Source organism: Streptomyces sp. NPDC058579 (assembly GCF_042718575.1).
Classification (GTDB): domain Bacteria; phylum Actinomycetota; class Actinomycetes; order Streptomycetales; family Streptomycetaceae; genus Streptomyces.
This window is the reverse complement of the sequence record NZ_JBHXPI010000012.1, coordinates 113,793-170,369: the sequence shown is the minus strand read 5'-3', so window position 1 is coordinate 170,369 and position 56,577 is coordinate 113,793. Positions and strand designations below refer to the sequence as shown.

The following is a 56,577-nucleotide window of genomic DNA, read 5'->3' as shown; positions in this document are numbered from 1 at the left end:
ACCGGGCCCGGGTCCGGCCCGAGGCGCGCGCCGCCTTCGGCCTCGACCCGAACCTGCCGACGCTGCTCGTCTCGGGCGGCTCGCAGGGCGCCCGGCGCCTCAACGAGGTCATCCAGCAGATCGCCCCGGTGCTCCAGCGCTCGGGCATCCAGATCCTGCACGCGGTCGGCCCGAAGAACGAGGTGCCGCGTGTCGACAACATGCCGGGGATGCCGCCGTACGTCCCGGTACCGTACGTGGACCGGATGGACCTCGCGTATGCGGCGGCGGACATGATGCTCTGCCGCGCGGGCGCGATGACCGTCGCCGAGCTCTCGGCCGTCGGGCTGCCCGCCGCGTACGTCCCGCTGCCGATCGGCAACGGCGAACAGCGGCTCAACGCCCAGCCGGTGGTCAAGGCGGGCGGCGGACTGCTCGTCGACGACGCGGAGCTGTCGCCGCAGTGGGTGCAGGGCAACGTCCTGCCCGTACTGGCCGATCCGCACCGCTTGTACGAGATGTCCCGCGCCGCCGCCGAGTTCGGCCGCCGGGACGCCGACGACCTGCTCGTCGGCATGGTGTACGAGGCGATCGCCGCGCGGCGCTCGTAGGCGGCGGGCCGTGCCCGCACAGCACAGGAGGCAGGGCACGTGTCGGGACCGACGACAGCGGAAAAGCGTGGCACACGCGAGCCGAAGGGGTCGTCGGAACCGGACTCCTCCCGTCCAGGCGCCCGGAATGAGGGATTCCGGGCGCCTGGCGCGCGCCTGCTGCTGATCGCGCTCGGCCTCGTCCTGGTCGTGGCCGGCGGCATCTGGGCGCTCTTCGGCTCCAGCTGGCTGCGGGTGGAGCGGGTGTCGACCTCCGGCACACGGGTTCTGACACCCCGTGAGGTGGAGGAGGTCGCCGCCGTACCGATCGGGTCCCCGCTCGTCTCGGTCGACACCGACGCCATCGAGGCGCGACTGCTGCGGAAACTGCCCCGAATCGACACGGTCGAGGTCTTTCGGTCCTGGCCGCATGGAATCGGGCTGAAAGTGACGGAACGCCAGCCCGTCCTTGTGGTGGAAAAGGGCGGAAAGTTCATTGAAGTGGACTCTGTCGGAACGCGTTTCGCCACCGTGGACAAAGTCCCCTCGGGCGTGCCGAAGCTCCTCCTGAAAGCCGGCTCCGCGCCGAGCCTGCGCCGCTTCGACGAGGACCGGCTGCTGCGCGAGGCCGTGGGCGTGACGGGCGAACTCCCCGAGAAAATCGCCCGGGACACTCGTGTCGTCGGCGTCACTTCGTACGACTCCATCACCCTGGAGCTCAGCGGCGGCCGCACGGTCTTCTGGGGCAGCGGCGAGGACGGTGCCGTCAAGGCGCGGGTCCTGACCACTCTGATGAAGGCGGTGCCCAAAGCGGGGCACTTCGATGTAAGCGCCCCCACGGCCCCCGCCGCGTCGGGGAGTTGACGCGCATACCGCCTGGCCAGTGCCCTGGTTGGCCAGCGACATGGGTGATCACATAGGGTGAAAAGAAAAACGGGAGGTTCGGCGTGTTCGTTGAACGTGCGCCACTTGTCGACTTAGTGTCCTGTTCGGAAGAGTCCAGCGAACAGAGACACTGGTAACCCTAAACTTCAACGTTAGGGTTTGGGTCGGCGTTTCGGACCGTCCCAATCGGCATCCGTCGTCGCAGCGCGACTACCGCGAAGCGGCGGCATGTAACTCGAGGCGAGAGGCCTTCGACGTGGCAGCACCGCAGAACTACCTCGCAGTCATCAAGGTCATCGGTGTCGGCGGCGGTGGTGTCAATGCCATCAACCGAATGATCGAGGTCGGTCTCAAGGGCGTCGAGTTCATCGCGATCAACACCGACGCGCAAGCGCTGTTGATGAGCGACGCCGACGTCAAGCTCGACGTCGGCCGTGAACTCACCCGCGGCCTCGGGGCCGGGGCCAACCCGGCAGTCGGTCGCAAGGCGGCAGAGGACCACCGTGAGGAGATCGAGGAGGTCCTCAAGGGGGCCGACATGGTCTTCGTCACCGCCGGCGAAGGTGGCGGCACCGGCACCGGCGGCGCACCCGTCGTGGCCAACATCGCGCGCTCGCTCGGCGCCCTGACGATCGGTGTGGTCACCCGGCCGTTCACCTTCGAGGGACGCCGTCGGGCCAACCAGGCGGAGGACGGCATCGCCGAGCTCCGCGAAGAGGTCGACACCCTCATCGTCATCCCGAACGACCGGCTGCTCTCGATCTCGGACCGTCAGGTCTCCGTGCTCGACGCCTTCAAGTCGGCCGACCAGGTGCTGCTGAGCGGTGTGCAGGGCATCACCGATCTCATCACCACCCCCGGTCTGATCAACCTCGACTTCGCCGACGTCAAGTCGGTCATGTCCGAGGCCGGTTCGGCCCTCATGGGGATCGGCTCCGCCCGCGGCGACGACCGCGCGGTGGCGGCGGCCGAGATGGCGATCTCCTCGCCGCTCCTGGAGGCCTCCATCGACGGCGCCCGGGGCGTCCTGCTCTCCATCTCCGGCGGCTCGGACCTCGGTCTCTTCGAGATCAACGAGGCCGCGCAGCTGGTGGCCGAGGCGGCCCACCCCGAGGCCAACATCATCTTCGGCGCCGTCATCGACGACGCGCTGGGCGACGAGGTACGGGTCACGGTCATCGCGGCCGGCTTCGACGGCGGCCAGCCGCCGACCCGCCGGGACAACATCCTCAGCTCGGCCTCGGTCAAGCGGGAGGAGCCGGCCCCGGCGCCCCGCGCCACCGAGCGCCCGCTCGGCGGCCTCGGCACCGTCGCCCCGCGCGACGAGCCGTCCGCCCCCGCCGAGCCGGCCCCGGTCGCCTCGGCCGAGAGCTCGCTGCCGCCGGTCACCCCGCCGGTGGTCCCGACGGCCCGCCCGTACCCGGACACCCAGGCCGAAGAGCTGGATGTCCCGGACTTCTTGAAGTGATAGACCGGCTCGAACCCGTGAGCGGCGCGCACTTCGCCTTCACCGACAGGTGGGGCGGGGTGAGCGCCGTTCCGTACGAGGAGCTCAACCTCGGCGGCGCGGTGGGGGACGACCCCGAGGCCGTCCGGACCAACCGGGCGCGGGCCGCCGGGGAGCTCGGGATCGACCCCGGGCAGGTCGTCTGGATGAACCAGGTGCACGGCCCCGATGTCGCGGTGGTCGAAGGGCCCTGGGGTGACCGGCCGGTTCCGGAGGTCGACGCGATCGTCACCGCCCGGCGCGGACTCGCCCTCGCCGTCCTGACCGCCGACTGCACCCCGGTGCTCCTCGCGGACCCGGTGGCCGGGGTCGTCGCCGCGGCCCACGCGGGGCGGCCCGGGATGGTCGCCGGGGTCGTACCGGCCACGGTGAAGGCCATGATCGAACTGGGCGCCGAACCGGCCCGGATCACCGCCCGTACCGGCCCCGCGGTCTGCGGGCGCTGCTACGAGGTCCCGGAGGCCATGCGGGCCGATGTGGCCGCGGTCGAACCGGCCGCCTTCGCCGAGACGAGCTGGGGGACCCCCGCCGTCGACGTCACCGCCGGGGTCCACGCGCAGTTGGAGCGGCTCGGGATCAAGGACCGGCGGGCCAGTGAGGTCTGCACCCTCGAATCGGGCGACCACTTCTCGTACCGCCGCGATCGCACCACAGGGCGACTCGCGGGATATGTCTGGTTGGAACGGAAATGACGGACCGTAAGACGGAACTCGCCGAGAACCTGGCGCAGGTGGAGGAACGAATCTCCGCAGCCTGCGCCGCCGCCGGGCGCAAGCGATCCGAAGTGACCCTGATCGTGGTCACGAAGACCTACCCCGCGAGCGATGTGCGCATCCTGCACGAACTCGGGGTGCGGGACGTGGCGGAGAACCGCGACCAGGACGCCGCCCCCAAGGCCGCGGCCTGCGCGGATCTGGACCTCCGCTGGCACTTCGTCGGCCAGTTGCAGACCAACAAGGTCCGTTCTGTGACGAGTTATGCGGATGTCGTGCAGTCTGTCGACCGCTTGAAGCTCGTCACCGCCCTCTCGGCCTCGGCCGGGAAGACCGGTCGTGAACTGGGCTGTCTCGTCCAGGTCGCGCTCGACGCCGAGTCGGGGGCGCGGGGCGAGCGCGGTGGCGTCGCACCCGACGGCATCGAGGAGTTGGCCGCCGCCGTGGCGGCGGCGCCCGGGCTCAGACTGGACGGGCTGATGACCGTCGCGCCGCTCGCGGGGCCCTACGCGGGGCGCCAACGTGCGGCGTTCGACCGCCTGATGGATTTGTCGACTCTCCTGCGCACGACCCGCCCGGCTGCGAACATGGTGTCCGCGGGAATGAGTGCGGACCTTGAGGACGCCGTGGCTGCCGGAGCGACACATGTGCGCATCGGTACGGCGGTACTGGGTGTCCGCCCCAGGCTCGGGTAACGTCGCGAAGCAAGTCGGACCACAGCAGAAAATATGGTCATTCCCGCCGGTCGGTGGGGGTGGACCGCGTGGATCACGGGCACTTGGCGACGAGGCCGATCCACCACAGAGCGGAGGACTCAGAGAATGGCCGGCGCGATGCGCAAGATGGCGGTCTACCTCGGCCTCGTGGAGGACGATGGGTACGACGGCCGGGGTTTCGACCCCGACGACGACTTCGAACCCGAGCTGGAACCGGAACCCGAGCGTGAGCGGCGCCATCAGCCCCCGCGCCAGGTGGAGCGGGAGGAACCGGTGCGCGTGGTGCAGCAGCCCTCGCCCCGCGAGCCGGTCGCGCACGCCGCTTCGCTTTCCGCTGAAAGCGGACGTCCGGCACGAATCGCCCCCGTGGCGTCCATCACACCCGAACGTCCGAGCCTGGAGAAGAACGCACCGGTGATCATGCCCAAGGTCGTGTCCGAGCGGGAGCCGTACCGCATCACCACACTCCACCCCCGGACCTACAACGAAGCCCGTACCATCGGGGAACACTTCCGTGAGGGCACTCCGGTGATCATGAACCTCACGGAGATGGACGACACCGACGCGAAGCGACTTGTCGACTTTGCCGCCGGACTCGTCTTCGGGCTCCATGGCAGCATTGAGCGCGTGACGCAGAAGGTGTTCCTGTTGTCGCCTGCTAACGTCGATGTCACGGCGGAGGACAAGGCCCGGATCGCAGAGGGCGGATTCTTCAACCAGAGCTGAGACAACGAAGACCGGAACGACCGGCCGGAAGGCCGGGCGAGCGAGAGCACGAGAGTCAGGGGAGAGGGAAGCGCGGGATGGGCGTCGCACTGCAGGTGGTCTATATCGCGCTGATGTGCTTCCTCATCGTGCTGATCTTCCGGTTGGTCATGGACTACGTGTTCCAGTTCGCGCGTTCATGGCAACCCGGCAAGGCGATGGTGGTCGTTCTGGAGGCCACCTACACTGTCACCGATCCACCGCTCAAGCTTCTGCGGCGGTTCATTCCGCCGCTGCGTCTCGGGGGCGTGGCACTCGACCTGTCCTTCTTCGTTCTGATGATCATCGTCTACATCCTGATCTCCATCGTGAGCGGCTTCGCGAGGTGAATGTGGACGATACGGTCTTGCCGACTGCCGACGACTACGTAGAGGTGAAGAAGAGATGCCGCTGACCCCCGAGGACGTGCGGAACAAGCAGTTCACGACCGTCCGCCTTCGAGAAGGCTATGACGAGGACGAGGTCGATGCCTTCCTCGACGAGGTCGAAGCCGAACTGACCCGCCTGCTCCGCGAGAACGAGGACCTGCGCGCCAAGCTGGCCGCCGCGACGCGTGCCGCCGCGCAGAACCAGCAGCAGCAGGGGATGCGCAAGCCCCCGGAGCAGCAGGATCGTCCCGTCGGTCCCGGCGCCCCGGTGCCCGCCGCCATATCCGGTCCGCCGGTCCAGCAGCAGCCCCCGCAGATGGGTCCGCCGCAGCTGCCGTCCGGTGCGCCGCAGCTCCCCGCCGGTCCTGGTGGCCACGGCCCCGGTCCGATGCAGGGTGGCCCGATGGGCCCCGGCCCCGGCCAGATGCAGGGCGGCCCGATGCAGGGTGGCCCGATGCAGGGCGGCCCCATGCAGGGTGGTCCGATGGGCCAGCAGATGGGCGGCCCCATGGGGCACCCGCAGCAGATGCAGCAGCCGATGCAGCAGCCCCAGCAGGGTCCCGGTGGCGACAGCGCCGCGCGCGTGCTCTCGCTGGCCCAGCAGACGGCCGACCAGGCGATCGCGGAGGCCCGTTCCGAGGCCAACAAGATCGTCGGCGAGGCGCGTTCGCGCGCCGAGGGCCTGGAGCGGGACGCCCGCGCCAAGGCGGACGCGCTGGAGCGGGACGCGCAGGAGAAGCACCGCGTGGCGATGGGCTCGCTCGAGTCCGCTCGCGCGACGCTGGAGCGCAAGGTCGAGGACCTGCGAGGCTTCGAGCGTGAGTACCGGACGCGACTGAAGTCGTACCTGGAGTCGCAGCTGCGTCAGCTGGAGACCCAGGCGGACGACTCCCTCGCCCCGCCGCGGACGCCGGCCACGGCTTCGCTGCCGCCGGCGCCCTCGATGGCTTCGGCCGGCGCGAGCGCCCCGTCGTACGGCGGCAACGGCACGATGGGCGGCGCGCCGTCCATGGGCGGTGCCCCGTCCTACGGTGGCCAGCAGCAGATGTCCCCGGCGATGACTCAGCCGATGGCACCGGTCCGGCCGCAGGCGCCGCAGCCGATGCAGCAGGCGCCCGCGCCGATGCGCGGCTTCCTGATCGACGAGGACGACAACTGACGGCGGCAGTGCGCGCGATGAGCGCGTAGCCGTCGGCAGGCTACAAGGGCCGGGCCCCGGGAAACCGGGGCCCGGCCCTTTGCCGTGGGTGGGGGCGTTCGGGTCCGGGGTTGGATGGCTCCGCCCCGCGCCGCGGAGGCGGGGGGGTGGGGGGGGGGGGGGCCCCCCCCCCCCGGTGCGTTAGGTTTGGGGGGGGGGGGGGGGGGGGGGCCAACGAGAAGGGCCCGGCAACCCATGGGTTGCCGGGCCCTTCTCGTGGAGGTGTTACGCCTTGCGGAGGCGGAACGTGAGGGTCAGGCCCTCGTCGGTGAACGGGGCGCCGTAGGTGTCGTCGGCGGCGGCCTCGGCGAAGTCCGTCGCCAGGACCTCGTCCGCGATCAGGGTCGCGTGGGCCGTCAGGGCCTCCGTCGTCTCCGGGGACTCCGACGTCCAGCGCAGGGCGATCCGGTCCGCCACGTCCAGGCCGCTGTTCTTGCGGGCCTCCTGGATCAGACGGATCGCGTCACGCGCCAGGCCGGCCTTGCGGAGCTCCGGAGTGATCTCCAGGTCCAGGGCCACCGTCGCGCCCGCGTCCGACGCGACCGACCAGCCCTCCCGGGGAGTCTCCGTGATGATGATCTCCTCCGGGCCGACCGTGATGGTCTCGCCGTCGACCTCCAGCGTCGCCTCGCCGCTCCGCAGCGCCAGCGACAGCGCCGCCGCGTCCGCCGCCGCGACCGCCTTCGCCACGTCCTGGACGCCCTTGCCGAAGCGCTTGCCCAGCGCGCGGAAGTTCGCCTTCGCGGTCGTGTCGACCAGGCTGCCGCCGACCTCGGAGAGTGAGGCCACCGAGGTGACGTTCAGCTCCTCCGTGATCTGGGCCTGAAGCTCCTCGGACAGCTCCGTGAAGCCCGTCGCCGCGACGAGCGCGCGGGACAGCGGCTGCCGGGTCTTCACGCCCGACTCCGCCCGCGTCGCCCGGCCCAGCTCGACCAGCCTGCGGACCAGCGTCATCTGCGTGGAGAGCGTGGGGTCGACCAGCGACGTGTCGGGCTCCGGCCACGTCGAGAGGTGGACCGACTCCGGGGCCTCCGGGGTCACCGGAACCACCAGGTCCTGCCAGACCCGCTCGGTGATGAACGGGGTGAGCGGGGCCATCAGGCGCGTCACCGTCTCCACCACGTCGTGCAGGGTGCGCAGCGCCGCCTTGTCGCCCTGCCAGAACCGGCGGCGCGACCGGCGCACGTACCAGTTCGACAGGTCGTCCACGAAGGAGGAGATCAGCTTGCCCGCACGCTGGGTGTCGTACGACTCCAGCGCCCCGGTGACCTCGGTCACCAGCGTGTTCAGCTCGGACAGGAGCCACTTGTCCAGGACCGAGCGGTCCGCGGGCGCCGGGTCCGCCGCGCTCGGTGCCCAGCCGGACGTACGGGCGTACAGCGCCTGGAAGGCCACCGTGTTCCAGTACGTCAGGAGCGTCTTGCGGACGACCTCCTGGATCGTGCCGTGGCCGACCCGGCGGGCCGCCCACGGGGAGCCGCCGGCCGCCATGAACCAGCGGACGGCGTCCGCGCCGTGCTGGTCCATCAGCGCGATCGGCTCCAGGGTGTTGCCCAGGTGCTTGGACATCTTGCGGCCGTCCTCGGCGAGGATGTGGCCCAGGCAGACCACGTTCTCGTACGAGGACTTGTCGAAGACCAGCGTGCCGACGGCCATCAGCGTGTAGAACCAGCCGCGCGTCTGGTCGATCGCCTCGCTGATGAACTGCGCCGGGTACCGGGACTCGAAGAGTTCCTTGTTCTTGTGCGGGTAGCCCCACTGCGCGAACGGCATCGAACCCGAGTCGTACCAGGCGTCGATGACCTCCGGCACGCGCGTCGCCGTCTTCGAGCAGCTCGGGCAGGGGAAGGTGACCGCGTCGATGTACGGGCGGTGCGGGTCGAGCTCCGACTGGTCGGTGCCCGTCAGCTCGGACAGCTCGGCGCGGGAGCCCACGCACGTCAGGTGGCCGTCCTCGCAGCGCCACAGCGGCAGCGGGGTGCCCCAGTAGCGGCTGCGGGAGAGCGCCCAGTCGATGTTGTTGTTCAGCCAGTCGCCGAAGCGGCCGTGCTTGACCGAGTCCGGGAACCAGTTCGTCTTCTCGTTCTCCTCGAGAAGGCGGTCCTTGACGGCGGTCGTACGGATGTACCAGGACGGCTGCGCGTAGTAGAGCAGCGCCGTGTGGCAGCGCCAGCAGTGCGGGTAGCTGTGCTCGTACGGGACGTGGCGGAAGAGCAGGCCGCGCGCGTCCAGGTCGGCGGTCAGCTGCTCGTCGGCCTTCTTGAAGAAGACGCCGCCGACCAGCGGCACGTCCTCCTCGAAGGTGCCGTCGGGGCGGACCGGGTTCACGACCGGCAGGCCGTAGGCGCGGCAGACCTTGAGGTCGTCCTCACCGAAGGCGGGGGACTGGTGGACCAGACCCGTACCGTCCTCGGTCGTCACGTACTCCGCGTTGACGACGTAGTGGGCTTCGGCGGGGAACTCGACGAGCTCGAAGGGGCGCTGGTACGTCCAGCGCTCCATCTCGGCGCCCGTGAAGGACTCGCCCGTGGTCACCCAGCCCTCGCCGAGCGCCTTGTCGACCAGCGGCGCGGCGACGACGAGCCTCTCCTCGCCGTCGGTCGCGACGACGTAGGTGACCTCGGGGTGCGCGGCGACGGCCGTGTTGGAGACCAGGGTCCACGGGGTCGTCGTCCAGACCAGGAGCGCGGCCTTGCCGGCCAGCGGGCCGGAGGTCAGCGGGAAGCGGACGAAGACGGACGGGTCGACGACCGTCTCGTACCCCTGGGCCAGCTCGTGGTCCGAGAGGCCGGTGCCGCAGCGCGGGCACCAGGGGGCGACGCGGTGGTCCTGGACCAGCAGGTCCTTGTCGAAGATCTGCTTGAGCGACCACCAGACCGACTCGATGTACGCGGGGTCCATCGTCCGGTACGCGTCGTCCAGGTCGACCCAGTAGCCCATGCGGGTCGTCAGCTCGGCGAAGGCGTCGGTGTGGCGGGTCACGGACTCGCGGCACTTGTCGTTGAACGCGGCGATGCCGTATTCCTCGATGTCCTTCTTGCCGGCGAAGCCGAGCTCCTTCTCGACGGCGAGTTCGACCGGCAGGCCGTGGCAGTCCCAGCCGGCCTTGCGGGCCACGTGGTAGCCGCGCATGGTCCGGAAGCGGGGGAAGACGTCCTTGAAGACGCGGGCCTCGATGTGGTGGGCGCCGGGCATGCCGTTGGCGGTCGGCGGGCCCTCGTAGAAGACCCACTCGGGGCGGCCCTCGGACTGCTCCAGGGTCTTGGCGAAGACCTTGCTGTCGCGCCAGAAATCGAGCACGGCGTGCTCGAGGGCGGGCAGGTCGACCTGGGCGGGTACCTGGCGGTACTGCGGCGGTTTCATCGGCGAGCTTCCTCCGGCGGACTGCTTCGTTTCCGTCCGGAGGGACGAGAGCGCCGTGCTGCGCGGCTCCCGCGGTACCACCCTCCTTGGCCCCGGGCGTGCGTCGCCCGCGGCCCCCTCATTGGGGTCGCGATGCCGGTTCTAGTCGCCTGACGGCTTTCTTCCGGCGGCTCCGGGGTGATCGTTCACATCGGGCTCGCCCCCGGGCTCTCACCGTCCCCGGGTCGCTCATGGCTGCGTACGACGCTACTCGTCCCCATCCAAGCCTTTCGCTCAGCCCAGTGTACGGGGCGGGAAGACGCTCGGCAGACCGCTTTTCGGGGGTACGTGAGGCGGCCTCGCGTGACCCGAATGGGCATACGGGCGTGGCCGGAGTTCGCCGGTCGTCGCGGGGCGGATTACGGGGCGGGGAGCTGGGCACAACGGATGCAGACTCGCCTTGCCGGAGGCATGGGGCGGGTGCGAACGGCGGCGTGCCCCGTTGCCGCGGGCCTTGGGCCGATTTATCGTCCCAGCACGATTCGCGAGCAAGATCACAAAATGTGAAGGGGCCGCGACATGGTGGCGAAGAAGACCGCCGCGAAGAAGACCTCGACCGCCGGTTCCACCGGTTCCACGGGCGGAACCGGCGGGGCGGCCAAAGACGTCACCGGGAAGAAGTCGACGGTCGCGAAGAAGGCGGCGACGAAGGCGGCCGACAAGACGGCGGCCAAGAAGTCGGCCGCCAAGAAGACGGTGGTCGAGGAGACGGTCGACAACGAGGCGGTGGCCAAGAAGGCCGTGGCCAAGAAGACGGTGGCCAAGAAGGCCGCCAAGGCGCCGGCGAAGAAGGCGGCCGCCAAGAAGGCCCCGGCGGCCAAGAAGGCCGCCGCGAAGAAGAGCGCAGTCAAGAAGAAGGCCGCTTCCGCGGCGCAGGCGCAGCAGACAGGAGCCGCGACAGTGGCAGCGAAGAAGACCGCGGGTGGCGTCAGGACGGCCGAGAGCGATGCCGCGGTTCCCCAGGCACGTACCGGCGAGCTGGCCGTACGCCCCGGTGAGGACCCCTGGACGCCCGAGGAGGTCGCCGAGGCCCGGGCCGAGCTGGAGAGCGAGGTCCTCCGGCTGCGGGCCGAGCTGCTGCACTCCAAGGAGGAGCTGACCGGCCTCATGCGGGACTCCGGGGACGGCGCGGGCGACGACCAGGCCGACACCGGTACGAAGAACATCACGCGCGAGCACGAGCTCGCCCTGGCGGCGAACGCCCGCGAGATGCTGGAGCAGTCCGAGCACGCCCTGGAGCGCCTCGACGCGGGCACCTACGGCCTCTGCGAGGTCTGCGGCAAGCCGATCGGCAAGGCGCGCATGCAGGCCTTCCCGAGGGCCACGCTCTGCGTCGAGGACAAGCAGAAGCAGGAGCGCCGCGGCTGACGGGGCCGAAGGGGTGTGCCGTACCCTCGTGCACAGTCAGGCACCTAGGTTGAGGGACTCACGTGGCAGAGGCGGAGCGCATCATCGGTACGCCGGATTCGGACGACGCTGACGGCGTGGTCGGCCCGGGTGGGGAGACCACGGGCGGAGCGGTCTCGGGCGAGGAGACCTCGGGTGAGGCCGAGGCCCAGGCTCAGCGGCCGAAGGGCAAGCGCAAGATCGTCGCGCTGCTCGTGGTCGCGCTCATCGCGTACCTGCTCGACCTCGGCAGCAAGATGCTCGTGGTCGCCAGGCTGGAGGGCCACGAGCCGATCCAGGTCATCGGCGACCTGCTGAGGTTCGAGGCGATCCGGAACCCGGGCGCCGCCTTCGGCATGGGCGAGGCCTTCACGATCATCTTCACCTGCATCGCGGCCGTGGTGATCGTCGTGATCATCCGGCTCGCGCGCAAGCTCTACAGCACGTGGTGGGCGGTCGCGCTCGGTCTGCTCCTCGGCGGTGCGCTGGGCAACCTGACCGACCGGATCTTCCGTTCCCCGGGCGTCTTCGAGGGCGCGGTCGTCGACTTCATCGCCCCCGCGCACTTCGCCGTCTTCAACCTCGCGGACTCCGCGATCGTCTGCGGCGGCTTCCTGATCGTGATCCTGTCCTTCCGGGGCCTGGACCCGGACGGCACCGTCCACAAGGACTGAGCACTCCCGGCACAAGGCATACTCGACGGGTGAGTACAAGTCCCGAGATCCGCACCCTGCCCGTTCCCGATGGCCTGGAGGGCGAGCGCGTCGACGCCGCCATCGCCCGTATGTTCGGGTTCTCCCGTACGAAGGCGGCCGAGCTGGCCGCCGCCGGGAAGGTCCAGGTCGACGGCGCGGTCGTCGGCAAGTCCGAACGGGTCAGCGGTGGCGCGTGGCTGGAGGTAGAGATGCCTGGCGCCCCGGCGCCGGTGCAGATCGTCGCCGAGCCGGTCGAGGGCATGGAGATCGTCCACGACGACGACGACATCGTCGTGATCATGAAGCCGGTCGGGGTCGCCGCCCACCCGAGCCCCGGCTGGACCGGGACGACGGTCATCGGCGGCCTCGCCGCCGCCGGGTACCGCATCTCCACGTCCGGCGCCGCCGAGCGCCAGGGCATCGTGCACCGGCTCGACGTCGGCACCTCGGGGCTCATGGTCGTCGCCAAGTCGGAGCGGGCGTACACGCTGCTCAAGGCCCAGTTCAAGGAGCGGGTCGTCGACAAGCGCTACCACGCCCTCGTCCAGGGCCACCCGGACCCGATGAGCGGCACGATCGACGCGCCGATCGGGCGCCACCCGAACCACGACTACAAGTGGGCCGTGACCGCCGACGGCAAGGCCTCGGTGACGCACTACGACCTGATCGAGGCCTACCGCGCCGCCTCGCTGCTCGACATCAAGCTGGAGACCGGCCGTACGCACCAGATCCGGGTGCACATGTCGGCCCACCGCCACCCCTGCGTCGGTGACCTCACCTACGGGGCGGACCCGACGATGGCCAAGCGGCTCGGCCTGACGCGCCAGTGGCTGCACGCCGTGCGCCTCGGCTTCGAGCACCCCTCCGACGGGCGCTGGGTCGAGTTCTCGTCCACGTACCCGGCGGACCTGCAGAACGCGCTTGACCGGATCGAGGCAGAGAGCGCGTGAGCACCGGCTACGTTGTACGCGAGGCGATCGGGGACGAGGACAGGGAGGCCTGCTTCGTCGTCCGCCGCGAGGTCTTCGTCGTCGAGCAGAACGTGCCGCAGGAGATCGAGTACGACGCGTACGACGCGACGGCCGTGCACGTCCTCGCCGTGCGCGAGGACGGGCTTCCGCTCGGCACGGGCCGGCTGCTGCACGGCGCCGACGCGGTCGGCAAGACCGGGGGCGACGCCTCCGTCGGCTCGCTCGGCCGCCTCGCGGTCTCCAAGGCCGCGCGCGGCCTCGGGGTCGGCGCGGCGCTCGTCCGCGCCATCGAGGACGCGGCCCGCGAGCGCGGCCTGGCGGCGGTCGACCTGCACGCCCAGACCCACGCGCTCGGCTTCTACGAGCGGCTCGGCTACGAGGTGTACGGCCCCGAGTTCCCGGACGCGGGCATTCCGCACCGCGCGATGCGACGGGCGCTCTAGCCGCCTGCCGCACCGGCCAGTGGGCTTGTGAGCGGCTCCGCACGGCGGTTTGGGGGGATTCGCCCCCTGGCGTGGCAGGGTTGAGGCCCGATCATCGACCGTGCCCGCCGTCCGGCGGCCGGAAGGGCGCCCCGTGGATCAATTGGCCCTGTTGTTCCTGCTGTTGCTGGGCGCGGTGCTCACCGTGCCGCTCGGGGACCGGCTCGGTCTTCCGGCCCCGGTGCTGATGACCGTCATCGGGGCCGTCATGGCGTTCCTGCCCTTCGTGCCGAACGTCGACATCCCGCCCGAGTACATCCTTCCGCTCGTCCTCCCGCCGCTGCTCTACGCCTCCGTGCAGCGCACGTCCTGGCGGCAGTTCGCGGCCAACCGGCGGCCCATCTTCCTGCTCGCCGTCGCCCTGGTCTTCGTCACCACGGCCGCCGTCGCCGCCACCGCCGACGCGCTCCTCCCGGCGCTCCCGCTCGCCGCCGCCGTCGCCCTCGGCGCGCTGGTCGCGCCGCCCGACCCCGTCGCCGCGACCGCCGTCGCCGGCTCGCTCGGCCTCCCGCGCCGGCTCGTCTCGATCCTGGAGGGCGAGGGGCTCTTCAACGACGTCACCGCGATCGTCCTCTACCACGTGGCGATCGGCGCGGCCGTCGGCGGCAGCTTCAGCTGGGAGGGCGCGGGCCTCGAACTCGTCCTCTCCGCCGTCGTCGCCGTGGCCGTCGGCCTCGTCCTCGGCTGGCTCAGCAACAAGCTCATGGGCATCCTCGGCGAGGCCACCCTGCAGACCGGGCTCACCCTCCTCGTCCCCTTCGTCGCCTACGTCCTCGCCGAGGAGCTGCGGGGCTCCGGCGTCCTGGCCGTCCTGGTCGTCGCCCTCTACCTGGCCGAGAACGCCCTCGACGCCGACGACGTGATGGGCCGGCTCGCCGGGCAGACCTTCTGGCAGATCGTCGACACCCTCGTGACCGGCATCGCCTTCGGACTCATCGGCCTCGAGCTCCACAACGTCTTCGGCACCGCCGACGGCCGGCTCAGCGAGATGATCGGCTGGGGCGCCGCCGTGACCGGTGTCGTGATCGTCGTACGGCTGCTCTGGCTGCTGCCGGCCACCTGGCTGGCCAAGCGGCTGCACACCCTGCGCGACTACGACGAGGAGATCCCCGTCAGCTGGCGGGAGACCGTCGTCATGTGGTGGTCCGGGATGCGCGGGGTGGCCTCCGTGGCGCTCGCGCTCGCCATCCCCCTGCGTACGGACGACGGACAGCCCTTCCCCGGCCGGGAGGAGATCATCTTCATCGCCTTCTGCGTGATCATGACCACACTCGTCCTCCAGGGACTCACCCTGCCCTGGCTGGTCAGGCGGCTCGGCGTACGCGCCGACACGGACGCCGAGCGCGCCCTGGAGCGGGAGCTCGCGATGCGCGCGTTCAAGGCGGCCAAGCGGCGGCTCAAGGAGGTCGAGGAGACCGAGGAGCTGCCGGAGGAGGTCCAGGAGCGGCTCCAGCGCGGCGCGTTCGACATCGGGGCCCGGATCAGCCCGGACCTGGTGGACGAGGAGCGGCGGGCGGCCTTCGCCGAGCGGGCCGGGCGCCTCAAGGCCGTCCAGCGCATCCAGCGCGAGATGATGTCCGCCGCCCGGCACGAGGTGCTCGCGGCGCGCAGCGAGCCGGGTGCCAACCCCGAGGTGGTGGACCGGGTGCTGCGCCAGCTGGATGTGCGCAGCATGCGGTGAGCGCCGGTTGTCAGGGCCGCCTGGCAGGATGGACCGCATGGACATCATGCTCTTCCACTCGACCTACGGTCTCCGCCCGGCGGTGGAGGCCGCGGCCGAACGGCTGCGGGCCGCCGGCCACCAGGTGCACGTGCCCGACCTCTTCGGGGGCCGGACCGCCGACACCGTCGAGGAGGGCATGGCGCTCCAGAAGGAGATCGGCAAGGAGGAGCTCCTGAAGCGGGCGATCCTGGCCGCCGCTCCCTACTCGGAACGCGCCCTGGTCTACGCGGGCTTCTCCTTCGGCGCCTCGGTCGCGCAGACGCTCGCCCTCGGCGACGACAAGGCGCGCGGGCTGCTCATGCTGCACGGCACCTCGGACATCGCGGAGAACGCCTCCGCCGACGACCTTCCCGTACAGCTGCACCTCGCCGACCCGGACCCCTTCGAGTCGCACGACTGGCTGACGTCCTGGTACCTGCAGATGGGCAGGGCGGGCGCCGACGTCGAGGTGTACCGCTACCCGGGCGCCGGGCACCTGTTCACCGACCCGGACCTGCCGGACTGGGACGAGGCCGCCGCCGAGCAGACCTGGACGATCGCGCTCGCGTTCCTGGAGAGCCTTCAGGAGGACTGACCGCGAGGCTGGGCGGACACGCGCGAGGGCGCGGCGGGGGCTCTCCCGCCGCGCCCTCGGACGTCGGGCGATGGATCAGGAGCGGTACGCCGTCCAGGCGTTGGTCATCCGCGTGACCTGGCCCGGGGTGAACTGGGTCATGCAGGAGTCGTACGTGTAGTCCATGAAGTTCTTGATCGGGTCCAGGCCGGCCTTGGAGGCGCAGCTGTCGCGGCCCGTCGGGCACTCGTACGCCGGGCTGGCCTCGGCCGGGGTGTCGCTCACCGAGTCACCGGCTCCGTTGCAGCCGCCCTGGAACGTGTGGTACAGCCCCATCCAGTGGCCGACCTCGTGCGTCGCGGTGTCGCCCTCGTTGTAGTTGGCCGCGGTGCCGCCCGGCAGCGAGGAGTCGAGGACCACCACGCCGTCCATGGACGGGTTGGAGGCGTACGAGGACGGGAAGGTCGCCCAGCCGAGCAGGCCGCCGCTGAGCTTGGCGGTGTAGAAGTTCAGCGCGCCGGCGCCGCCCTTGCGCAGGGTCTGCTTCATCTGGCGCTCGGCGCTGGAGCCGGAGGCCAGGTTGTACCAGGACGCGTTGTTCGTGTAGTCGGTCGAGGCGAGGGTGAACTGGTAGTTCGTGTTCACGTTGCCGGAACCCTGGCCGCCGTAGGCCGCGTTGAGGACCGCCAGCTGCTTGTTGATGTCGGTGGCTGTCAGCTTGCCCGTCGTACCGCTGTGGATGACGTGGAAGTGGACCGGGACGGTCACCACGGCGGCGGCAGCGGTGGCGGAGGCGCGCCCGTTCGAACGGGCCGCGGCCAGTCTCTTGTCGAGGTCGGCGTCCATGGCCTTGGCCTGGGCCGGGGTGACCTCGTTGGGCTCGGCGCCGTGCTTGTCGGCGCCACGGGCCTTGCGGGCGCCGGAGAGGGCCTCGCCCTCGTGCGGGTCGCACTCCTCGGCGCCGGCCGCGGCGGTCGTGGTGGTGGGCGTCTGGGCGACCGAGGGGGCCGAGAGCGGGGCCAGGGCCAGGGTTCCGGCCATGATGGCGGTGCCGAGCATACGACGTGTCAGACGTGGTGATATACGGACAAGAGCACGCATGGTGACTCCTCGCGGGGGGTGTGCGGAGAGGTGATTCCTCGCCACGGCGGGGAGATTACGCGTCCATGTCAGATCTTGATGAGCATTGATCAAGCCCAATCATTCGTCGTGCATATCGGGGCATCGGGAAGAAAGTCTCCGGTCCGCTCCGGAGTCTGAACGGGGATACGAAACAATCCGCGCGGCATCGACGGGTGGTGTGTCCGGGTTCGGCCAACCGAACTCACCACCCGTCGTGGCGATGTGATCTCCCGTTAACAGAAGGGATCATGGCCGAAAATAGGCCATGCGGTCAGCTCATCGCACCGGCTGGTACACGCGCTCGATCTTCTGCGTCCCGTTCTTCGTCCGGTACGAGCGCTGCCACGCGGTCGTGGCGTCCGGCTTCGTGCGGTCGGAGACCGTGTAGTAGTCCATCTGCGTCCGCTCGGTCGTCACGTCGAGCACGCCGTAGCCGTGGTGGTCCATGTCCACCCACTTCACATGGCGGTTGGCGGCCTTGATGGCGCCGGACGCCACGAGCGAGACCGTGCCCGGCGGCACGTGCAGCAGGTCGGCGAGGGTGTCCGAGGTCACCGAGGTCACCACGAACTCGGTCGCGGCCGACTGCGACAGCGGGTACGTCGCCGCCTTCACCGGTACGTCGTTGGCCCACGCCATGTGGATGTCACCGGTCAGGAACACGGTGTTCCGGATGGACCGCTGGGTCAGGTGCGCGAGGAGCTCCTTGCGGTCGTCCGTGTAGCCGTCCCACTGGTCGACGTTGACCGCGAGCCCCTCCTTCGGCAGGCCGAGCAGTTCGGCGAGCGGGGCGAGGAGGTGGGCCGGCAGCGCGCCGAAGGCGACCGGCGAGATCATCACCGAGGTGCCGACCAGCTTCCAGGTCGCGTCCGAGCCGGCGAGCCCCGACTTCAGCCAGTCCAGCTGGGCGCGGCCGGTGATCGTACGCTCCGGGTCGTCGACCTCGCCCTTGCCGACCGAGGACTGCTGGGAGCGGAAGGAGCGCAGGTCGAGCAGGTGCAGATCGGCCAGCTTGCCGAAGCGCAGCCGCCGGTAGACCGTGCCCTCGGTCGAGGCGCGGACCGGCATCCACTCGAAGTACGCCTGCTTGGCGGCCGCCACCCGGGCCGCCCAGTCGCCCTCGGTGCCCGGAGTGTGGTTCTCCGCGCCGCCCGACCAGGTGTCGTTGGCGACCTCGTGGTCGTCCCAGATCGCGACCATCGGGTGTGTCGCGTGCAGCGCCTGGAGGTCGGCGTCCGTCTTGTACGTGGCGTGCCGGAGCCGGTAGTCGGCCAGCGAGACGATCTCGTGCTTCGGCTCGTGCTGCCGCACCGTGTACGGGGCCTTGGGGTAGGAGCCGCTCGCGTACTCGTAGATGTAGTCGCCGAGATGGAGGATCGCGTCCAGGTCCGTGCGGGCCGCCAGGTGGCGGTACGCGGAGAAGTGGCCGGCCTCCCAGTTGGAGCAGGAGACCACGCCGAAGCGGACTCCCGGCGTGGTGGCGTCGGCGGTCGGGGTGGTCCTGGTGCGGCCGACCGGCGAGACGGCGTCGCCGGCGGTGAAGCGGAACCAGTACGGGGTCTCCGGGCGCAGGCCCCGGACGTCCACCTTCACCGTGTGGTCGCTCGCGGCGGTCGCGTTGGCGGTGCCCTCGGCCGCGGTCCGGGTGAAGGCGCGGTCCTCGGCGATCTCCCAACGGACCGTGACGGCGGGGCCCTTGCCGGAACCCGGCGTGGCGTCGGGGGTGGGGGTGACGCGCGTCCAGAGCAGGACGCCGTCGGGCAGCGGGTCGCCGGAGGCGACACCGTGCAGGAACGCGGGGGCCTCGGAGCCCGCGAGCGCGGGGGAGGCGGCGCCCACCAGGGCAGGGGTGACGACGGCCGTGATTGCGGCGGCCTTCACGACGGTTCTGCGGGTGGGGGCGGGGGATATGTGTCGACTGGTCACGGCCAGTCAGATTACTGACGAGTATGACGAACAGGCAGACGAATACCGGAAAGTTCGCGCACTCGTCGCCCGGTGGTCGGGATGACCCGGGCATAGGGGACGGGTCGGGCCCTCGCCCCGGAGCGGGGCGGGTCCGTGGGAGTGCTCCCACGGACCCGAGCCCGGCACGATCCGAACGAAGAGGCCCTAGGGCCTGTCCGGCGGATCAGGGTCGGACAGGCCGGACAGGCCGGACAGGCCCTAGCCCTTCAGCGCGGGCGTGAGCGCCGCGGTGAACTCCTCGAGCGTCAGCGGCGGGTTCTTGCTGCCCTGGGCGGTCAGCGCCTTGCCGTCCATCTTCAGCGTCGGCGTCCCCGTCACACCGCTCTTCTCGAAAGCCGCCGACATCTTCATCGCCCAGGCGTCGAAGGTGCCGCCCTCCACGTTCTTCTTGAACTCGGCGTTCCCCTTCAGCGCCGGGACCGAGTCCGCGACCTTCAGCAGGTACGAGTCCTTGGCGAACTCGTCCTTGCTCTCCTCCGGGTGGAACTCCGCGGAGTAGAGCGCCGCCTTGTACTTCAGGAACGCCTCGGGGCTCACGTCCAGGGCCGCGCCCAGGGCCGAGAGGGCGTTCTTCGAGCCCTCGCCCTGGTCGGAGTTGTCGATGAAGGTGGCGCCGACGTACTTGAGCTTGTACTTGCCGTCCGTCACGTCCTTGTCGACGGTCGCGCCCACCTGCTGCTCGAACTGCGCGCACACCGGGCAGCGCGAGTCCTCGTAGATCTCCAGGGTCTTCTTGGCGGTCGGCTTGCCGACGACCACCGTCGTGCCGTCCGTGCCCTCGGTGTTCTTGGGCGCGGTGACCTTGGTCTCCTTGCCCGCCGCCTCCCAGTGCGAGGGCTTGTTGGACTGGACGACGGCGTAGCCGACGCCGCCGGCGACCGCCAGGACCGCGACCGCCGACACGGCGACGGTCACCTGGCGGCGCACCTTCTCCTTCTTGGCCTGGCGTTCGCGCTCGACGCGCAGCCGCTCGCGGGCGGCGGCCTTGTTGGTCTGGCTGTTGCGTGCGCTCATGATCGTGATCTCCGTGAAAGTCGAAAGCCCCGAGAGCCCGGAAGGAAGAAAGGGCGATGGGCAGGAAGGGGGGACTGCGGTGCTCAGGCGAGGGCGAAGCCCGAGCGCGGCGGTCCACGCCGTCCGACGGAGTGCACGAGAAGGCGCGTACGGGACGGGCGGGGCCGGTCCACCGGACGGCCCGCCCGGCCGGTGACCGGGCGCGGCGTGCCGAAGAGCGCGGCGACGACCAGCAGGGGCCGGAACGCCAAGGCCGCGACGGCGCCGATCAGCCGGGCCAGCGCCCGCTCGCCGTGCCGCAGCCAGGCCGCCGCGAACAGCCCGACCGACACATGGGCGGCGAGCAGCAGCCACGGCAGGGCCGGCGCGGGGGAGCTGAGCAGGGCGGCGGCGGTCCCGCTCTCCGGCGCGGCGACGCCCGGCAGCGGGGTGCCGACGGCGCCGCCGCACAGCACGTCCACGCCGACCGCGCGCAGCGAACCGGCGACCGGGCCGCCGGCGGGGCCGTAACAGACCGCCTGGCCGGTGGTGAAGATCGTGTCGGCGGCCAGCTCCAGCGGGACGAGCAGCCCGGCGATCGAGCCGAAGCCGCGCTCCCGGCCGGCCAGCGCGTACGCGACGGCGAAGACACCGGCCGAGAGCAGCCCCACGGTCAGCAGGGGCAGGGGCACCTGGGACAGCAGGACATGGGAACCGGCGGACAGCGTCACGACCAGTGCCGTGAAGAGCGCCGCCCGCAGCCCCCTGAGCCGCTTCCCTGATATGTCCATAGTCGCTGGAGAGTGTGCCATGCCTTCCTGTAAGAGGCCCTTAAGGGCAGGCTGTGAACGGCCTGCGGGCCCGGGATCGAACGGCCTACAGGCCCGGGATCCGGCCGTTGCGGAACAGGTCCACGAAGATCTGGTGGTCCGCACGCGCGCGTGCCCCGTAGCTGTGGGCGAAGTCGACCAGCAGGTCCGCGAAGCCCTCCTCGTCGGCCGCGATCGCCGCGTCGATGGCCCGCTCCGTGGAGAACGGCACCAGGGAGTGGCCGCTGGAGTCGTCGGCCGCCGCGTGCATCGTCGCCGTCGCCCGCCCGAGGTCGGCCACGGTCGCCGCGATCTCCTCCGGGTCGTCGATGTCCGACCAGTCCAGGTCCACCGCGTACGGCGAGACCTCCGCGACCAGCTGACCGGAGCCGTCCAGCTCCGTCCAGCCGAGCCACGGGTCCGCGTGCGCCTGGAGCGCCCGCTGCGAGATGACCGTGCGGTGACCCTCGTGCTGGAAGTAGTCCCGTACCGCCGCGTCCGTGACGTGGCGCGAGACGGCCGGCGTCTGGGCCTGCTTCATGTAGATCACGACGTCGTTCTCCAGGGCGTCGCTGTTGCCCTCCAGGAGGATGTTGTACGACGGGAGGCCGGCCGAGCCGATGCCGATCCCGCGCCGCCCGACGACGTCCTTGACCCGGTACGAGTCGGGGCGCGCGAGCGAGGACTCCGGCAAGGTCTCCAGATAGCCGTCGAAGGCCGCGAGCACCTTGTAGCGCGTCGCCGCGTCCAGCTCGATGGAGCCGCCGCCGGAGGAGAAGCGGCGCTCGAACTCGCGGATCTCCGTCATCGAGTCGAGCAGCCCGAAGCGGGTCAGCGAGCGGGCCACGCGCAGGGCGTCCAGGAGCGGGCCCTCGGCCGTGTCCAGGGTGAAGGGCGGCAGCTCGTCGTCCTTGGCGCCGGTCGCGAGGGCGTGGATGCGCTCCCGGTAGGCGGCGGCGTAGATCCGTACCAGCTCCGTGATCTGCTCGTCACTGAGCGCCTTCGCGTAGCCGATCAGCGCGAGCGAGGCGGCGAGCCGCTTCAGGTCCCAGGTGAAGGGGCCGACGTACGCCTCGTCGAAGTCGTTGACGTTGAAGACCAGACGGCCGTTGGCGTCCATGTACGTGCCGAAGTTCTCCGCGTGCAGATCGCCGTGGATCCAGACCCGGCCGGTCCGCTCGTCCAGATACGGGCCGCCGTGCTGTTCCTGGTCGAGGTCCGCGTAGAAGAGGGACGCCGTGCCCCGGTAGAAGGCGAAGGCGGAGCCGGCCATCTTCCGGAACTTCACGCGGAAGGCGGCCGGGTCGGCCGCGAGGAGCTCGCCGAAGGCGGCGTCGAAGACGGTGAGGATCTGCTCACCGCGCTCCGTGGCGGTGGGCTGGGGGACCGACATCGAGGTGCCTCCTGTGACAAGACCGTTCATGACAATTGGTACACGCGTTCTCTGTCTCTCAACGCGCGACCGTACCGCCGAGTGCCCACCGGCTGTCAGTCCGCCGACGTAGACTTCCACGCTGTCCCCCAGACTGTTCGCAGCCTGCCATCCCCCGTTCTCCGGAGGCTCCTCGCCGTGACCAAGCCGCCCTTCACGCACCTTCACGTACACACCCAGTACTCGCTGCTGGACGGTGCCGCGCGGCTCAAGGACATGTTCAACGCGTGCAACGAGATGGGCATGACCCATATCGCCATGTCCGACCACGGCAACCTGCACGGGGCGTACGACTTCTTCCACACGGCCAAGAAGGCCGGCGTCACGCCGATCATCGGCATCGAGGCGTACGTCGCCCCCGAGTCCCGGCGCAACAAGCGGAAGATCCAGTGGGGCCAGCCGCACCAGAAGCGGGACGACGTCTCCGGCTCCGGTGGTTACACCCACAAGACGATCTGGGCGGCGAACGCCACCGGACTGCACAACCTCTTCCGGCTCTCCTCCGACGCCTACGCCGAGGGCTGGCTCCAGAAGTGGCCCCGGATGGACAAGGAGACCATCTCCCAGTGGTCCGAGGGCCTGATCGCCTCCACCGGCTGCCCCTCCGGAGAGCTCCAGACCCGGCTGCGCCTCGGCCAGTTCGACGAGGCCCTGAAGGCCGCCTCCGAGTACCAGGACATCTTCGGCAAGGACCGGTACTTCCTGGAGCTGATGGACCACGGCATCGAGATCGAGCGCCGGGTCCGCGACGGACTCCTGGAGATCGGCAAGAAGCTCGGCATCCCGCCGCTGGTCACCAACGACTCGCACTACACGTACGCGCACGAGTCGACCGCGCACGACGCCCTGCTCTGCATCCAGACCGGCAAGAACCTCTCCGACCCGGACCGCTTCCGCTTCGACGGCACCGGCTACTACCTGAAGTCCACGGACGAGATGTACGCCATCGACTCCTCGGACGCCTGGCAGGAAGGCTGCCGGAACACCCTCCTGGTCGCCGAGCAGATCGACACCGCCGGCATGTTCGAGCCGCGTGACCTCATGCCGAGGTTCGACATCCCGGAAGAGGGCTACACCAACACGACCTGGTTCAAGGAGGAAGTGCGGCGCGGCATGAACCGCCGCTTCCCCGGAGGCGTCCCCGAGGACCGGCAGAAGCAGGCCGAGTACGAGATGGACGTCATCATCCAGATGGGGTTCCCGGGCTACTTCCTCGTCGTCGCCGACTTCATCATGTGGGCGAAGAAGCAGGGCATCGCCGTCGGCCCCGGCCGAGGCTCCGCGGCCGGTTCCATCGTCGCGTACGCCATGGGCATCACCGACCTCGACCCCATCCCGCACGGACTGATCTTCGAGCGGTTCCTCAACCCCGAGCGCGTCTCCATGCCCGATGTCGACATCGACTTCGACGAGCGTCGGCGCGTCGAGGTGATCCGGTACGTCACCGAGAAGTACGGCGCCGACAAGGTCGCCATGATCGGCACGTACGGCAAGATCAAGGCGAAGAACGCCATCAAGGACTCCGCCCGGGTCCTGGGCTACCCGTACGCCATGGGCGACCGGCTCACGAAGGCCATGCCCGCCGACGTCCTCGGCAAGGGCATCGACCTCAACGGCATCACCGACCCCTCGCACCCGCGCTACAGCGAGGCCGGCGAGATCCGCGGGATGTACGAGAACGAGCCGGACGTGAAGAAGGTCATCGACACCGCCAAGGGCGTCGAGGGCCTGGTCCGGCAGATGGGTGTGCACGCGGCCGGCGTGATCATGTCCAGCGAGCCGATCGTCGACCACGCCCCGATCTGGGTGCGGCACACCGACGGCGTCACGATCACGCAGTGGGACTACCCGCAGTGCGAGTCGCTCGGCCTGATCAAGATGGACTTCCTGGGTCTCCGGAACCTCACGATCATGGACGACGCGGTCAAGATGGTGAAGGCCAACAAGGGCCTCGACCTCGACCTGCTGGCCCTGCCGCTGGACGACCCGAAGACCTTCGAACTGCTCCAGCGGGGCGACACGCTCGGTGTCTTCCAGTTCGACGGCGGCCCGATGCGTTCGCTGCTGCGGCTGATGAAGCCCGACAACTTCGAAGACATCTCCGCCGTGTCGGCCCTCTACCGGCCGGGCCCGATGGGCATGAACTCGCACACGAACTACGCCCTGCGCAAGAACAAGCAGCAGGAGATCACCCCGATCCACCCCGAGCTGGAGAAGCCGCTCGAAGAGGTGCTCGCGGTCACCTACGGCCTGATCGTCTACCAGGAGCAGGTGCAGAAGGCCGCCCAGATCATCGCCGGGTACTCGCTCGGCGAGGCCGACATCCTCCGTCGCGTGATGGGCAAGAAGAAGCCCGACGAGCTGGCGAAGAACTTCACCATCTTCCAGGAGGGCGCCCGGAAGAGGGAGTACAGCGACGAGGCCATCCAGGCCCTCTGGGACGTCCTGGTCCCCTTCGCCGGCTACGCCTTCAACAAGGCGCACTCGGCCGCGTACGGCCTGGTCTCCTACTGGACCGCGTACCTCAAGGCGAACTACCCCGCCGAGTACATGGCCGGACTGCTGACCTCGGTCAAGGACGACAAGGACAAGTCCGCGGTCTATCTGAACGAGTGCCGCCGCATGGGCATCAAGGTCCTGCCGCCGAACGTCAACGAGTCGGAGTCGAACTTCGCCGCCCAGGGCGACGACGTGATCCTCTTCGGCCTCTCCGCCGTCCGTAACGTCGGTACCAACGTCGTCGAGTCGATCATCAGATCGCGCAAGGCCAAGGGCAAGTACGCGACCTTCCCCGACTTCCTCGACAAGGTCGAGGCCGTCGTCTGCAACAAGCGGACCATCGAGTCGCTGATCAAGGCCGGCGCCTTCGACGAGATGGGCCACACCCGCAAGAGCCTCGTCGCCCACCACGAGCCGATGATCGACAACGTGGTCGCGGTGAAGCGCAAGGAGGCCGAGGGGCAGTTCGACCTCTTCGGCGGCATGGGCGAGGAGACGAGCGACGAGCCCGGCTTCGGCCTGGACGTGGAGTTCTCCGACGTCGAGTGGGAGAAGTCCTACCTGCTCGCCCAGGAGCGCGAGATGCTCGGCCTCTACGTCTCCGACCACCCGCTCTTCGGCATCGAGCACATCCTGTCCGACAAGTCGGACGCGGCGATCGCCCAGCTGACCGGAGGCGAGCACAGCGACGGCGCGGTCGTCACCATCGGCGGCATCATCTCGGGCCTCCAGCGCAAGATGACCAAGCAGGGCAACGCCTGGGCCATCGCCACCGTCGAGGACCTGGCCGGCTCCATCGAGTGCATGTTCTTCCCCGCCACGTACCAGCTGGTCTCCACCCAGCTCGTCGAGGACACGGTCGTCTTCGTCAAGGGCCGCCTCGACAAGCGCGAGGACGTGCCCCGGCTGGTCGCCATGGAGCTGATGGTCCCCGACGTGTCGAACGCCGGGACCAACGCGCCCGTCATCCTCACCATCCCGACGGTCAAGGTCACCCCGCCCATGATCAGCCGACTGGGCGAGATCCTGGGCCACCACAAGGGCAACACCGAGGTCCGGATCAAGCTCCAGGGCCCCCGCACCACGACCGTCCTGCGGCTCGACCGGCACCGGGTCCAGCCCGATCCGGCGCTCTTCGGCGACCTGAAGGTGCTGCTCGGGCCGTCCTGCCTGGCGGGGTAGTTCCCTACGGGTCCATCGAGGACCACCCGCGCGGAAGGGGCGCGCCCGTCGTCACGGGTGCGCCCCTTCCGGGGTTACGCGCGGTCAGTTGTGACCGAAGCGCTTCTGACGGCCCTTGCGAGCCATGTCGCCGGGAGTCACCTGCGAGGCACGCTGCTCGGCCTGCGACTCCATCGACGACTGCTGCGCCTGCTGGGCGCCGCGCTCGGCCGGCGAGGACTGCTGCTGACTGCGGTTCTGCTTGCGATTCTTGGCCATGGTGATGCCTCCTCAAAGGGATCTCGGGGCCAGGGCCGCTGTCAGACTCACACATGGGGCGAACCGTCGCATTTTGGATCATTACCGACAGTGATCGGTGCGCCGGTCGGCCACCGAGCGTCCACGAAGTGACATTCGCCACGCCGATGATCCAGTTCCGGCCGTCAACCTCCCGACGTTCGGGCAGACTCGAAGGAAATCCGAAGCAACTTCCGATCCCGAGGTTCCCGAAAGAGGGTGGAACACGTGGACCGCTGCGTCGTTCTGGTGGACGCCGGCTATCTGCTGGGTGCCGCCGCGAGCCTTCTCGCCGGGGAACCGGCCCGCTCCAGGATCACCGTCGACCACGCCGCGCTCATCCAGAACCTCCGAGAACGGGCCGAGGCGGACACCGAGCAGCCCCTGCTGCGGATCTACTGGTTCGACGGCGCACCCGACCGGGTGCCCCAGCCCGAGCACCGCAGGCTCCGCGTCATGCCCCGGGTGACCGTCCGGCTCGGCGCGCTGACCCGCAGCGACGGCCGCTGGGCCCAGAAGGGCGTCGACGCGGCCATGCACGCCGAGCTGACCGAGCTGGCCAGGAACCGGGCCTGCTCCGACGTGGTCCTCGTGACCGGCGACGGCGACCTGCTGCCCGGCCTGATGTCCGCCAAGGAGCACGGCGTCGCCGTCCACCTCTGGGCCGTCCAGGCCGCCGACGGCGACTACAACCAGTCCGAGGACCTCGTCGCCGAGGCCGACGAGCGCCGCGTCCTCGACCGGGCCTGGATCACCCGGGCCGTCCGCGCCAAGGACCTCACCGGCCTCTGCGCGCCGCCGCCCGCCCCGCGCCCCGAGATCGCCGCGATCCTCTCCGCCCCGCTGCCCGAGTCGGCGCTCGCCGCCTCCGCCGAGCGGGCCGCGGAGGCGGCGGCCGCGGCAGCCGCTTCCGTACACAACGGGGTCGCCGCGGCCGAGACCGCGGCGCCCGCGTCCGACGAGGACGGGCCGGCGGCCGGCGGGGTGCCCGCGCCGTCCACCGGGAAGGGCGTCCCCACGCCCAAGGACCTGGCCGGGCTCCGCGGGCCCGGCGGCGGACCTGGCGGCGGCCCCGGCGGTCCGGGCGTGCCCGGCGCGCCCCAGCCCGCCGCCACCCTCCGCTGGTCCTCCGACAAGGGCTGGATCGACCGCCCCACCGCGGCCCTCGGCGAGCCGCCCGAGACGGCCTCCCTGCCCACCCTCGCGCAGCTCACCAGCGCCGAGCAGCGCTGGGCGGACCGCGAGGAGGACATCACCACCGTCGGCGGCGACCCCTTCGAGGTCGGGCAGGTGTTCGCCCGCCGCTGGATGGAACGGCTCCCCGAGCAGAGCCACGTCCAGAAGCTCTCCCTCATGTACCCGCGGATCCCGCACCGCATCGACGGCGAACTGCTCCGTTACGCCGCCAGGTTCGGCCTGCTCGCCCACAAGGACGACCAGATCGACGAGCACGACCGGTACGCGATCCGGGCCGGGTTCTGGCGCGAGATCGACGTGCGGGCAGCCGCGGAACGCGCCCCCGCTGGGGAGTAGGCCGGGGGACCCCGTAGGCTCTCCCCCCGTGAGTACGGTGTGCGTGGTGCGGGATCTGGTCAAGACGTACCCCGCCGCGCGCGCTCGGCGGGGGACGCCCGCGACGCCCGAGATCCGCGCCACCGACGGCATCAGCCTCGATGTCAGGGGCGGCGAGATCTTCGGCCTGCTCGGGCCCAACGGCGCCGGCAAGTCCACGCTGGTCCGCCAGCTGACCGGCCTGATGCGCCCCGACTCCGGCACCGTCGAGGTGCTCGGCCACGATCTCGTACGCCACCCGGAGCGCGCCGCGCGCCTGCTCGCCTTCCTCGGCCAGGAGTCCACCGCACTCGACGAGCTGACGGTCTCGCTCGCCGCCGAGACCACCGCGCGGCTGCGCGGACTCTCCGCGCGGGACGCCCGGGCAGAGAAGGACGCGGTCCTCGCCGAGCTCGGGTTGACCGAGCTCGCGGGGCGGCCGCTCAGGAAGCTCTCGGGCGGACAGCGGCGGCTCGCCTGCGTCGCGACCGCGCTCGTCGGCGAGCGGCCGGTCCTGGTCCTCGACGAGCCCACCACCGGGATGGACCCCGTCGCCAGGCGGGCCGTCTGGTCCGCCGTCGACCGGCGGCGCGCCGAGTACGGCACCACCGTGCTGCTCGTCACCCACAACGTCATCGAGGCCGAGACCGTACTGGACCGGGTCGCCGTTCTGGAGCGGGGCAAGGTCATCGCCTGCGACACCCCGACCGGGCTCAAGGAGCGGGTCGCGGGCGAGGTCCGGCTCGACCTGGTGTGGCGCGAGCGCGCCCCGCTGGAGGTGCCCGAGGTCGCCGCGCTGCGCGGGCTCGCGCAGGAGTCGGGGCGGCGCTGGACCCTCCGGCTCGCCCCGGACGAGGCGCGGGCGACGGTCGCGGCGGTGACGGGCGGGGCGGCGTTCGCGGCCCTGGACGACTTCACGCTGGCGACGCCGAGCCTGGAGGATGTGTATCTCGCGCTGGGCGGGGAGACGCAGGGGTTGGTCAAGGCGTGAGGAGCTGTACGGAGTGAGTATCGTGCCCGCCCGGGCAGCGTCGGGGTCGGGGGCCGAGTCGCAGTCGGCGTCGCCGTCGGCGTCGCCTTCGGCCGGGGCCCTCGCGGCTCGGGCCTCCGACGCGCCGTCGGTCGTGAGCCCGGTCGCGCCGCTGGCGCCGCGCGCCCGGCTGCTGCCCGCGCTCGCCGCCGTGTACCGCGCGCAGCTCTCGCGGGCCCGGGTCGCCCGTATCCCCCTGCTCTTCGTGGCGACGTTCCAGTCCGTCGGGATCATGGTCCTGATGCGGGGCGTCGTCGACGGCGGTGCGGAGGCGCGGGCCGTGGTGGCGGGCTCCTCGGTGCTCGTCGTCGCGTTCGTCGCGCTGAACCTGCTCGCCCAGTACTTCGGACAGCTGCGGGCCACCGGCGGCCTCGACCACTACGCCACCCTGCCGGTGCCGCCGGCGGCCGTGGTGCTCGGGGCGGCGGGGGCGTACGCGTCCTTCACCGTGCCGGGGACGGTGGTGACCGCGGTGATCGGGTCGCTGCTCTTCGGGCTGCCGCTCGGCCATCTCTGGATCCTCGCGGCGGTCGTGCCGCTTGCGGGGGCCGCGCTCGCCGGTCTGGGCGCGGCGCTCGGGCTGCTCGCGCCGCGCCAGGAGTTCGCGACACTGCTCGGGCAGCTGGGCATGTCGGCCGCGCTGCTCCTCGGCGTGCTGCCGGCGGAGCGGCTGCCGGGGCCGATCGGCTGGGCGCGGGACCTGCTGCCGTCGACGTACGGGGTGGAGGCGCTGGCCCGGACCTTCGACGCGCGTCCGGACTGGGCGGCGGTCGGCCTTGACCTCGCGGTGTGCGGGGTGGTCGGGGTGCTGTCGCTCGCGGTGGCGACGTGGGCGTATCGCCGGGCGGCGGTCCGCTGAGGCGGGCGGGTTCCGGACCTGGCACGATGGCGGGGTGACCGCACCCCTGACACCGCCTCACCAGCCTCATGAGCCTGAAGAGCCGCCGCGCGACGCGGTGGGATGGCCGGCGCCGTATCCGCACGCTCTGCCGACGGACGACGGGGCCCCGAGCGTGGCCACGGAGCTGCGGCAGGCCGCCGTGGTGGCCGCGGTCTCTACGGTGGCCGGTGTGGCCCTGGGGCTGCTGTGGCTGTGGCTCGCGCCGAGGGTTCCGCTGATCTCGGACGGCAAGGCGGTGTTCCTGCGGGACAGCGAGGGGGAGTCGGCGGTCGGGGCGGACGGCACGTTCGTGCTGCTCGCGCTGGGCTTCGGTGCGCTCGCGGCGGCGCTCGTCTTCCTGATCCACCGGCACGGTGGCGTCGCGCTGGTGCTCGCGCTGGCGGTGGGCGGTGTCCTGGGCTCGGCGCTCGGGTGGGGCGTGGGCACGTTCCTCGGCCCGACCCACGACGTGGTCGCCCACGCGAGGGAGGTCGGCCCGAACATCGTCTTCGACGCGCCCCTGAAGCTGGAGATGTGGGCGGGCGCGCTGCTGGCCTGGCCCTTGGCGGCCATGATCGTCCACCTGATCCTGACGGCCCTCTTCGGCCCGAGGGACCCGGACCCGACGTGGCCCGAGGACCCCCGGCCGACCGCCCCGTCGACCTGAGGCCCCGGGGGCGGGCCCGGAAGGCCGGAAGGCTCCCCCCCAGACCACCCCTCCCCCAAACTCTGACGAGACCGGGGGCTCCGCCCCCGTACCCCCGGAGCGGCGGCTGCGCGCCGCGAGGGGTGGGGGTTCCGCCCCGGCCTTCGGAGGGGCGGGTGTGCGTTGTGAGGGGTGGGGCTTTGGCCCCGGGCCGGGTGCGGCAGCTGTGCGCCGCGGTGGTTGCCGCGTAAGCCGGATCCGCTAGCCTCGGCCGATGTGGGCCAGGACTGCTGCGGTCAAGGTGGTCAGGGCCGTGGGGGTGAGTTCGACCTCCAGGCCTCTCCGGCCCGCCGAGATGCAGATCGTCTCGTGGGTGGACGCCGAGGCGTCCAGGACCGTGCGGAGGCGTTTGCGTTGGCCCAGGGGGGAGATGCCGCCTCGGACGTAGCCCGTCGTGCGTTCCGCCAGGGTCGGGTCGGCCATCGTCGCCCGCTTGCCGCCGACCGCCGAGGCCAGGGCCTTCAGGTCCAGCTGGCCTGCGACCGGGACGACCGCGACCGTCAGTTCGCCGTCGACGTCCGCGACCAGCGTCTTGAAGACCCGGTCGGGGGAGACCCCCAGCGCCTCCGCCGCCTCCTCGCCGTACGAGGGCGACGCCGGGTCGTGGTCGTAGGAGTGGAGCGTGTACGGCACACCGGCCGTCGTCAGGGCCACCGTCGCCGGAGTGCCGCCCGCCTGCTTCTTCTGCTTCTTCGCCACTCCGCGCTCCTCCGTCAGTTCGGGCTCGTCGGCGCCCGGGTCAGCTCCACCGCCGGCAGCGACGGCAGGTGCCGCAGCACTGCCGTCTCCGACCGCAGCAGCGTCAGCTCCTCGCGCAGCCGCGTCGCCGTGTCCGGCGCCTGCAGCAGCCGCTGCTTCGCCGGGGTGTCCAGGACGGCCGCCGCCGCCACCAAGTACGACACCACCGACGGGTCGTCCGGCAGGTCGCTCGTCGTCAGCGACCGCTCCCGCGCCCCCGCCAGCCGCTTCTGGTAGCTCCGGAACGCCCGCAGCACGCCCTCCGCGAGCGTGCCCGCCTCGTCGCCCTGCTCCTCCGGGATCTCCTCGACCTCCGCCACCAGGAACGGACCGCTCGCGTCCACCGACAGCAGCTTCACCCGGGTCGTCCCGGTGGCCATCACCTCGAAGCTGCCGTTCGCCCGCTCCCGGATCGTCGCCGCGTCGGCGATGCAGCCGACCCGGTGGAACGCCTGGATCGGGTCCGGGCCGAAGCCCGCCGCGGGCCCCTTCTCCGGCATCGCCGTCGGGTCCGGCATCCCCGGCGCCGTCGGCGCGACCTCTCGGCCGTCGCGGATCGCGACGACCGCGAAGCGGCGGGGCTCCGACTCATCGGTCTTGAGCAGTTCGCGCATCATGGCGCGATACCGCTCCTCGAACACGTTCAGGGGCAGCACGAGGCCCGGGAACAGCACCGCGTTGAGCGGGAAGAGAGGCAGGCTGGCGGTGGTCACAGCGGTCAAGCGTAATGGCCGCCGGGGCCGCCGCGGTCGGCCTGTCCATGACCGGTCCTCCACCCCGTTCCGCGACCCGTGTCGAGGTCCGTGTGGAGGTGCGTGTCGAGGGGCGTTCTGCGGCCCGTGTCGAGCTCCGCTCCACGGCCGGATTCGTGCCCCGCTGCTCCGTTCCGCCCGCGCCCCGCCTCCCTCAGCGGCGTCCTCCGCGCCACTTCCGCCCGTACCGCGTCCCTCGTCTCCAGGAAGCCGTTCAGCGGATCGTCCCCGACCAGCGCCCACGGGAACGACGTCGCGTACGGGCCGATCCTCCGGAACTCCTCGAACGCCTCCTGCCAGCGGCCCCGCCTGACCAGTACGTACACCAGCAGGTTGCGGACCTCGGCCGGCCACGGATCGCCCTCCGGGTACGCCGCCGACAGCGCGAGGCCCCGGTCCGCCGCCGCGTCGATCCGGTCGTCCGGCATCGGGCCGGTGCCCGTGAGGTACTGGGCGAAGGCCGCGTTGACCGGGAGCACCCGGGCGAGCGAGCCGGGCGGGGCGTCCTCGGCGGCCTGCTCCGCGAAGTCGAAGCACTCGCGGTGCGAGCCGTACCACTGGGCCGAGAGGTAGCGCAGCGCGGCGATGTGGCAGCCGTAGTGGTGCGGGGAGCGGCGCACGGCCTGCTCCCACAGCGACTCGAAGGCCGCGTGCCCGGCGTGCGTGCCGCGCGCGTGGTCCAGGGCGAGGCGCCAGGGCACCGGGTCGCGGGGTGAGGCCTCGGCGGCCGCGTCGATCAGCGGGCCCAGTTCGCGCAGCCGCTCCGCGCGGGCCGGCGACTCCCACGCCCGGCGCACCGCGAGCTCGGCCTTCACGAGCAGCGCGTCAGGGTCGCGCGGGGCGGCCTCCAGCCACTGGGTCAGCCACTCGTCGCGGCTGTACGCGAACGTGGCCAGCCGGGCCACGTACCGGTCCCTGGCCTCCCACTCGGCGCCGTCCCTGGTCGTCGCGAGCAGCTTGGCGGCGGGCTCGGGGTCGGCGAGCGCGGCCGCGATCAGCGCGGGGGCGAGCCGCTCGTCCGGCGCGTCGAGCAGCACGTCGTCGTCCGGCGGCAGTGCGGCGGTGAGCCGCGGTGCGTGCCGGACCAGACGGGCGGTGCCGATCAGGGCGCGGAGCAAAGACATGGTGCGGACCATTGAAAACCGCAGGTGGGAGCGGCGCCAGTGGGGGACTGTGAAGCTTTGGTAGCGGCGGGAAAGTTGTCCTCCAGATGGTCAAGACACCGTAAAGAAAGCGGTGAGGGTTGGCGCAATCCGTCCCCTGCGTCACACCATCCCCACTTGCCTCAGCCCACCTCCATGTTCTCGTCTCGACCGCCTCACCCTCGTCGCAGCAGTCTCGACGCCCCCGCCGCCACCGTCGTCGCCAGCACCCAGCCCAGCAGGATGAGCACCGCCGCGCCCCACTGCCAGGCGCCCTCCAGGCGCCAGTAGCCGTCCTGGCCGAGATTGATCACCGGCAGCAGCAGATCCAGCGCGTACAGCGTGGCGCTCCAGTTCGGCGACTCCTCCGCCTTCAGCGGCACCGGGTCGTAGCGCGAGAACGCCAGCGCGCCCGCCGCCCAGAGCACCGCCATCCACAGCGCCGCCCGGCCCGGGCGGTAGCCGTACGCCACCGTCCAGTCCTGGAGGTAGCCCCAGAGCTTCCCGGCCACCGGCAGCGTCTCCCGGCGTCTGCGCTGCTTGGCGAGCAGCACCTCCCGGGCGTCCGCGTCCTCCCCGCTGTTGCGCAGCACCGTCGCCAGGCGTTCGTACGGCTCAGGGGCGTACTCCGGGGTCGCCGCCGCCACCCACTCCAGGCGCCGCGTCAGCGGGAAGTGGCCGTACGGCACGAGGTTCTCGTAGACGAAGCCGTTCATCGACAGGCCGCCGGGGCCCGGCCAGCTCGTGGAGAGGTCGATCAGGGTGACCACGCGGGCGCCGTTGAGCACCACCCGGCCCTCCTCCGGCTGCTCCCCGTTGAAGCGCAGTTCCGGTGTCACTATCCGGCGCAGCGAGACTTCCTCCCGCTTCGAACCGTCGAGCATGAAGCGCGCGTAGTGCAGGTCCACCGCGTCCCCGAACCGCCCGTCGTCCAGCCGCACCCCGCCGTGGCACTCCACCGGCTTGCGCATCGCCCCGCGCACCGGGGTGTAGCCGATGCCGTACGGGGGAGTGGCCGTGGCGTTCCCCGAGCCCTCGTACACCCACGCCGCGTTCAGATAGAGCGAGCGCTCCACCGTCAGCTGCGGCGCGTTCAGCGCGCGGCGCTGCTGCGCCCCACGGAGCACGCTGCCCCGCAGGCTCAGCGACACCCCGACCTTCGCCCCGCGCAGGCTCAGCTCGCCGTACGTCTCGATCAGCTCCGCCTGGAGGTCCTGCGCGACCACGAGGCCGTCCGCCGTGATCGCCCGGCCGCGCCGGTCCGGCCACACCCGGATCTGGTTGATCAGCAGGTCCGTCCCTATCTGCGCGTCCGTCAGCCGGATGCCGCGCTGGATCCGGCACCTCGGCAGATGCAGATCGCCCTGGGTGTGCAGCCGCGCCGCCTCGATCCGGGGGATCGCGCACTCCACCATCCGCACCGTGCCGAAGCGGGCCTCCGGCAGCACGATCTCCTGGTCGAACCGGCAGCGGTTCCACTCCACGTACGGATCGACCGTCCCGCCGGCCAGATTGAGCACGCCGGTGATCCGCACGCCGCGCAGCTTGAGCGCCGCGACCCGCCCGGAGCGCGCCTGCGGGCCGTCGAGCAGCAGCAGCGCCACCACCTCGGCGCGCACACTGCGCTCCTCGCCCCAGACGTGCGCCCCGAAGGGGTCGTCCCGTGTCGCCTCCCCCTCACTCAGATCACAGGTCCTGCCGATCCGGAAGGCCCGCCACATGACGCGCTCCGGGCCGGTCAGCCCGTCCGGCATTCCGTCCTCGTGCGGCTCGGTCACTGCCGCCCCCTCGCTTTCCACGAACCCGCTTCCCTGGATTCGTACAGCCGTTCTTCCCGCTGAGTGACGGAGTGAACGCTAACGGTCAGCTGTGGCGACAAGACGCCAGAGTGGCTCGTATCAGCCAGTGATACGGGCGTTCGGCGCTTGTGGGGCGTCTGCGAGAATTGACCCGTGATCTCTCGTATCGACCTGCGCGGCGACGCCCTCCCCGAGGGTGGCGCACTGCGCGACCTGCTGCCCCGTGCCGAGTTCGACGTGGAAGCCGCCCTGGAGAAGGTGCGGCCCATCTGCGAGGACGTCCATCATCGGGGCGACGCGGCGCTGGTCGAGTACGCGGAGAAGTTCGACGGTGTGACCCTGGAGCACGTGCGCGTGCCCGCCGAGGCGCTCGCCGAGGCCCTGGAGCAGCTCGATCCGGCCGTCCGGGAGGCCCTGGAGGAGTCCATCCGGCGCACCCGGATCGTCCACCGCGCCCAGCGCCGCTCGACGCACACCACCCAGGTCGTGCCCGGCGGCACCGTCACCGAGAAGTGGATCCCCGTCCAGCGCGTCGGTCTCTACGCGCCCGGCGGCCGCTCCGTCTACCCCTCCTCCGTGATCATGAACGCCGTCCCGGCGCAGGAGGCGGGCGTCGAGTCCGTCGCGCTCGCGTCCCCGCCCCAGAAGGAGTTCGGGGGGCTGCCGCACCCGACGATCCTCGCCGCGTGCGCGCTGCTCGGCGTCGACGAGGTGTACGCCGTCGGAGGCGCCCAGGCCGTCGCGATGTTCGCGTACGGCACCGAGTCCTGCGCCCCCGCCAACATGGTCACGGGACCCGGCAACATCTGGGTCGCCGCCGCCAAGCGGTACTTCACCGGCCGCATCGGCATCGACGCCGAGGCAGGCCCGACCGAGATCGCGATCCTCGCGGACTCCACCGCCGACCCCGTGCACGTCGCCGCCGACCTCATCAGCCAGGCCGAGCACGACCCGATGGCCGCCGCCGTCCTCGTCACCGACTCCGAGGAACTGGCCACCGCCACCGAGGCCGAGCTGAAGACCCAGGTCGCCGCCACCAAGCACATCGACGACCGGATCGTCCCGGCCCTGGCCGGAAGGCAGTCCGCGATCGTCCTGGTCAACGACCTGGAGGACGGCCTCAAGGTCGTCGACGCGTACGGCGCCGAGCACCTGGAGATCCAGACCACCGACGCCGCCGCCCGCGCCGAGCGCGTCCGTAACGCGGGCGCGATCTTCGTCGGCCCTTGGGCGCCGGTCTCCCTCGGCGACTACTGCGCCGGCTCCAACCACGTGCTGCCCACCGGCGGTTGTGCCTGCCACTCCTCCGGCCTGTCCGTCCAGTCCTTCCTGCGCGGAGTCCACATCGTGGACTACACCCGCGACGCCCTCGCCGACGTCACCCACCACGTGGTCACGCTCGCCGAGGCCGAGGACCTGCCCGCGCACGGCGCCGCGCTCAAGGCCCGGTTCGGATGGAAGGTGCCCGAGAGCAAGTGAACACGTACGACACCGTCGGCATCGACGACCTGCCCATCCGGGACGAGCTGCGCGGCAAGTCCCCGTACGGCGCGCCCCAGCTCGACGTCCCCGTCCAGCTGAACACCAACGAGAACCCCTACCCGCTGCCCGAGCCCCTGGTGGCCCGGATCGCGGAGCGGGTCGCCGAGGCCGCCCGCGGCCTCAACCGCTACCCCGACCGGGACGCGATCGAGCTGCGCACCGAGCTCGCCCGCTACCTCACCCGTACGGCGAAGCACCCCGTCGCCGTCGAGAACGTCTGGGCGGCCAACGGCTCCAACGAGGTCCTCCAGCAGCTGCTGCAGACCTTCGGCGGCCCCGGCCGTACGGCCATCGGCTTCGAGCCCTCGTACTCGATGCACGCGCTCATCGCGCGCGGCACCGGCACCGGCTGGATCTCGGGACCGCGCAACGAGGACTTCACCATCGACGTCGAGGCGGCCGAGAAGGCGATCGCCGAGAACCGTCCCGACGTCGTCTTCATCACCTCGCCCAACAACCCCACCGGCACGGCGGTCGCGGCCGAGACGGTCCTCGCGCTCTACGAGGCCGCCCAGGCCGCCAAGCCCTCGCTGGTGGTCGTCGACGAGGCGTACGTCGAGTTCAGCCACCGGGACTCCCTCCTGCCGCTGATCGAGGGCCGCCCGAACCTCGTCGTCTCCCGCACCATGTCCAAGGCCTTCGGCGCCGCCGGGCTCCGCCTCGGCTATCTGGCCGCCCACCCGGCCGTGGTCGACGCCGTACAGCTCGTACGCCTGCCGTACCACCTGTCCGCCGTCACGCAGGCCACCGCGCTCGCCGCCCTGGAGCACACCGATACGCTCCTCGGGTACGTCGAACAGCTCAAGACCGAGCGGGACCGCCTGGTCACCGAGCTGCGCGCGATCGGCTACGAGGTCACCGATTCCGACGCCAACTTTGTCCAGTTCGGCCGCTTCGACGGAGCCGCGGGCTCCCACGAGGTCTGGCAGAAGATCCTCGACCGGGGCGTCCTGGTCCGGGACAACGGCGTACCGGGCTGGCTGCGGGTCACCGCCGGCACCCCTGAAGAGAACGACGCGTTCCTCGACGCGGTCCGTCAGTTGCAGTGTTTTGTGGGGGACACCCCCATGCCCCCGAAGGAGCAGAGCTCATGAGCCGCGTAGGAAGAGTCGAGCGCACCACCAAGGAGACCTCCGTCGTCGTCGAGATCGACCTCGACGGCACCGGCAAGGTCGACGTCGCCACCGGTGTGGGCTTCTACGACCACATGCTCGACCAGCTCGGCCGCCACGGGCTCTTCGACCTCACCGTCAAGACCGACGGCGACCTGCACATCGACTCGCACCACACCATCGAGGACACCGCCCTCGCCCTCGGCGCCGCCTTCAAGCAGGCGCTCGGCGACAAGGTCGGCATCTACCGCTTCGGCAACTGCACCGTCCCCCTGGACGAGTCGCTCGCCCAGGTCACCGTCGACCTCTCCGGCCGCCCCTACCTGGTGCACACCGAGCCCGAGAACATGGCGCCGATGATCGGCTCCTACGACACGACGATGACCCGGCACATCTTCGAGTCCTTCGTCGCCCAGGCGCAGATCGCGCTCCACATCCACGTGCCGTACGGGCGCAACGCCCACCACATCGTGGAGTGCCAGTTCAAGGCGCTGGCCCGGGCCCTGCGCTACGCCTCCGAGCGCGACCCGCGCGCGGCAGGCATCCTGCCTTCCACGAAGGGCGCGCTCTAACTCCATGACCGGCCTCTCCACCATCCTCATCGTCGTCGGGCTCTTCCTCGCCGGCGGTGTGTACTCCTTCTCCAAGCAGCAGCTGCCCAAGGGCGTGATCGTCCTCCTCGCCGTCGCCTCCGTGATGTGCCTGGTCGCGGGCGTCCTGCGGATCCAGGGAATCTGGGAATGAGCAGCGTGAGCACTGTGAGCCCGTCCAAGAAGGTCGTCGTCTTCGACTACGGCTTCGGAAACGTCCGCTCCGCCGAGCGCGCCCTCGCCCACGTCGGCGCCGACGTCGAGATCACCCGCGACTACGACCGGGCGATGAACGCCGACGGACTCCTCGTCCCCGGCGTCGGCGCCTTCTCCGCCTGCATGAAGGGCCTCAAGGAGGCCCGCGGCGAGTGGATCGTCGACCGCCGGCTCTCCGGCGGACGCCCCGTCATGGGCATCTGCGTCGGCATGCAGATCCTCTTCGCCCGCGGCATCGAGCACGGCGTGGAGACCGAGGGCCTGGACGAGTGGCCCGGTACGGTCGAGCCGCTGAAGGCCCCGATCGTGCCCCACATGGGCTGGAACACCGTCGACGCGCCCGAGGACAGCGAGCTGTTCGCGGGCCTCGACGCCGGCGCCCGGTTCTACTTCGTGCACTCCTACGGAGTGCGGGAGTGGACCCTGGAGGTCGGCAACCCGAACATGCGCGCCCCCAAGGTCACCTGGGCCACCCACGGCGAGCCCTTCGTCGCGGCCGTCGAGAACGGCGCCCTGTGGGCGACCCAGTTCCACCCCGAGAAGTCCGGCGACGCCGGAGCCCAGCTGCTGAAGAACTGGATCGGAACGCTGTGAGCAAGCTCGAACTCCTCCCCGCCGTCGACGTCCGTGACGGCCAGGCCGTCCGCCTCGTGCACGGCGAGTCCGGTACGGAGACCTCCTACGGCTCCCCGCTCGAGGCCGCCCTCGCGTGGCAGAGCTCCGGCGCCGAGTGGCTGCACCTGGTCGACCTGGACGCCGCCTTCGGCACCGGCGACAACCGTGAGCTGATCGCCGAGGTCGCCCGGGCCATGGACATCAAGGTCGAGCTCTCCGGCGGCATCCGCGACGACGCCTCGCTCGCCGCCGCCCTCGCCACCGGCTGCACCCGCGTCAACCTGGGCACCGCCGCCCTGGAGACCCCCGAGTGGGTCGCCAAGGTCATCGCCGAGCACGGCGACCAGATCGCCGTCGGCCTCGACGTGCGCGGCACCACGCTCCGCGGCCGCGGCTGGACCCGCGACGGCGGCGACCTCTACGAGACGCTCGCCCGTCTCGACTCCGAGGGCTGCTCCCGCTACGTCGTCACCGACATCGCCAAGGACGGCACCCTGCAGGGCCCCAACCTGGAGCTCCTGAAGAACGTCTGCGCGGCCACCGACAAGCCCGTCGTCGCCTCCGGCGGCGTCTCGTCCCTGGACGACCTGCGCGCCCTGTCCGGCCTCGTACCGCTGGGCGTCGAGGGCGCGATCGTCGGCAAGGCGCTGTACGCCAAGGCGTTCACCCTGGAGGAGGCGCTGGAGGCGGTGGCCGCCGTATGACCGACTCCGTACGCAAGGTGGTGACCGGCGCGCCGTGGGAGGAGCAGTTCGGCTACTCGCGCGCGGTGGAGCTGCCGAACGGCCTGGTCCTCGTCGCCGGCTGTACGTCGGTGATCGGCGGCCAGATCGCCGGCGGAGGCCCGTACGAGCAGGCGATCAACTCCTTCAACGTGGCCTTCGGCGCGCTGAAGAAGCTCGGCCTGGGCGCGCGGGACGTCGTACGGACCCGGATGTACATCACCCACGCACGGGACGTGGACGAGGTCGGCCGCGCCCACAAGGAGCTGTTCGACGCCGTACGCCCGGCGGCCTCGATGATCATCGTGTCCGGCTTCGTCGACCCGAGCCTGGTCGTCGAGGTCGAGGTCGAGGCGTACCGGACCGACCGGACTGACCGGACTGACCGGAGTGAGGCGTCCGACGGAGGTGACGCGGCATGACTCTCGCCGTACGAGTGATCCCCTGCCTGGACGTGGACAACGGCCGGGTCGTCAAGGGCGTCAACTTCCAGAACCTGCGGGACGCGGGCGACCCCGTCGAGATGGCGAAGCTGTACGACGCCGAGGGCGCCGACGAGCTGACCTTCCTCGACATCACCGCCTCCTCCGGCAACCGGGAGACGACCTACGACGTGGTGCGCCGCACCGCCGAGCAGGTCTTCATCCCGTTGACCGTGGGCGGCGGGGTGCGCTCGGCGGAGGACGTCGACAAGCTGCTGCGCGCCGGTGCCGACAAGGTCGGCGTGAACACGGCCGCGATCGCGCGGCCCGAGCTGATCCGCGAGATCGCGGAGCGCTTCGGCCGCCAGGTGCTCGTGCTGTCGGTGGACGCCCGGCGCACGGCCTCGGGCTCCTTCGAGGTGACGACGCACGGCGGCCGCCAGGGCACCGGCATCGACGCAGTCGAGTGGGCCCACCGGGCCGCCGAGCTGGGCGCGGGCGAGATCCTGCTCAACTCGATGGACGCGGACGGCACGAAGGACGGCTACGACACGGAGATGATCGCGGCCGTGCGCAAGCACGTGACCGTGCCGGTGATCGCGTCGGGCGGTGCGGGCAGGCTGGCCGACTTCCCGCCGGCCATCGAGGCGGGCGCGGACGCGGTGCTCGCCGCGTCGGTCTTCCACTTCGGCGACCTGCGGATCTCCGAGGTCAAGGGCGCGCTGCGGGAGGCGGGCCACCCGGTCCGCTGAGTCCGCACCGATCGTAGAGCCCCCGCCGGTTCGTCCGGCGGGGGCTTTTCTCTTGGCCGGATGTGCAGGATGCCGGATGCGCAGGATCGATTGCGCAAGATTGGTTGCGCAATTTCTCTTGCGCAAGTTTTCTTTCGGATCTACGCTGGTTCCATGACCTCGCCCGACAGCCGCCGGATCACCGACCTCGGCACCCTCAAGGCCCTCTCGCACCCGCTGCGCATGAGGCTCTACCGGGCCCTGTTCGTGGCCCGTACGGCCACCGCCTCCCAGCTCGCCGACCAGGTCGACGAGGCTGTCTCGCTGGTCAGCTACCACCTGCGCAAGCTGGCCGACCACGGGCTCATCGAAGAGGCGGAGACCCAGTCGGCGGACGGCCGCGAGCGCTGGTGGCGGCCCAGCTCGTACGGGCTGAGCATCCACGACGAGGACATGCGCGGCGCCCCCGAGCTGATCGCCGCGAGCGACGCCCTCGGGCGCGCCATCAACGACCAGCGCGCCTCGCTCCTGGAGCGCTTCCTCGACGAGCGGCTCACCTGGTCGGACGAGTGGCGCTCGGCGTCCCTCAGCGCCGAGTGGCTGCCCCGCCTCACCGCCACCGAACTCAACGACCTCGGCCAGGAGCTGGAGGCGGTCCTCAGGAAGTACGACCAGCTCGCCCGGGCCGCCGAGGCCGCCGGCGACACCGAGGGCCGCGAGAACGTCGCCGTCCACCTCCACGGCTTCCCCTACCGGTCATGACGGCACCGCTCATGACGGCGACCGCGACCCTCCCCGCCGCCGTCCCCGCCCACCGTGACGGCAACGTCCTGCGCTGGCTCGGCGGGTACTCCGCCTCCGCGCTCGGCGACAGCGTCTACTACATCGCCCTCTCCTGGACCGCCGTCCGCGGCGGCACCCCCGCCGAGGCCGGGCTCGTCATGGCCGTCAGCGCCGTCCCGCGCGCCCTGCTCATGCTTGGTGGGGGAGTGATCGCCGACCGCTTCGGACCGCGCCGCGTCGTCATCGTCTCCGACACCGTCCGCTGCCTCGTCGTCCTTGGCGTGGCGGGACTGCTCCTGCTCAGCAGCCCGACCCTCTGGGTGCTCGCCGCCGTCGCCCTCGTCTTCGGCACCGTCGACGCCCTCTTCCTGCCGGCCGTCGGAGCCCTTCCGCCCCGGATCGCCGCCCGCGACCAGCTCGCCCGGGTCCAGGGCATGCGCGGCCTCGCCCAGCGGACCGCGCTCGTCCTCGGCGCCCCGCTCGGCGGCCTCGCCGTCGCCCTCGGCGGACCGGCCGCCGCCTTCGGGGTCGCCGGACTCCTCTTCGCGGCCTCCCTGCCGCTGCTCCTCGCGCTGCGGATCGCCCCGCTGCCGGGCGGCGGGCCTGCCCGGGACGGCACGGCCCTGCGCGACCTCACGGACGGCCTGCGCTACCTCCGCCGGCACCGCGTCCTCGGCCCGCTGATGATCGTCGTCGCGCTCAGCGACCTCGGCTTCGTCGGCCCCCTCAACGTCGGCCTCGCCCTCCTCGCCGACGCGCGCGGCTGGGGCGCCTCCGGCATCGGCTGGGTCCTCGCCGGATTCGGTACGGGAGCGGGCGCCGCGTCCCTGCTGCTGACCGTGCGGGGCCGAATACCCCGCGCCGGGGCGGTCCTGGGCTGGACGATCGCCCTCGGCTCGGCCTCCCTGGGCGCCCTCGCGTACGTACCCGAGCTGCCGGTCGCCGTGGCCCTCGCGCTCTCCGTCGGCCTGCTCGCGGGGCTCAGCGGCGCCCTGTGCGGCGCGCTCACCCAGACCGAGTGCGACCCCGCGTACCTCGGTCGGGTGACAGCGGTGACCAGCTTCGTCAGCCTGGGCCTCGCCCCGCTGAGCTTCCCCCTCACGGGCGCGGCGGTCGGCCTGTGGGGCCTCGGCCCGGTGTTCGTGGCCAGCGCGGCGATGTGCGCGCTGGGCGGGGTGTACGGCCTGTCCGTCACCGCTCTGCGCCGGGCGGAGCTCCCGGGCGGCAAGCGCCCGGGTACCTCCTAGATCCCGAGCTGCTTCGTGTCGTGCAGGCGCTCGATCGCGTCCTGGTCGCCGTCCAGCTCCACCTTCGCCACGTCCTGGCGGCCGAAGACGAACATGGTCAGCTCGCCCGGTTCGCCGGAGACCGTCACCACCGGGGTGCCCTTGTGGGCGACCGCCGTCTGACCGTTCGGGCGGCGGAGCACCAGGCCCACCGGGGCCCTGCGGCCGAGGAGGCGGGCGCCCTTCTCCAGACGCGACCAGAGCGCGTCCGAGAAGACCGGGTCAAGGTCGCGCGGCGACCAGTCGGGCTGGGCCCGCCGTACGTCCTCCGTGTGGACGTAGAACTCGACGACGTTCGCCCCCTCGTCCACCTGCTTGATGGTGAACGGCGACATCCGCGGCGGCCCCGTACGGATGAGCTGGATCAGCTCCTCGTACGGCTTCTCCGCGAACTCCGCCTGCACCCGGTCGAGCCTCGTCTTCAGCGCCGGTACGAGCGTTCCGGCGGCCGCGTCCGGGCGGCGCTCGCGCACCACCACATGGGCCGCGAGGTCCCGGGTCCGCCAGCCCTCGCAGAGCGTCGGAGCATCGGGCCCGGCCGCCTCCAACAGGTCGGCGAGCAGAAGGCGTTCACGCTTGGCATGGGTCGACATGCCCGCCAGCGTACGACCGCGGACCGCGGTCCGCCCAGTGGACGCCCACCTGGGCATACCCCCGGACCACGGCACAATGGCCCCATGAGCAGCAATCTCGACCCGGCCATCGCCGCCCGCCTCAAGCGCAGCCCGGACGGACTCGTCCCGGCCATCGCCCAGCAGTACGACACCGGCGAGGTGCTGATGCTCGGCTGGATGGACGACGAGGCCCTCCACCGCACCCTCACCACCGGCCGCTGCACCTACTGGTCCCGCAGCCGCCAGGAGTACTGGGTCAAGGGCGACACCTCCGGCCACGTCCAGCACGTCAAGTCCGTCGCCCTCGACTGCGACGCCGACACCGTGCTCGTCAAGGTCGACCAGGTGGGGGCCGCCTGCCACACCGGCGCGCGGACCTGCTTCGACGCCGACGTCCTGCCCCTGGGCAAGTAGGGTCTGGCGCCATGGATCTCGAGACCTTCCGCAAGCTGGCGGCCGACCGCCGTGTGATTCCCGTCAGCCGCCGGCTCCTCGCGGACGGCGACACCCCGGTCGCGCTCTACCGCAAGCTCGCCGCCGAGCGCCCCGGCACCTTCCTCCTCGAATCCGCCGAGAACGGCCGCTCCTGGTCGCGCTACTCCTTCATCGGCGTCCGCAGCGACGCCACGCTCACCGTCCGCGACGGGCAGGCCCACTGGCTCGGCACCCCGCCCGTCGGCGTCCCCACCGACGGCGACCCGCTGGCCGCGCTCCGCGCCACCGTCGAGACCCTCCACACCCCGCGCGACCTCGCCTCCGGCATGCCGCCCTTCACCGGCGGCATGGTCGGCTACCTCGGCTACGACATCGTCCGCCGCCTTGAGCGCATCGGGGACTCCACCCGCGACGACCTTGAGCTGCCCGAGCTGACCATGCTCCTGACCAGCGACCTCGCGGTCCTGGACCACTGGGACGGCTCGGTCCTGCTGATCGCCAACGCGATCAACCACAACGACCTGGAGACCGGCGTCGACGAGGCGTACGCCGACGCGGTCACCCGGCTCGACGCCATGCAGGCCGACCTGGCCCGCCCCGTCGCCTCCGTCCCCGTCGCCCTCCCGCCCTCCGAACTGCCGGAGTTCTCCGCGCTCTGGGGCGGCCCGGCCTACCAGGACGCCGTCGAGGACATCAAGGAGCGGATCCGGGCGGGCGAGGCCTTCCAGGTGGTGCCCTCGCAGCGGTTCGAGACCCCCTGCCACGCCTCCGCGCTCGACGTCTACCGGGTGCTGCGGGCCACCAACCCGTCCCCGTACATGTACCTCTTCCGCTTCGAGAACGGCTTCGACGTCGTCGGATCCAGCCCCGAGGCCCTCGTGAAGGTCGAGGACGGGCAGGCGATGGTCCACCCCATCGCCGGCACCCGGCACCGCGGAGCCACCCCGCAGGAGGACCACGACCTCGCCGAGGAGCTGCTCGCCGACCCCAAGGAGCGCGCCGAGCACCTGATGCTCGTCGACCTCGGCCGCAACGACCTCGGCCGGGTCTGCGAGCCCGGCTCGGTGGAGGTCGTCGACTTCATGTCGATCGAGCGGTACTCGCACGTCATGCACATCGTCTCGACCGTCACCGGACAGGTCGCCGAGGGCCGCACGGCCTTCGACGTCCTCACCGCCTGCTTCCCCGCCGGCACGCTCTCGGGCGCCCCGAAGCCACGCGCGATGCAGATCATCGAGGAGCTGGAGCCGTCCCGGCGCGGACTGTACGGCGGGTGCGTCGGCTACCTCGACTTCGCCGGCGACTCCGACACCGCCATCGCCATCCGTACCGCCCTGCTGCGCGACGGCACCGCGTACGTGCAGGCCGGAGCGGGTGTCGTCGCCGACTCCGACCCGGTCGCCGAGGACAACGAGTGCCGGAACAAGGCCGCCGCCGTCCTCCGCGCCGTACACACCGCCAACCGGATGAACGCGTCATGACGGCGTAAGGGATAGTGGGGTACGTGAGTGCTGTTCCCGTACCCCAGCCCCGAGCCGCTCGCGCGAGCGGCGCTGCCGCCGCGCCCGGCGGCCGCCGCAGCCTCGGCGCGGCTCTCCTGCTCGGCGCCCTCGGTGCCACCGTCGTACTGCTGTCCTCGGGCCAGATCTGGGCCCAGGGCACGGCGTCGGTCGGCGGCGGCACGGTGCCCGTCGAGGCCGACGGCGGCGCCGTCACGGGCGTACCGACGGCGCTCGCGATCGTCGGCCTCGCCGCGCTCGTCGCCGTCTTCGCCGTCCGCCGCACCGGACGCACCCTGGTCTCCGGCCTGCTCGCGCTCAGCGGAGCGGGCGCGGCGGTGGCCGCGTTCCTCGGCGCGTCCGACAGCGACGCGCTTGACGCCGAGGCCGCCCGGATCTCCGGCGACACCTCGGCGGCGGTCGCGCACCTCAGCCACACCGCCTGGCCGTACGTCACCGCCGGCGGCGCGCTCCTGATCCTCTTCGCGGGGCTGCTCGCGCTGCGCTTCGGCACGAGCTGGCCGGCGATGGGCGGCCGCTACGAGCGCGCCGGCGCCCCGCGCGCCGGGCGCCCCACGCCCCGCGCGGCGGCGGCGCCGGACCGGCCCGAGGACCTGTGGAAGGCCCTGGACCGCGGCGAGGACCCGACTCGCGAGGACTGACCGCGGGGTCGCGCGAGCTTCGGCTGCCCGCGGCGGACACGACGCGTGATCGTCGGGCCACCCCGATTCATCCTCGCGCCCCTGTGTGCGGGACAATGAACCACGAGTGTCCGCGCACGCGAGACCTCACCTTCGAGCCACCACCGAGCAACAGCAACGAGGAGCAACTCATGGCGGGCAGCGCCCACGGACACACCCCGGCCGCCTGGACCGGTGTCATCATCTCCTTCATCGGCTTCTGCATCGCCGGAGTCTTCATGGTGGCCGCCAACACGGCCGGCTTCTGGGCCGGCATGGCCGTCATCGTCCTCGGCGGTGTCGTCGGCCTGGCGATGAGGGTGGCCGGCATGGGCATGCCGAAGGAATCGGCGGCGGTCGCCGCGGCCCGCGAGGCGGCGACGCTGAAGGCGCGCGCCTGACGGCAGCGGCACACACGACACGCGCGAAGGCGCAGTCCGGCGAGGCCGGGCTGCGCCTTCGCGCGTCAGGCGCGAGAATCACCGCGTGAACCCGAAGCCGACGCCCCCCGCGAACCACGATGCCTCTGCCACGGACGAGCCGGGTGGGGCTCAGGTGCCGTCTGGGGCTTCCGGGGGCGTGGACAGCCCGTACGGGCCCGTAGGCGCCGTAGGCGCTCCTGCGGGTCCTTTCGGGCCGGTGGCGCCCCGACGGGCGCCTAGGGCGCTCGGAGTGCGGCTGCTCGCGCCGCTCGGGACGCTCGCCGGTGTCGTCGCCGCGTTCGCGTACGTCGGGGCAGTCGACCCCAACGAACCCGGGCACTATCCCGTCTGCCCGCTCCTCCGCTTCACCGGCCTGTACTGCCCCGGCTGCGGCGGCCTCCGCAGCGCCCACGCCTTCGTCCACGGCGACCTCCCCGCCGCCTTCGGCGCCAACGCCCTCGCCGTCGTCGGCTACGGCCTCTTCGCCGTCGTCATGGCCGTGTGGCTGATTCGCGCCGTACGCGCCGTGCCCATGAGGGTCGCGATCAGCCCCGCCTGGTGGTGGGGGATCGGCGCCGTTCTCGCCCTCTTCACCGTCGTACGGAACCTCCCCTTCGGCTCCGCGCTCGCCCCATGACCCCTCCCGCGAAGTCCCAGCAAGTGGGACGCACGTCGGCCGGATGCGGGTCCCGGGCCCTCGGGCGGATACCATCGACGTGGCTGAACCTGGTTCATCCGCACGACCGTCACCATCACCGTCCCGGAAGGGGGCCTCTCGCGTGAGTGTGCTCGACGAGATCATCGAAGGCGTACGCGCCGACCTCGCAGAGCGGCAGGCGCGGGTCTCCCTCGACGAGCTCAAGGAGCGCGCCGCCAAGGCGCCGCAGGCCAAGGACGGCGTCGCCGCACTGCGCGGCGAGGGCGTCACCGTGATCTGCGAGGTCAAGCGCTCCAGCCCGTCCAAGGGCGCACTCGCCGCGATCGCCGACCCGGCCGGCCTCGCCGCCGACTACGAGGCGGGCGGCGCCGCCGTCATCTCCGTGCTCACCGAGGAGCGCCGCTTCGGCGGTTCGCTCGCCGACCTGGAGGCCGTCCGGGCCCGGGTCGACATCCCGGTGCTGCGCAAGGACTTCATCGTCACGGCGTACCAGCTGTGGGAGGCCCGGGCCTACGGCGCCGACCTCGCGCTCCTGATCGTCGCCGCCCTCGAGCAGGAGGCCCTCGTCTCCCTCATCGAGCGCGCCGAGTCCATCGGCCTCACGCCGCTGGTCGAGGTCCACGACGAGGACGAGGCCGAGCGCGCCGTCGACGCGGGCGCCCGGATCATCGGCGTCAACGCGCGGAACCTCAAGACCCTCAAGGTCGACCGCTCCACCTTCGAGCGGGTCGCCCCGGAGATCCCGGCCGGCATCGTCAAGGTCGCCGAGTCCGGCGTCCGCGGGCCGCACGACCTCATCGCGTACGCCAACGCCGGCGCCGACGCGGTCCTGGTCGGCGAGTCCCTCGTGACCGGCCGCGACCCCAAGGCCGCCGTCGCCGACCTCGTCGCCGCCGGCACCCACCCGGCCCTGCGCCACGGGCGGGGCTGACCCCGCCATGACCTCGTACCGCGTCACGTCGCCGCTCACCCACCCGGGTGGGTTCGGCGCGGCCGCGGTGACGACGCGCGCGATGCGCACCCGGCTCCGTACGGCTGCCGCGCCCGCCCACGCCCCGCTCGCCCGAGGCTGCCGCCCGCGCGGCTGCCGCGCGCCCGCGCGGCGGGTCCACGGGCGCCGTGTGCGGTACGTGATCGGCAGCGAGCCGGGCCAGGTCAACGGGATGCGATGGCGCGCGCGCCTCGCGCGCGTCTTCACGTAGAGCAACGCCGCCTGGCCGAGGCAAGGCCCCCGCCCCACCCCCGTGTGGGCAATCGTCCCGCTTGGGGGTCCCCCCTGGACGAAGTCCTTGGGGGAGGGACGGGTGGGCACACGGGACGGCGCCCTTCGCGGGCGCGTCCGCTCCCTGTGCCCCCGCCACCACGAGGGCGCCGCACCCGTGCACCGCAGGGACCGGGAGCCTGGGCACAACAGTGGGGGCCGGGACGCCACGCGTTGCCGTACGTGAGCTCGTCGCGCGCATAACGTGACCATCACCCAGCACGTCATCGGGGCATCCGCCCCGCGAGGAGCAGTCGCATGTCCAGCGAGTTCTTCCTTCCCGACCTCGACGGTCAGGTTCCGAGCGCCGAGGGCTACTTCGGCGCCTACGGTGGCAAGTTCATCCCGGAGGCCCTCGTCTCCGCCGTGGACGAGGTCGCCGTCGAGTACGACAAGGCCAAGGCCGACCCCGAGTTCGCGCGCGAGCTCAACGACCTGATGGTCAACTACACCGGCCGCCCGAGCGCCCTCACCGAGGTCCCCCGGTTCGCCGAACACGCGGGCGGTGCCCGGGTCTTCCTCAAGCGCGAGGACCTCAACCACACCGGCTCGCACAAGATCAACAATGTGCTCGGGCAGGCCCTGCTCACCAAGCGCATGGGCAAGACCCGGGTCATCGCCGAGACCGGCGCCGGCCAGCACGGGGTCGCCACCGCCACCGCGTGCGCGCTCTTCGGGCTCGAATGCACCATCTACATGGGCGAGATCGACACCCAGCGCCAGGCGCTGAACGTCGCCCGGATGCGCATCCTCGGCGCCGAGGTCATCCCGGTGAAGTCCGGCAGCCGCACCCTCAAGGACGCCATCAACGAGGCGTTCCGCGACTGGGTCGCCAACGTCGACCGTACGCACTACCTCTTCGGGACCGTCGCCGGGCCGCACCCGTTCCCCGCCATGGTCCGCGACTTCCACCGCGTCATCGGCGTCGAGGCCCGCCGGCAGATCCTGGAGCGCGCGGGACGGCTCCCCGACGCGGCCGTCGCCTGCGTCGGCGGCGGATCCAACGCCATCGGGCTCTTCCACGCCTTCATCCCGGACGCCGACGTGCGCCTCATCGGCTGCGAGCCGGCCGGCCACGGCGTCGAGACCGGCGAACACGCCGCCACCCTCACCGCGGGCGAGCCCGGCATCCTGCACGGTTCGCGGTCGTACGTCCTCCAGGACGACGAGGGCCAGATCACCGAGCCGTACTCGATCTCGGCCGGTCTGGACTACCCGGGCATCGGCCCGGAGCACGCGTACCTCAAGGACACCGGACGCGGCGAGTACCGCGCCGTCACCGACGACGCGGCCATGGGGGCCCTGCGGCTGCTCTCCCGCACCGAGGGCATCATCCCGGCCATCGAGTCCGCGCACGCGCTCGCCGGGGCCCTGGAGATCGGCAAGGAGCTGGGCCCCGAGGGTCTGCTCCTGGTCAACCTCTCCGGGCGCGGCGACAAGGACATGGACACGGCGGCCCGCTACTTCGGGCTGTACGACGGAACCGAGGGGGACACGAAGTGACGACCGGGAACATCCAGCTGCTCAGTGACACCCTGGCGAAGGCCAAGGCCGAGAACCGCGCCGCGCTCATCGCCTACCTCCCGGCCGGCTTCCCGACCGTCGACGGCGGCATCGAGGCGGTCAAGGCCGTCTTCGAGGGCGGCGCCGACATCGTCGAGGTCGGTCTCCCGCACAGCGACCCGGTCCTCGACGGCCCCGTCATCCAGACCGCCGACGACATCGCTCTGCGCGGCGGCGTGCGGATCGCCGACGTCATGCGGACGGTACGGGAGGCCTTCGAGGCCACCGGGAAGCCCGTCCTGGTCATGACGTACTGGAACCCCATCGACCGCTACGGCGTCGAGCGGTTCACCGAGGAGCTGGCCGCGGCCGGCGGCGCCGGCTGCATCCTGCCGGACCTGCCCGTCCAGGAGTCCGGCCAGTGGCGTGAGCACGCCGAGAAGCACGGTCTCGCGACCGTCTTCGTCGTCGCCCCCAGTAGCAAGGACGAGCGGCTCGCCACCATCACGGCCGCCGGCTCCGGCTTCGTCTACGCCGCCTCGCTCATGGGCGTCACCGGCACCCGCGAGTCCGTCGGCGCCGAGGCGGCCGACCTCGTCCGCCGCACCCGCGCCACGTCCGATCTCCCCGTCTGCGTCGGCCTCGGCGTCTCCAACGCCGGACAGGCCAAGGAGGTCGCGGCCTTCGCCGACGGCGTCATCGTCGGCTCCGCGTTCGTCAAGCGGATGCTCGACGCCGACGACGAGGCCGCCGGACTCGCCGCCGTAAGGGAACTGGCGGGCGAACTCGCCGAGGGTGTCCGCAGAGTTTCGTAGCCCGTTCGGGTGGATTTGTGACCGGGGAGGCGCGTCCGCGCCTCCCCGGTTCGTTGCTCCGGACGTGAGCAAGAAGAACAGTGACGGTAACGGTAATCGGAGTGCGCGGGAGCTGCTCCAGCAGCAGCGCGAGCGCGCCAGGGCCCGCGACAAGCAGCGGCGCGTCCTGATCGTGTCGGCCGCGGTCGTCGGCGTCCTCGGCCTGGCCGCGGTCGTCGGCGTGATCGCCGCCAACACCGGCGGCAAGGACGGCGGCTCGGACAAGGCGGGCCCGGTCGTCGCCCCGACCGGCGCGGTCGAAGGGGACAAGCCCGCGATCCCCACGGGGAAGTCGGACGCCCCGTCGACGCTCGCGATCTGGGAGGACTTCCGCTGCCCGGCATGCGCCTCCTTCGAGAACGCGTTCCGGGACACCATCCATGAACTGGAGGCCTCCGGCGCGCTCAAGGCCGAGTACCACCTCGCCACCCTCATCGACCGGAACATGGGCGGCAAGGGCTCGCTGCGCGCCGCGAACGCGGCCGCGTGCGCCCAGGACGCCGGGAAGTTCACGGCGTACCACGACACGCTGTACATCAACCAGCCGCCGGAGACGGACGACACCTTCGGGGACAACGCCGAGCTGATCGAGCTCGCGGCGAAGGTGCCCGGCCTCGACACGCCGGACTTCCGCAGCTGCGTCGAGGACGGCACGCACGACAGCTGGGTCGGGAAGTCGAACGAGGCCTTCGAGAAGGGCAACTTCCAGGGCACGCCCTCGGTGCTCCTGAACGGAGAATCGATCTTCCCGCAGAAGGGGAGCGAGCAGATCTCCCCGGAGAACCTGAAGAAGTGGGTCGCCGAGGCCAACAAGGGCAAGAAGGCGGGCACGGCCTCGCCGTCGGCGGGCTGACCGTCCACGGGGGCCGGATTCGCCCGGCGAGATCCCCTTGGTCGATCCTCTTAGTTACTCAGACGTTGCCGGGTGGGCTGCCGTGACGCCCGCCCGGCAAGGTAGCGTCGGTCCTGCCATGGACCTTGCCTTCATTCCCAGCCCGTCGACCGGTGTCCTCCACCTCGGACCGGTTCCGCTGCGCGCCTACGCCTTCTGCATCATCCTCGGTGTCTTCGTCGCCGTCTGGTACGGCAACAAGCGCTGGATCGCCCGGGGCGGCAAAGCCGGCACCGTGGCCGACATCTCCGTCTGGGCGGTGCCCTTCGGTCTCGTCGGCGGCCGGCTCTACCACGTCATCACCGACTACCAGCTGTACTTCAGCGAGGGTGAGAACTGGGTAGACGCCTTCAAGATCTGGGAGGGCGGCCTCGGCATCTGGGGCGCCATCGCCTTCGGCGCGGTCGGCGCCTGGATCGGCTGCCGCCGCCGCGGCATCCCGCTCCCCGCGTACGCCGACGCCATCGCGCCCAGCATCGCCCTCGCCCAGGCCATCGGCCGCTGGGGCAACTGGTTCAACCAGGAGCTGTACGGCAAGCCGACCGACCTGCCCTGGGGCCTGGAGATCAGCGCGGGCGCGAACCGCGAGGCCGGGATCTACCACCCGACCTTCCTCTACGAGTCGCTCTGGTGCATCGGCGTCGCGCTCCTGGTCGTCTGGGCCGACCGCCGCTTCAAGCTCGGACACGGCCGGGCCTTCGCCCTGTACGTCGCCGCGTACTGCGCGGGCCGCGCGTGGATCGAGTACATGCGGGTCGACGAGGCGCACCACGTGCTCGGCCTGCGGCTGAACGTCTGGACGGCGATCGTCGTCTTCGTCCTGGCCGTCGCCTACATCGTGATCTCGTCGCGGCTCCGCCCGGGGCGCGAGGAGATCGTGGAGCCGGAGCGCGACAAGCCGGTCGGCGGCAAGGCCGCGAACGGGGCCGACCCGGAGGACGGGGCCGCTGAGGGCGAGGGCGGAACCGCTCTGTTCGAGGTCCTCGGCGACGATGCGGCCGACGCACCTGCGGACGGTGCGGAGTCGCCCGCCAAGGGCTGACGGGCATCCATCGGGCTTTCTCAGGGCCGCCGGGACCTTCTGGTCCCGGCGGCCCTGTCGTTTCCTCGCGGTCAGCAGAATCGGGCCGCCAGGGTGAGGACGCGGCGGGCGCCCTCGACGACGGCCGCGTCGACGAAGCGGCCGTCCGGGAGGGCCAGGGCGCCCTCCTCCGCCTCGGCGGCCTTCACGACCTCCTCGGCCGCCGCCAGCTCGTCGGGGGTGGGGAGGTAGGCCTGCTCGATCACGGGGAGCTGGCGGGGGTGGATCGCGGCCCGGCCGAAGAAACCCAGGGCGCGGCCGCGGGCACAGCTCGCCGCCAGGGCGTCCAGGTCGCGGATGTCGGGGTGCACCGACTGGGCCGGTGGGGGCAGGGCCGCCGCGCGGGCCGCGACCACCAGACGGCCGCGCGACCAGTCGAGGCCGCTGTCGCCCCGTACCCCGAGGTCGGCGCGGAGGTCCGCCTCGCCGAGGGCGATGCCGTGGACGGCGGGGTGGGCGGTGGCGATGGAGTACGCGCGCTCGACGGCGAGGGCGGTCTCCAGGAGGGGGTAGAGGGGGATTCCGCTGGTGACGTCGGTGACGGCGTCGGCGATCCGGTGGATGTCAGTGGCGTGTGTCACCTTGGGAACACGGAGACCGCGGAGGCCGGGGAGGGGGGCCAGTGTGGGGATGTCGCGTGGGGTGTGGATGCGGACATGGATCGGTACGGAGTGGGGGTCGGAGAGCAGATCGGCCGTGGCGTCGAGCGCGTACGCCTTGCGGTCCGGGGCGACCGCGTCCTCCAGATCGACGATGACCACGTCGGCGCCGGAGGCCAGGGCCTTCTGGACGACGGCGGGGCGGTCGCCGGGGGCGTACAGCCAGGTGAGGGGGAGGGGCGTGGTCCTCATACGGCTCCTTCGCCGCGCAGGGCGCCGATCTCGGCGGGGGTGAGGCCGAGTTCGGCGAGGACCTCGGCGGTGTCCGCGCCGTGCGGGCGGCCGGCCCAGCGGATCGCGCCGGGGGTCTCGGAGAGCCGGAAGAGGACGTTCTGCATCCGGATCGGCCCCAGTTCGGGGTCCGGGACCTCGGTGACCGTGTTCAGGGCGCGGAACTGCGGGTCGGCCATCACGTCCCGGACGTCGTAGACGGGCGCGATGGCGGCCTCGGCCTTCTCGAAGGCGGCCAGCGCCTCGTCCCGGGTGTGGCGGGCGATCCAGGAGCCGACCGCCTCGTCGAGGACGTCCGCGTGGGCGGCCCGGCCGGCGCCGTCGGCGAACCAGGGCTCGTCGATCAGCTCGGGGCGGCCGACCAGGCGCAGGACGCGTTCGGCGATCGACTGGGCCGAGGTGGAGACGGCGACCCAGGCGTCGTCGGCCGTGCGGTACGTGTTGCGGGGGGCGTTGTTGCGCGAGCGGTTTCCGGTGCGGGGCTGGACGTAACCGAGCTGGTCGTACCAGAGAGGGTGGGGGCCGATGACGGAGAGCATCGGTTCGATGATGGCCATGTCGACGACCTGGCCGTGGCCGGTGGTCGTCCTGGCGGTGAGCGCGGTCATCACCGCGTACGCGGTGGCCAGGGCGGCGATCGAGTCGGCCAGGCCGAAGGGGGGAAGGGTGGGCGGACCGTCGGGTTCGCCGGTGATGGCGGCGAAGCCGCTCATCGCCTCGGCCAGGGTGCCGAAGCCGGGCCGGTGGGAGTACGGGCCGAACTGGCCGAAGCCGGTGACCCGGGCCAGGACCAGGCGGGGGTTGACGGTGGAGAGCTCCTCCCAGCCCAGCCCCCAGCGTTCCAGGGTGCCGGGGCGGAAGTTCTCCACGATCACGTCGGCCTCGGCGGCCATCCGCAGGAGGGTGTCCCGGCCGCCGGGGGTGGAGAGATCGAGGGTGACGGTCCGCTTGTTGCGGCCGAGGACCTTCCACCACAGACCGACGCCGTCCTTGGCCGGGCCGTGGCCGCGAGAGGGGTCGGGCTTGCGGGGGTGCTCGATCTTGATCACGTCGGCGCCGAAGTCGCCGAGCATCATCGCGGCGAGCGGCCCGGCGAAGAGGGTCGCGAGATCGAGGACGCGCAGCCCGTGGAGGGGAGGGAGGGGCGCGGCTCGGTTCGGCTGTGTGGGTTCCTTCGGGTCCGTGCGTTCCTCGCTGGGTGTCGATGCCGGTGTCGGTGTCATACGGCGTCGACCTCCCGGCCGGTGAGGGCGGTGTGGGCCTCGTCGATCTCGGTGCGGTACGGCATCGAGGACGAGGCGCCCGCGTGCTGGACGGAGAGCGCGGCGGCGGTGGAGGCCCAGGCCAGCGCCTCGCGGACCGGGCGGCCCTCGCCCAGGGCGACGGCGAGCGTGCCGACGAACGTGTCGCCCGCGGCGGTGGTGTCCACGGCGGGGACCCGGGGGGCGGGGACCGCGAACGGTTCGCTGCCGCGGGCCGCGTACAGGCTGCCGGAGGCGCCCAGGGTGACGACCACCTCGGGGACGTGGGCGAGGAGCGCGGTCGCGGCGGCGCGCGGGTCGGTGAGGCCGGTGAGGGCGGCGGCCTCGTGCTCGTTGGGGACCAGGAGGTCGGTGGCGGCGAGGAGTTCGGGAGGAAGCTGCTGGGCCGGGGCGGGGGTGAGGACGGTACGGACGCCGAGGCGACGGGCGGTGACGGCGGCCTCGGTGACGGCGGAGAGGGGGAGTTCGAGCTGGAGTAGCAGGGCGTCGGCGGTGGCGATCAGGGCCTCGTCGCCGTGGTCGAGGGAGGTGACGGTGCCGTTGGCGCCGGGGACGACGACGATCGCGTTGCCGCCCTCGTCGTCGACCACGATGTGCGCGGTGCCGGAGGGGCCTTCGACGGTGCGCAGGAGGTCGGTGTCGACCGAGGACGCGTCGAGGGCGGCGCGGAGCCGTTCGCCGAAGCCGTCGGCGCCGACCGCGCCGATCATCGCCACCTCGGCGCCGGCCCGGGCGGCCGCGACGGCCTGGTTGGCGCCCTTGCCGCCGGGGATCGTACGGAACTCCCGGCCGGTGACGGTCTCTCCGCGCGCGGGGGCCCGGGACACGAAGGCGACGAGGTCCATGTTGGTGCTGCCGAGCACCACGATGCTGGTCATGGGCGTACTGCCTCCAGATACGTCAGTTCGGCGAGGGTGTCGAAGCCGATGCCGTCGAAGGACGGGATCGAGGTGGTGAGCCGGTTCTTGAGGGGGGAGGTCCAGCGCTCGGGGAGCCGGTCGGGGTGTCCGGCTAGGAGACCGGCGACGGAACCGGCGGTGGCGCCGTTGGAGTCGGTGTCCCAGCCGCCGGAGACCGCCGCGCAGATGGTGCGGGAGAAGTCGCCGTCGCCGTGGGTGAGGGCGGCGGCGAGGAGGGCGGCGTTGGGGACGGCATGGACCCAGTGATACCCGCCGAGGGTGGTGTGGAGCCGGTCCACGACGGCGTCGAAGTCGGGGGTGGTGCGGGCGGTTTCGATGCCGAGGCGGACGGCGACGGCGAGCCGGGAGCGGGGCGGGACGACGGAGAGCCCGGCGGCGAGGGCCTGGTGGACGTCGGCGGTGCCGGTGGCGGCGCCGGCGATGGTCGCGGCGACGAACTGGGCGCCGTAGAGGCCGTTGGCGGTGTGGGTGAGCGCGGCGTCCCGGTACGCCTGCTCGGCGGCGGCCGCGGGGTCGCCGGGGTGCGTCCAGCCGTGCACGTCGGCGCGGATCTGGGCGCCGATCCACTCCCGGAAGGGGTTGCGGTGGGAGGCGGTCAGCGGGGGTTCGATGCCGTCGAGGAGGTTGCGGTAGGCGATGCGCTCGGCGGTGAAGGTGCGGCCGGCGGGGAGTTCGTCGAGCCAGAGGCGGGCGACGTCGGCTGTGGTGAAGTCGCGGCCGTGGCGCTGGAGGAGGAGCAGGTTGAGGAGGGGGTAGTTGAGGTCGTCGTCCTCGG

Annotated in this window: 56 protein-coding genes (2 of these 56 running past the window's edge); 40 read left to right on the top strand and 16 right to left on the bottom strand. The window is 71.6% G+C overall.

The annotated features are described in order from the left end of the window. From murG to ACFWRO_RS17505, 8 genes are all read left to right on the top strand, one after another. Positions 1-590 carry the 3' portion of an undecaprenyldiphospho-muramoylpentapeptide beta-N-acetylglucosaminyltransferase gene (gene murG / locus ACFWRO_RS17540; RefSeq protein ID WP_384510875.1) on the top strand. It extends 502 nt beyond the left edge of the window, so 590 of the gene's 1,092 nt are visible here — the last part of the coding sequence; its start codon lies off the left edge, out of view; the stop codon is at positions 588-590. Between the two features lie 39 nt (positions 591-629). Further along, a complete protein-coding gene (locus ACFWRO_RS17535; protein ID WP_384510873.1) occupies positions 630-1,433 on the top strand; it encodes a cell division protein FtsQ/DivIB in 804 nt (267 codons plus the stop codon). Positions 1,434-1,710: 277 nt separating this feature from the next. Continuing rightward, positions 1,711-2,922 carry a cell division protein FtsZ gene (ftsZ, locus tag ACFWRO_RS17530; RefSeq protein ID WP_384510870.1) on the top strand — a complete coding sequence of 404 codons (1,212 nt, stop codon included), beginning with the start codon at positions 1,711-1,713 and terminating at the stop codon, positions 2,920-2,922. Then, a complete protein-coding gene (gene pgeF / locus ACFWRO_RS17525; protein ID WP_384510867.1) occupies positions 2,919-3,653 on the top strand; it encodes a peptidoglycan editing factor PgeF in 735 nt (244 codons plus the stop codon). The genes ftsZ and pgeF overlap by 4 nt, the downstream gene beginning before the upstream one ends. Beyond that, positions 3,650-4,369, top strand: coding sequence for a YggS family pyridoxal phosphate-dependent enzyme (locus ACFWRO_RS17520; RefSeq protein WP_384510865.1), 720 nt, complete (start codon positions 3,650-3,652; stop codon positions 4,367-4,369). Before pgeF ends, ACFWRO_RS17520 begins: the two co-directional genes overlap by 4 nt. 126 nt (positions 4,370-4,495) lie before the next feature. Continuing rightward, complete coding sequence (locus ACFWRO_RS17515) at positions 4,496-5,116, top strand: cell division protein SepF (RefSeq protein WP_384510863.1); 621 nt, start codon at positions 4,496-4,498, stop codon at positions 5,114-5,116. 77 nt (positions 5,117-5,193) lie between these two features. Further along, positions 5,194-5,484 (top strand): YggT family protein, encoded by a 291-nt coding sequence (locus ACFWRO_RS17510; RefSeq protein WP_352190508.1) that lies wholly within the window; start codon positions 5,194-5,196, stop codon positions 5,482-5,484. Between the two features lie 55 nt (positions 5,485-5,539). After that, a complete protein-coding gene (locus ACFWRO_RS17505) occupies positions 5,540-6,682 on the top strand; it encodes a DivIVA domain-containing protein (protein WP_384510861.1) in 1,143 nt (380 codons plus the stop codon). A gap of 264 nt (positions 6,683-6,946) precedes the next feature. Here ACFWRO_RS17505 and ileS read toward each other — a convergent pair whose 3' ends face one another. Continuing rightward, entirely contained in the window at positions 6,947-10,084 is a 3,138-nt protein-coding gene (ileS, locus tag ACFWRO_RS17500) for an isoleucine--tRNA ligase (protein ID WP_384510859.1), read from the bottom strand. 558 nt (positions 10,085-10,642) lie between these two features. On the opposite strand from ileS, the gene ACFWRO_RS17495 reads away from it, so the two are divergent. The 6 genes from ACFWRO_RS17495 to ACFWRO_RS17470 all read left to right on the top strand — a co-directional run bounded on the left by ACFWRO_RS17495 (position 10,643) and on the right by ACFWRO_RS17470 (position 15,954). Beyond that, the gene (locus ACFWRO_RS17495; protein ID WP_384510857.1) at positions 10,643-11,491 is read left to right on the top strand and encodes a TraR/DksA family transcriptional regulator; all 849 of its coding nucleotides are present in this window, start codon (positions 10,643-10,645) and stop codon (positions 11,489-11,491) included. A 62-nt stretch (positions 11,492-11,553) separates the two neighbouring features. Further along, positions 11,554-12,183 carry a signal peptidase II gene (gene lspA, locus ACFWRO_RS17490; RefSeq protein WP_384510854.1) on the top strand — a complete coding sequence of 210 codons (630 nt, stop codon included), beginning with the start codon at positions 11,554-11,556 and terminating at the stop codon, positions 12,181-12,183. A gap of 29 nt (positions 12,184-12,212) precedes the next feature. Further along, on the top strand, positions 12,213-13,154 hold the full coding sequence (locus ACFWRO_RS17485; RefSeq protein WP_384510851.1) for an RluA family pseudouridine synthase: 942 nt from the start codon (positions 12,213-12,215) through the stop codon (positions 13,152-13,154). Then, on the top strand, positions 13,151-13,618 hold the full coding sequence (locus tag ACFWRO_RS17480) for a GNAT family N-acetyltransferase (RefSeq protein ID WP_384510849.1): 468 nt from the start codon (positions 13,151-13,153) through the stop codon (positions 13,616-13,618). The genes ACFWRO_RS17485 and ACFWRO_RS17480 overlap by 4 nt, the downstream gene beginning before the upstream one ends. Before the next feature lie 133 nt (positions 13,619-13,751). After that, the gene (locus ACFWRO_RS17475) at positions 13,752-15,338 is read left to right on the top strand and encodes a Na+/H+ antiporter (protein ID WP_384510846.1); all 1,587 of its coding nucleotides are present in this window, start codon (positions 13,752-13,754) and stop codon (positions 15,336-15,338) included. A 28-nt stretch (positions 15,339-15,366) separates the two neighbouring features. Next, the gene (locus ACFWRO_RS17470; protein WP_384510843.1) at positions 15,367-15,954 is read left to right on the top strand and encodes a dienelactone hydrolase family protein; all 588 of its coding nucleotides are present in this window, start codon (positions 15,367-15,369) and stop codon (positions 15,952-15,954) included. 75 nt (positions 15,955-16,029) lie between these two features. On the opposite strand, the gene ACFWRO_RS17465 is transcribed toward ACFWRO_RS17470, so the two are convergent. The 5 genes from ACFWRO_RS17465 to ACFWRO_RS17445 form a co-directional block, all read right to left on the bottom strand. Next, complete coding sequence (locus ACFWRO_RS17465) at positions 16,030-16,974, bottom strand: zinc metalloprotease (RefSeq protein WP_384510840.1); 945 nt, start codon at positions 16,972-16,974, stop codon at positions 16,030-16,032. A gap of 357 nt (positions 16,975-17,331) precedes the next feature. Further along, positions 17,332-18,981: an alkaline phosphatase D family protein gene (locus ACFWRO_RS17460; protein ID WP_384510837.1), complete on the bottom strand. Its 1,650-nt coding sequence runs from the start codon at positions 18,979-18,981 to the stop codon at positions 17,332-17,334. Positions 18,982-19,221: 240 nt separating this feature from the next. Continuing rightward, on the bottom strand, positions 19,222-20,037 hold the full coding sequence (locus tag ACFWRO_RS17455) for a DsbA family protein (RefSeq protein WP_384510834.1): 816 nt from the start codon (positions 20,035-20,037) through the stop codon (positions 19,222-19,224). 83 nt (positions 20,038-20,120) lie between these two features. Beyond that, positions 20,121-20,807, bottom strand: coding sequence for a hypothetical protein (locus ACFWRO_RS17450; protein WP_384510831.1), 687 nt, complete (start codon positions 20,805-20,807; stop codon positions 20,121-20,123). An 85-nt stretch (positions 20,808-20,892) separates the two neighbouring features. Continuing rightward, entirely contained in the window at positions 20,893-22,218 is a 1,326-nt protein-coding gene (locus ACFWRO_RS17445; protein ID WP_384510828.1) for a DUF2252 domain-containing protein, read from the bottom strand. Between the two features lie 177 nt (positions 22,219-22,395). On the opposite strand from ACFWRO_RS17445, the gene dnaE reads away from it, so the two are divergent. Next, positions 22,396-25,938: a DNA polymerase III subunit alpha gene (gene dnaE / locus ACFWRO_RS17440; RefSeq protein WP_384510826.1), complete on the top strand. Its 3,543-nt coding sequence runs from the start codon at positions 22,396-22,398 to the stop codon at positions 25,936-25,938. Positions 25,939-26,022: 84 nt separating this feature from the next. Here dnaE and ACFWRO_RS17435 read toward each other — a convergent pair whose 3' ends face one another. Then, on the bottom strand, positions 26,023-26,196 hold the full coding sequence (locus ACFWRO_RS17435) for a hypothetical protein (protein WP_175439074.1): 174 nt from the start codon (positions 26,194-26,196) through the stop codon (positions 26,023-26,025). Positions 26,197-26,433: 237 nt separating this feature from the next. On the opposite strand from ACFWRO_RS17435, the gene ACFWRO_RS17430 reads away from it, so the two are divergent. The 4 genes from ACFWRO_RS17430 (at position 26,434) to ACFWRO_RS17415 (ending at position 30,342) form a co-directional block, all read left to right on the top strand. Next, positions 26,434-27,747 (top strand): NYN domain-containing protein, encoded by a 1,314-nt coding sequence (locus tag ACFWRO_RS17430; protein ID WP_384510823.1) that lies wholly within the window; start codon positions 26,434-26,436, stop codon positions 27,745-27,747. 28 nt (positions 27,748-27,775) lie between these two features. After that, the gene (locus tag ACFWRO_RS17425; RefSeq protein ID WP_384510821.1) at positions 27,776-28,756 is read left to right on the top strand and encodes an ABC transporter ATP-binding protein; all 981 of its coding nucleotides are present in this window, start codon (positions 27,776-27,778) and stop codon (positions 28,754-28,756) included. 13 nt (positions 28,757-28,769) lie between these two features. Further along, complete coding sequence (locus tag ACFWRO_RS17420; protein ID WP_384510818.1) at positions 28,770-29,654, top strand: ABC transporter permease; 885 nt, start codon at positions 28,770-28,772, stop codon at positions 29,652-29,654. Between the two features lie 154 nt (positions 29,655-29,808). Next, positions 29,809-30,342 carry an ABC transporter permease gene (locus ACFWRO_RS17415; RefSeq protein ID WP_384510815.1) on the top strand — a complete coding sequence of 178 codons (534 nt, stop codon included), beginning with the start codon at positions 29,809-29,811 and terminating at the stop codon, positions 30,340-30,342. 240 nt (positions 30,343-30,582) lie between these two features. On the opposite strand, the gene ybaK is transcribed toward ACFWRO_RS17415, so the two are convergent. The 4 genes from ybaK to ACFWRO_RS17395 form a co-directional block, all read right to left on the bottom strand. Further along, positions 30,583-31,080 (bottom strand): Cys-tRNA(Pro) deacylase, encoded by a 498-nt coding sequence (ybaK, locus tag ACFWRO_RS17410; protein ID WP_384510812.1) that lies wholly within the window; start codon positions 31,078-31,080, stop codon positions 30,583-30,585. A gap of 14 nt (positions 31,081-31,094) precedes the next feature. Then, positions 31,095-31,832, bottom strand: a complete 738-nt coding sequence (locus tag ACFWRO_RS17405) for an LON peptidase substrate-binding domain-containing protein (RefSeq protein WP_362015937.1) — start codon at positions 31,830-31,832, stop codon at positions 31,095-31,097. Positions 31,833-31,837: 5 nt separating this feature from the next. Then, positions 31,838-33,007, bottom strand: coding sequence for a hypothetical protein (locus ACFWRO_RS17400; RefSeq protein WP_384510808.1), 1,170 nt, complete (start codon positions 33,005-33,007; stop codon positions 31,838-31,840). Between the two features lie 182 nt (positions 33,008-33,189). Then, positions 33,190-34,791, bottom strand: coding sequence for an oxidoreductase (locus ACFWRO_RS17395; protein ID WP_384510805.1), 1,602 nt, complete (start codon positions 34,789-34,791; stop codon positions 33,190-33,192). A 174-nt stretch (positions 34,792-34,965) separates the two neighbouring features. Between ACFWRO_RS17395 and hisD the strand changes: the two genes are divergently transcribed. From hisD to ACFWRO_RS17345, 10 genes are all read left to right on the top strand, one after another. Next, positions 34,966-36,291 carry a histidinol dehydrogenase gene (gene hisD / locus ACFWRO_RS17390; RefSeq protein ID WP_384510802.1) on the top strand — a complete coding sequence of 442 codons (1,326 nt, stop codon included), beginning with the start codon at positions 34,966-34,968 and terminating at the stop codon, positions 36,289-36,291. Further along, positions 36,288-37,448 (top strand): histidinol-phosphate transaminase, encoded by a 1,161-nt coding sequence (locus ACFWRO_RS17385; RefSeq protein ID WP_384510799.1) that lies wholly within the window; start codon positions 36,288-36,290, stop codon positions 37,446-37,448. The genes hisD and ACFWRO_RS17385 overlap by 4 nt, the downstream gene beginning before the upstream one ends. Beyond that, positions 37,445-38,038 carry an imidazoleglycerol-phosphate dehydratase HisB gene (gene hisB / locus ACFWRO_RS17380; RefSeq protein WP_158986436.1) on the top strand — a complete coding sequence of 198 codons (594 nt, stop codon included), beginning with the start codon at positions 37,445-37,447 and terminating at the stop codon, positions 38,036-38,038. The genes ACFWRO_RS17385 and hisB overlap by 4 nt, the downstream gene beginning before the upstream one ends. 4 nt (positions 38,039-38,042) lie before the next feature. Then, a complete protein-coding gene (locus tag ACFWRO_RS17375) occupies positions 38,043-38,210 on the top strand; it encodes a hypothetical protein (protein WP_362015946.1) in 168 nt (55 codons plus the stop codon). Between the two features lie 14 nt (positions 38,211-38,224). Continuing rightward, complete coding sequence (hisH, locus tag ACFWRO_RS17370; RefSeq protein ID WP_384510917.1) at positions 38,225-38,866, top strand: imidazole glycerol phosphate synthase subunit HisH; 642 nt, start codon at positions 38,225-38,227, stop codon at positions 38,864-38,866. Then, positions 38,863-39,591 (top strand): bifunctional 1-(5-phosphoribosyl)-5-((5-phosphoribosylamino)methylideneamino)imidazole-4-carboxamide isomerase/phosphoribosylanthranilate isomerase PriA, encoded by a 729-nt coding sequence (priA, locus tag ACFWRO_RS17365; RefSeq protein ID WP_384510795.1) that lies wholly within the window; start codon positions 38,863-38,865, stop codon positions 39,589-39,591. The genes hisH and priA overlap by 4 nt, the downstream gene beginning before the upstream one ends. After that, on the top strand, positions 39,588-40,031 hold the full coding sequence (locus tag ACFWRO_RS17360) for a RidA family protein (protein WP_384510792.1): 444 nt from the start codon (positions 39,588-39,590) through the stop codon (positions 40,029-40,031). The genes priA and ACFWRO_RS17360 overlap by 4 nt, the downstream gene beginning before the upstream one ends. Then, entirely contained in the window at positions 40,028-40,783 is a 756-nt protein-coding gene (gene hisF, locus ACFWRO_RS17355) for an imidazole glycerol phosphate synthase subunit HisF (protein ID WP_362015952.1), read from the top strand. Before ACFWRO_RS17360 ends, hisF begins: the two co-directional genes overlap by 4 nt. A gap of 153 nt (positions 40,784-40,936) precedes the next feature. Continuing rightward, positions 40,937-41,524, top strand: coding sequence for an ArsR/SmtB family transcription factor (locus tag ACFWRO_RS17350; RefSeq protein ID WP_384510789.1), 588 nt, complete (start codon positions 40,937-40,939; stop codon positions 41,522-41,524). A gap of 11 nt (positions 41,525-41,535) precedes the next feature. Next, entirely contained in the window at positions 41,536-42,792 is a 1,257-nt protein-coding gene (locus ACFWRO_RS17345) for an MFS transporter (protein WP_384510915.1), read from the top strand. Here the strand turns inward: ACFWRO_RS17345 and ACFWRO_RS17340 are convergent. Continuing rightward, positions 42,789-43,424, bottom strand: coding sequence for a TIGR03085 family metal-binding protein (locus ACFWRO_RS17340; RefSeq protein WP_384510786.1), 636 nt, complete (start codon positions 43,422-43,424; stop codon positions 42,789-42,791). The two genes, ACFWRO_RS17345 and ACFWRO_RS17340, sit on opposite strands and share 4 nt — an antisense overlap. A gap of 84 nt (positions 43,425-43,508) precedes the next feature. On the opposite strand from ACFWRO_RS17340, the gene hisI reads away from it, so the two are divergent. The 11 genes from hisI (at position 43,509) to lgt (ending at position 52,691) form a co-directional block, all read left to right on the top strand. After that, positions 43,509-43,859, top strand: coding sequence for a phosphoribosyl-AMP cyclohydrolase (hisI, locus tag ACFWRO_RS17335; RefSeq protein ID WP_345692165.1), 351 nt, complete (start codon positions 43,509-43,511; stop codon positions 43,857-43,859). Positions 43,860-43,870: 11 nt separating this feature from the next. Continuing rightward, entirely contained in the window at positions 43,871-45,361 is a 1,491-nt protein-coding gene (locus tag ACFWRO_RS17330; protein ID WP_384510783.1) for an anthranilate synthase component I, read from the top strand. 14 nt (positions 45,362-45,375) lie between these two features. Next, on the top strand, positions 45,376-46,041 hold the full coding sequence (locus ACFWRO_RS17325) for a TIGR02234 family membrane protein (protein ID WP_384510780.1): 666 nt from the start codon (positions 45,376-45,378) through the stop codon (positions 46,039-46,041). 170 nt (positions 46,042-46,211) lie between these two features. After that, on the top strand, positions 46,212-46,460 hold the full coding sequence (locus tag ACFWRO_RS17320) for an HGxxPAAW family protein (RefSeq protein ID WP_384510777.1): 249 nt from the start codon (positions 46,212-46,214) through the stop codon (positions 46,458-46,460). A 178-nt stretch (positions 46,461-46,638) separates the two neighbouring features. Then, complete coding sequence (locus ACFWRO_RS17315) at positions 46,639-47,118, top strand: DUF2752 domain-containing protein (RefSeq protein ID WP_384510774.1); 480 nt, start codon at positions 46,639-46,641, stop codon at positions 47,116-47,118. Between the two features lie 142 nt (positions 47,119-47,260). Next, a complete protein-coding gene (gene trpC / locus ACFWRO_RS17310; RefSeq protein WP_384510772.1) occupies positions 47,261-48,070 on the top strand; it encodes an indole-3-glycerol phosphate synthase TrpC in 810 nt (269 codons plus the stop codon). A gap of 82 nt (positions 48,071-48,152) precedes the next feature. Beyond that, positions 48,153-48,341 carry a tryptophan biosynthesis modulator TrpM gene (gene trpM / locus ACFWRO_RS17305; protein ID WP_384510913.1) on the top strand — a complete coding sequence of 63 codons (189 nt, stop codon included), beginning with the start codon at positions 48,153-48,155 and terminating at the stop codon, positions 48,339-48,341. Positions 48,342-48,658: 317 nt separating this feature from the next. After that, positions 48,659-49,903 (top strand): tryptophan synthase subunit beta, encoded by a 1,245-nt coding sequence (trpB, locus tag ACFWRO_RS17300; protein ID WP_384510769.1) that lies wholly within the window; start codon positions 48,659-48,661, stop codon positions 49,901-49,903. After that, positions 49,900-50,718, top strand: coding sequence for a tryptophan synthase subunit alpha (trpA, locus tag ACFWRO_RS17295; RefSeq protein WP_384510767.1), 819 nt, complete (start codon positions 49,900-49,902; stop codon positions 50,716-50,718). The genes trpB and trpA overlap by 4 nt, the downstream gene beginning before the upstream one ends. A 64-nt stretch (positions 50,719-50,782) precedes the next feature. Beyond that, positions 50,783-51,610, top strand: a complete 828-nt coding sequence (locus ACFWRO_RS17290) for a DsbA family protein (protein ID WP_384510765.1) — start codon at positions 50,783-50,785, stop codon at positions 51,608-51,610. 118 nt (positions 51,611-51,728) lie between these two features. Continuing rightward, positions 51,729-52,691 (top strand): prolipoprotein diacylglyceryl transferase, encoded by a 963-nt coding sequence (gene lgt / locus ACFWRO_RS17285; protein ID WP_384510762.1) that lies wholly within the window; start codon positions 51,729-51,731, stop codon positions 52,689-52,691. 71 nt (positions 52,692-52,762) lie between these two features. On the opposite strand, the gene ACFWRO_RS17280 is transcribed toward lgt, so the two are convergent. The 4 genes in view from ACFWRO_RS17280 to ACFWRO_RS17265 are tightly spaced (each overlapping or abutting the next) and all read right to left on the bottom strand, a layout consistent with a single transcriptional unit that may run on beyond the window. Next, positions 52,763-53,581 carry an HpcH/HpaI aldolase/citrate lyase family protein gene (locus ACFWRO_RS17280; RefSeq protein WP_384510760.1) on the bottom strand — a complete coding sequence of 273 codons (819 nt, stop codon included), beginning with the start codon at positions 53,579-53,581 and terminating at the stop codon, positions 52,763-52,765. Continuing rightward, positions 53,578-54,843, bottom strand: a complete 1,266-nt coding sequence (locus ACFWRO_RS17275; protein ID WP_384510757.1) for a CaiB/BaiF CoA transferase family protein — start codon at positions 54,841-54,843, stop codon at positions 53,578-53,580. The genes ACFWRO_RS17280 and ACFWRO_RS17275 overlap by 4 nt, the downstream gene beginning before the upstream one ends. Then, entirely contained in the window at positions 54,840-55,760 is a 921-nt protein-coding gene (rbsK, locus tag ACFWRO_RS17270; protein ID WP_384510754.1) for a ribokinase, read from the bottom strand. Before rbsK ends, ACFWRO_RS17275 begins: the two co-directional genes overlap by 4 nt. After that, a protein-coding gene (locus ACFWRO_RS17265) for an ADP-ribosylglycohydrolase family protein (protein ID WP_384510751.1) crosses the window boundary here: on the bottom strand, positions 55,757-56,577 show its 3' portion. It continues 706 nt past the right edge of the window; 821 of the gene's 1,527 nt are visible here — the last part of the coding sequence; its start codon lies off the right edge, out of view; the stop codon is at positions 55,757-55,759. The genes rbsK and ACFWRO_RS17265 overlap by 4 nt, the downstream gene beginning before the upstream one ends.

Excerpts from the sequence above, each read along its gene's own strand:
- ACFWRO_RS17520 (WP_384510865.1), top strand. The coding sequence starts at position 3,650 with ATGACGGACCGTAAGACGGAACTCGCCGAGAACCTGGCGCAGGTGGAG.
- ACFWRO_RS17515 (WP_384510863.1), top strand. The coding sequence starts at position 4,496 with ATGGCCGGCGCGATGCGCAAGATGGCGGTCTACCTCGGCCTCGTGGAG.
- ACFWRO_RS17510 (WP_352190508.1), top strand. The coding sequence starts at position 5,194 with ATGGGCGTCGCACTGCAGGTGGTCTATATCGCGCTGATGTGCTTCCTC.
- ACFWRO_RS17505 (WP_384510861.1), top strand. The coding sequence starts at position 5,540 with ATGCCGCTGACCCCCGAGGACGTGCGGAACAAGCAGTTCACGACCGTC.
- ileS (WP_384510859.1), bottom strand. The coding sequence starts at position 10,084 with ATGAAACCGCCGCAGTACCGCCAGGTACCCGCCCAGGTCGACCTGCCC.
- ACFWRO_RS17495 (WP_384510857.1), top strand. The coding sequence starts at position 10,643 with ATGGTGGCGAAGAAGACCGCCGCGAAGAAGACCTCGACCGCCGGTTCC.
- ACFWRO_RS17470 (WP_384510843.1), top strand. The coding sequence starts at position 15,367 with ATGGACCGCATGGACATCATGCTCTTCCACTCGACCTACGGTCTCCGC.
- ACFWRO_RS17465 (WP_384510840.1), bottom strand. The coding sequence starts at position 16,974 with ATGGCCGGAACCCTGGCCCTGGCCCCGCTCTCGGCCCCCTCGGTCGCC.
- ACFWRO_RS17455 (WP_384510834.1), bottom strand. The coding sequence starts at position 20,037 with ATGAGCGCACGCAACAGCCAGACCAACAAGGCCGCCGCCCGCGAGCGG.
- ACFWRO_RS17450 (WP_384510831.1), bottom strand. The coding sequence starts at position 20,807 with ATGGACATATCAGGGAAGCGGCTCAGGGGGCTGCGGGCGGCGCTCTTC.
- ACFWRO_RS17445 (WP_384510828.1), bottom strand. The coding sequence starts at position 22,218 with ATGTCGGTCCCCCAGCCCACCGCCACGGAGCGCGGTGAGCAGATCCTC.
- ACFWRO_RS17435 (WP_175439074.1), bottom strand. The coding sequence starts at position 26,196 with ATGGCCAAGAATCGCAAGCAGAACCGCAGTCAGCAGCAGTCCTCGCCG.
- ACFWRO_RS17400 (WP_384510808.1), bottom strand. The coding sequence starts at position 33,007 with ATGGTCCGCACCATGTCTTTGCTCCGCGCCCTGATCGGCACCGCCCGT.
- hisB (WP_158986436.1), top strand. The coding sequence starts at position 37,445 with ATGAGCCGCGTAGGAAGAGTCGAGCGCACCACCAAGGAGACCTCCGTC.
- ACFWRO_RS17375 (WP_362015946.1), top strand. The coding sequence starts at position 38,043 with ATGACCGGCCTCTCCACCATCCTCATCGTCGTCGGGCTCTTCCTCGCC.
- ACFWRO_RS17360 (WP_384510792.1), top strand. The coding sequence starts at position 39,588 with ATGACCGACTCCGTACGCAAGGTGGTGACCGGCGCGCCGTGGGAGGAG.
- hisF (WP_362015952.1), top strand. The coding sequence starts at position 40,028 with ATGACTCTCGCCGTACGAGTGATCCCCTGCCTGGACGTGGACAACGGC.
- ACFWRO_RS17350 (WP_384510789.1), top strand. The coding sequence starts at position 40,937 with ATGACCTCGCCCGACAGCCGCCGGATCACCGACCTCGGCACCCTCAAG.
- ACFWRO_RS17345 (WP_384510915.1), top strand. The coding sequence starts at position 41,536 with ATGACGGCGACCGCGACCCTCCCCGCCGCCGTCCCCGCCCACCGTGAC.
- ACFWRO_RS17340 (WP_384510786.1), bottom strand. The coding sequence starts at position 43,424 with ATGTCGACCCATGCCAAGCGTGAACGCCTTCTGCTCGCCGACCTGTTG.
- hisI (WP_345692165.1), top strand. The coding sequence starts at position 43,509 with ATGAGCAGCAATCTCGACCCGGCCATCGCCGCCCGCCTCAAGCGCAGC.
- ACFWRO_RS17330 (WP_384510783.1), top strand. The coding sequence starts at position 43,871 with ATGGATCTCGAGACCTTCCGCAAGCTGGCGGCCGACCGCCGTGTGATT.
- ACFWRO_RS17320 (WP_384510777.1), top strand. The coding sequence starts at position 46,212 with ATGGCGGGCAGCGCCCACGGACACACCCCGGCCGCCTGGACCGGTGTC.
- trpM (WP_384510913.1), top strand. The coding sequence starts at position 48,153 with ATGCGCACCCGGCTCCGTACGGCTGCCGCGCCCGCCCACGCCCCGCTC.
- trpB (WP_384510769.1), top strand. The coding sequence starts at position 48,659 with ATGTCCAGCGAGTTCTTCCTTCCCGACCTCGACGGTCAGGTTCCGAGC.
- lgt (WP_384510762.1), top strand. The coding sequence starts at position 51,729 with ATGGACCTTGCCTTCATTCCCAGCCCGTCGACCGGTGTCCTCCACCTC.
- ACFWRO_RS17280 (WP_384510760.1), bottom strand. The coding sequence starts at position 53,581 with ATGAGGACCACGCCCCTCCCCCTCACCTGGCTGTACGCCCCCGGCGAC.
- ACFWRO_RS17275 (WP_384510757.1), bottom strand. The coding sequence starts at position 54,843 with ATGACACCGACACCGGCATCGACACCCAGCGAGGAACGCACGGACCCG.
- rbsK (WP_384510754.1), bottom strand. The coding sequence starts at position 55,760 with ATGACCAGCATCGTGGTGCTCGGCAGCACCAACATGGACCTCGTCGCC.